This window comes from Bauldia litoralis (assembly GCF_900104485.1).
Lineage (GTDB): Bacteria > Pseudomonadota > Alphaproteobacteria > Rhizobiales > Kaistiaceae > Bauldia > Bauldia litoralis.
The window spans coordinates 1-53,644 of the sequence record NZ_FMXQ01000014.1 but is presented as its reverse complement, the minus strand read 5'-3'; the positions used below and the strand labels follow the sequence as shown (position 1 = coordinate 53,644).

The following is a 53,644-nucleotide window of genomic DNA, read 5'->3' as shown; positions in this document are numbered from 1 at the left end:
TTGATATCCCGCAGGTCGCGGCGATTGTCCGAAAGAAACGTTGCGCGCGCAAATTGCTTTGCGATCTCCGGATCGGTGCGGCAGAAGCTGTTGGTCAGTTCTTCGCTGAGGTCAGGTCGGTCCTGGTTGGCCATAATGACTGGCGCCATGGCCTGCGACCAACCCATGTGGTTGTTGTCCATAAAGTCCAGCAACTCGTGGATCTGCGCCTCGCTGAACCCGCCGGTGTAGCCGTCGTCGTCGATGTATCTCGGCGATGGCCCCACCATGATGAGTTCGTCGAAAAGGTCAGGTGCCGTGCGGCTGGCCAGTGCGCCGATCATGGCACTTACGGAATGACCGACGAAGACGCCTCCCTGAATCTCCAGTTCCCGGCACAATTCGACGACATCGTCCGCATAGCCATCAATGGAGGCATATCGATCAGGGTCGTAGGCTGACAAGTCTGACTTGCCGGCTCCTATATGATCGAACAGGATTGTCCGGTGACTCTCCTCAAATGCAGGGGCAACGAACCGCCACATGTTCTGATCACACCCAAAGCCGTGGGCAAACAACATTGAGTTCGGCCCTGCACCGCTGACGTTCACATTATGGAACTCTGATCTCATTCCCCCCCAACCCGTGTTTTGATACAAGGACACTAAATTTGGTAAAGAATTGCTCCTCAAAAGGTTTCATAGCAATTGGTTCGTCGGGCCGGTGGCGACGTAACCGCAACGTCGCTTGGCACCCCTTCGAGCGCTGTGCTGAGCGATCGGATTACCGAGTCCCATCGTTGGTGCTCTCCCATCCTTGGCGCCGGGAGGATTGAGCCCGATTGAGAAACGACCGGAGCCAAACCTTGCCAGAGTGGAAGCGGATACTTAATCCCCTGATCAACTCGGCAATCGAGCGATACAGGCTGGATACGGGTCGCGATCCTCGCGAAGATCAACCCGGTCTCGACGACGACGAGGACCTTCTGGCCATCTACCTGATCGTCTCCGGCTTCCCGCCCGATGGATACGAACGAACCAAAGCCTAGCGTCCGAAAGCGCGGCGAGAAAACGAGCCTCCCCCATGCCTGAAAGGCGAATCCCAACGTTGGCCACGGCGCTTGCGCTCCTATGCCTAGCTTGCTCTGGTGAAGCGGCTGCCGACGAAGACCATCCCACCGAACCGGCTTATCTCTATCGAGCGGAGGTGGTCCGCGTAGTCGACGGGGATACCATCGATGTCGATATCGACCTGGGCTTCTACATCTGGATCAGGAAGCAGCGCATCCGCATGCTCGACATCGATGCACCGGAAATGAGGGGAGAATCCAAAGTAGTTGGAGCGGCGGCGACCGAGTACCTCAAGACGCTGATCGACGGAAAGGAAGTCATTCTGCGCACGTCTAAGGGTAAGGATGGCGCGGATCGAGATGACTCTTTCGGCCGTTGGCTCGGTACGGTTTATCTCGATGGCCTGGACGTGAACCAGGAGATGATCCGGGCAGGTCAGGCAGTGCCGTATGAAGACCGGTAGCCGGTGCGGATAGCGACCTTCAACATCAACGGCGTCAACGGTCGCCTCGCCAACCTGCTTGAGTGGCTCGGGGTAACCACCCCAGACATTGTCTGCCTGCAGGAACTAAAGGCCACGCAGGAGGCCTTTCCGGAGGAAGCGATCCGTGATGCGGGCTATGGCGCGATCTGGCAGGGACAGAAGAGCTGGAACGGCGTCGCGATCCTTGCTCGGGGCGTCGAGCCGATTGAGACCCGGAGTGCCCTGCCGGGCGATCCGGAGGATCGACAAAGCAGGTACATTGAGGCTGCCGTCAACGGTGTCATTGTCGGATGCCTTTACCTGCCGAACGGCAACCCGGCGCCGGGTGCGAAGCTCGACTACAAGCTTCGCTGGATCGAGCGCTTGAGAGACCACGCCAAGGATCTTCTCGACGCAGGCGTGCCGGTCGTGCTGGCGGGGGACTTCAACGTCATGCCCACGGAACAGGACGTCTATGCGCCGGAACGCTGGGTCGACGACGCGCTGTTCCGGCCCGAAGTGCGCGAGGCGTTTCGAAAGCTCCTCGCCCAAGGCTGGACCGATGCGGTTAGAAAGCTGCATCCGGACGACCGGATCTACACCTTCTGGAAATACTATCGGAACGCCTTCGCTCGCGACGCTGGTCTTCGCATTGATCATCTTTTGTTGAGCCCCGAACTCGCCAATCGGGCCGTCGCTGCAGGCGTCGATCGGAGTGTCCGTGGTCGTGAGCATGCCAGCGATCACGCACCTGTCTGGATCGAGTTGTCGGGACCCCACCCGCAACGGCAGCGACGAACCGACTGAAGGGGCCTGTTTGTGTACCCAGGGGGCTGGAATCAATCGGTACTCGTTTGCATGCACTCAGCATTCGGTAGCAAGCGCGCCACGCCTAAATCCGGGTCGTGTTTCAGTTTGAAACTTCGCCCCTCAGACGGAATGACTCGACTCGCATGAGTGGACCTGCGCCTTTACTCAATGCCAAAAATCACAGCGAAGTGCCCGGTCACCGGGCGGGACATTTTCCCAGGCTCTCAGCTTGCGCTCGATTGTGATGGAAAAAGCTCCCTGACAATCAGTTGCTCGGCGTGCCGCAGGCTCCATGATTAGAACCCTCTTAGCGGCAAGCTTGTCGATATCGAGATGGAAGTGTGAAAAGCAGAAAGCCGCCTCCGGGTAGGGGAGACGGCTTTCCTGAACCCGATAGAACGGATAGCGGGGGGCGCTTCCCGCGCCTCGGTAGTTTGATAACGCCAGGAGTGAGGGATGGTTCCGGGTCGGCCGCGGGATTTTCCATACTGACTCGCCGTACGGTATTGCATGAGAATGACCTGCCGCGAGAGCTGCAGCGACGGCAGCAATCCAGACTGGAGCGGCGAAAGGATCAGCGATGGAAATCGAGGATTGGCCAAACCTTGTCGCCATGTTCCTGGCAAACGCCGAGGCGCGTCGCGAGCGGCCTTTCCTCTGGGAAAAGCGGAATGGTGTCTACCAGTCGACGAGCTGGGGCGAGGCAGCGCATCAGGTGTCGGCCCTTGCGTCCGCGCTGCAGGCCCGGGGTCTCGGTCCGGGCGACCGCGTCCTGCTCCTCGCCAACAATTCGCCGCGCTGGGTGATCGCCGACTTCGCAATCATGGCCGCCGGTTGCGTGACGGTACCGGTCTACACCACCAACACCATCAGCAACCACACCCACATTCTGGGCGACATCGATGCGAGCGCCGCGATCGTCTCGACCGCGACGCTGGCGCGACCCTTCCTGGAGGCTGCACGCCAATTCGAGACTCTCAGGCATGTGATCGCGATGGAGGACTGGGGCGATCTCGATCGTGGAAACGCCGTGGTCACCTCGTGGGACGACGCCGTGGCCGAGGGCAAGACTGGCGCGGGGGCGGTGGCTGCTGCGGCGCCTGCGATCGACCGCGACGCCACGGCGGCCGTGATCTACACCTCGGGCACCGGTGGCAACCCGAGGGGCGTCATGCTGAGCCACCGATCGATCATCGCCAACTGCGTCGGCGCGGCGGAGGTCCTTGAGGAGGTCGGCCTCGACGACGAGGTCTTCCTGTCGTTCCTGCCGCTCTCGCACGCCTACGAACATTCGGCCGGGTTGATGTTCCCGGTCTCGATTGGCGCGCAGATTTATTTCGCCGAGCGCGTCGATACGCTCACTTCAAATCTGCTGGAGGCGCGCCCGACGATCATGACGTCGGTTCCCCGACTATACGAGGTCATGCGGGAGAAGATCCTCAGGGATGTAAGTCGCCAGGGGGGGCTCCGGGAAAAGCTCTTCTCGGCAGCGGTCATGCTCGGCCGCAAGCGGTACGAGAGCCCTGAGGCAATGACCTGGACGGAGCGGATCGCCGACCGTGTCGTCGACCGCCTGGTTCGCGACACCTTCCGCTCGCGCTTCGGCGGGCGCCTTAAGGCGTTGGTTTCCGGCGGCGCGCCGCTGAACTATGGCGTGGGCCTCTTCCTGACCGCGCTCGGGTTGCGCCTCCTGCAGGGCTACGGTCAGACCGAGGCGGGGCCGGTCATCACCTGCAACCGGTGTGGCAGGATCAAGTTGCGAACCGTCGGTCCCCCGTTGAAACACGTCGAACTGCGGATCGCCGATGACGGCGAAGTGCTGGTTCGTGGGCCGTTGCTGATGGACGGCTACTGGCGGCAACCCGAAGCCAGCGCCGAGGCGTTGCGCGAGGGATGGCTCCATACTGGCGATATCGGCGTCGTTGACGACGACGGTTATCTCCGGATAACCGATCGCAAGAAGGACATAATCGTTAACTCCGCTGGCGAGACGATCTCGCCACAGAAGATAGAATTGGAACTGGCCCTCGAGCCAGAGATCGACGCCGCCATGGCGGTCGGCGACAACCGACCGCATATCGTTGCGATCATCGTTCCAGCATCCGACTTCGTCACCAGATGGACGGAGTCACGCGGCGTGTCTGCCAGTCTTGCCGAGCTAAGGGAGAATCGGGACTTCATCGGTGCGATAGGGCAGGCCGTCGATCGCGCAAACCGCAATCTTGCACCGGCCGAACGCGTCAAACGCTTCGTCGTTGTCGACCAGCCCTTCACGATTGAAAATGGAATGATGACGCCAACAATGAAACCTAGGCGGCACATGATTCTGAATCGATGGGGGCCGGCGATCGACGAGGCTGGACGCTAAGCGTGATCACTTGTCGGCGCGCGGGAAAGGTCGGCGGTATCGACTCTGATGGCTCAGCAGAACCGGCGGAATCGCTGGGGAAAACGGAGATGGTGCAATTGGGTTATTTGGCGCAACCGCGTCGCCAGTGAGTGGGCGTCCTTGAGGCCGGCGCCGTAGCGGATGAAGGGAGAGGATTGGTCAGAATTGAAGGGGATCAGCCATTTCGCTGGAGAACGTTGGAGCCGGGTTTCTCTCCCTCCATCCGATCTCTCCGCGCCGCTTTGCCAAGCCGAGAACGGCGCAGTTTCGCGCGCTTTCGACCAAATCTCTGGACCGGGCAACCTAGCTTGAAGCCTTGTCTGGTCTCTCTCCGAGCCATTCTCTCCATAGCTAAGGACTTCCGCCATTTAGTACGGAAGTCTAAACCTCTGAATTGAATCGGTTTTCTGGATCGAGAGCTCCGCACTTTTGGAAATTCTTCTCGGCACCGGGCGGTTTGGCGCTGCACTGTGCCCGGGGAACGGGCGGCGCGATTCCGCGACAGCGCCGGCTTCGATCTGCGGAGCAAGTTGGCGCAGCGTCCATAATGCCGGCCGCCTCGCTTTCACGGCAAAAAGAGCCGCGACGACCCAGACCGTCGGCACCACCAGAAAGCCGAACGCAACAAGGACGATGAAGGAGAGCCTGCCCATCGGCCGAACCTAAGCATTGCACCCAGGCGGTGGCAAATGTCGGCAAACAGCCGCAGAACGGACATCGCGAAATCGCCTGATGACCCGAAGCAGCCGCCTGCGGATAGACCGCAAAGGACCGAAGTGGGCGGAAAGTGTCCATTCGATGCAGTCCGAACGGCTGCAAGGCGCCAACTGCGGAACAAGCCGATAGTACCCAGCCAACCCGGGCGTAGCTCAGTCCGGTGATGAATGCGTTGCCGATGCGGGGTCAGCCGCGTAGCTGGTTTCATATGTGAACGTGTTGCGGCCGCAATGCGGGCTGATGTCTTGGCTCAAATGCGTTTAATACCTTGACTCCGGATGCGTACCCGAAAAGATGGATGTGTGACCTGTCGGGAGGGATTCATGGCGGATATCGAACTGGCGAATGTCTCGAAAAGCTTCGGCAGCGTGAAGGTCATCGAGGATCTTTCGCTGGTCGTTAACTCGGAGGAATTCGTTGTCTTCCTCGGTCCGTCAGGTTCGGGCAAGTCGACGCTGCTTCGAATGATTGCCGGCCTTGAGACGATCGACAGCGGCACCCTGACCATCGGCGGCAAAAGGTGCGAGCACCTCGCGCCCGGCCAACGCGGCGTCGCCATGGTGTTCCAGAATTACGCACTCTATCCGCACATGACGGTGCGCGGGAACATGGCGTTCGGGCTCCATAACGTCGGCATGGCGAGCAGCGAGATCGAGCGCCGGGTCAAGGACGCGGCCCGCATCCTCGAAATGGAGGAACTTCTCGATCGGCGCCCGGCGCAGCTCTCGGGCGGCCAGCGACAGCGCGTGGCGATCGGCCGTGCGATCGTGAAGGAGCCCAAGGCGTTCCTGTTCGACGAACCGTTGTCCAACCTCGATGCGGCCCTGCGCGTACGCACGCGCGTCGAACTCGCGGAACTGCATCAGCGCATGAAGGCGACGATGGTCTACGTTACCCATGACCAGACGGAAGCGATGACGCTCGCCGACCGGATCGTGGTTCTGAACGGCCGGCAGATCGAGCAGATCGGAACGCCGATGGAGGTCTATTTGCGGCCGTCATCGCGTTTCGTGGCGGGCTTCGTCGGCAGCCCGGGCATGAATTTCCTGCAGGTGGACGTGGCGGCGAGCAGCAATAAGATCGCGCGCCTTGCCGACGGCGCGGAAGTGCCTCTCCAGGTCGATCATCCCGGCGCTGGCTCATACGAACTCGGCATCCGTCCGGAAGGCATTCATGTGGTCGAAAAAGGGAGCGACGACCAGACGACAACCAGCGCCAGGGCCGGAGTCGTGGAAAGGCTCGGAGAGCGTACCCTGATCTATTGCACCTTGCGCGATGGCAGCGACGTTATCGTGCAGGACAGCGGCCGGTCCGAGGTCGCGCCGGGCGACGATATTGATCTGAATTTCGATCCGTCCGCGGTGCATCTCTTCGATCAGGCGGGCCAAGCCTATCATGCGCACTGACCGGCAATTGCCGGTCCATTATCGCGACGGTGTCACTAGCCCTTGATGCCGGCCGAAAGCGTGATCGCTTCGGTCACCCTGCGCTGGAAGAGAAGATAGGCCAAGGCGACCGGGAAGCCGGCCAGAACCGCGGCCCCAAGTTCGCTCGCATAGTAGACGCCGAAGCTGTCGTTCGTCTGCGTGATCCCCACCGTAATGGTCATCATGTCGGTCCTGGTGACCGCGAGGAAGGGCCAAAGAAACGCGTTCCACGCCCAGATGAACGTCACGATCGCCAGCGCCGTCGTCACCCCCCAGTTCATCGGAATGTAGACCTTGAAGAGGATCCGCCATTCGGACGCGTTATCCAGGATCGCCGCCTCGCGGAAATCATGCGGCACCTGGTCGAAGAACTGCTTGTAGACGATGATGACGACCGGATGGATCAACTGCGGCAGGATGATCCCCGCCCAGGTGTTCAACAAACCCATGTTGGCCATCAGGACGAAGTGATTGATGATCAGCACTTGGGTCGGCACCATGAAGCTGGCGAGGATCAGCCACCAGAGCGGGCGCCGTAGCGGAAACCGCAGTTGCGAGATCGCATAGCCCGCAAAGATCGAGGTGCCGACCGTCAGAACCGTGACGCCGATCGCCGTGGCGATCGAGTTGATGTACCAGATGCCGATCTGGGTCTGTGTCAGGGCAAAGATGTAGTGCTCGAACGTCAGCGTGTCCGGCCAGAGTTCGATATAGGCCCGCACGACCTCGTCGTCGGGCTTCAGAGAGCTCACGATGCCCCAATAGATCGGAAACGCCCAGAGTATGGCGCAGATCACGGTGACAAGCGTGATCGCAAGACCGATGGCACTGAAGCGGCGGGCGGAGGCCGGGGTCATCTGTTCCGGCTCCCCGAAAGACGCATGAGCTGGAAGTTCAGGACCGACACGACGATCACGATCAGGAACAGCACGACTGCCGCCGCGGCCGCGTGACCACCCTGATCGCGTTCGAAGGCGCGCTGGAAGATGTAGTAGACCATGACGAGATTGTCGTTCGGCCTGCCGCCGTCCGAGAACAGGTAGACCTGGTCGAAGATCTTCAGCTGCAGGATCAGCTGGATCGTCAGCACCAGCGAGGTGACCGGCCAGAGCAGTGGCCAGGTCACCTTGCGGAAGGTTCGCCAACGGCCGGCATTATCCAGCGAGGCCGCCTCGTAGATTTCCTTCGGAATGGCGCGTAGTCCGGCGAGGAACAGCAGGATCGAGAAGCCCGCCGTCCACCAGATGGTCACGAAGGCGACAGCGGGCATGAACCAGCCGGTCACCTTGAAGATCGGCACCCGGTCGATCCCGATCATGTCGAAGACGTGCATGGCGATGCCGAACTGGAAGTTCAGCGTCCAGTCCCAGAGCCGATAGACCACCGAGACCGGCAGGATGTAGGGCAGAAAGAACAGGGCCAGGACCAGCGACTGAAGACGGCCCGACAGGCGGCTGACGCCAAGCGAGATGACCAGCGCGACGATCGTGCCGGGGATCACCGTCAGCGCGACGAAATAGGCGGTGTTCCAGATCGCCGTATTGAAGCGGCGGTCGCTCGGCAGGCTCCCGTAGTGTTCCACGCCGACAAAGTCGCCGGAGCCGATGAGCGGTGCATCGGTAAACGATAGATAGAAGAGTTGCGCCATCGGATAGATGAAGATCAGCGCATAGACAGCGACGAACGGGGCGATCAGCACATAGGCGACCAGCGCTTCTCTTGTCGGATTGCGGATCAAATCACTTCTCCCTGCGCCGAGGAGTTCGGGGCGGCACGAATGCCGCCCCGGCGGGAGTGCGTCACTGCATGTCGTTCAGTTCATACTCGATTTCCTCGACGGCCTCGGCCGGCTCCATCTCGCCGTTGAGCGTCGGCACGAAATAGGTCGACATGACATCGAAGATCGGCCCGGCGACACCAGCAAGCGGCGACTTCGGATCGAAGATCATGTTCTCGGTCAGGCTCGAATAGGTCGCGTTCGGCTCCATCGCCTTGTACTCGTCGGATGCCGTGACCGGACCGTATGCAGGGATGTGGCCCGCCGTTGCCCAGAACAGCGAGTTCTGCGATATCCAGCTCATGACCTCGAGCACGGCATCGCGCTTCTCGGCGGTCATTTCCTTGCTCTTGTTTGCCGGAATGGCGAAGACGTGGCTGTCGGCATAAGTTGCCGGGTGATCGAAAATCACCGGCAATTCGACGGCACCCCATTCAAACAGCTTACCGTCCTTGTGCAGATCGACCATGGTCGGCACTTCCCAAACGCCGTTGACCATCATTGCGGCGTCGCCGGTCGTGAAGAGCGCTACGGTTGCCGGATAGTCGGTGTAGGTCGATTGCAAGCCATCGTTCGTCCATTCGGCAAGAACGGCGAGCGCGTTCTCCAGCTTCTTCTTGTTGTCGCCGGCCAGGAACTCGCCATCGGTCATCAGTTCGCCGTCCTGCTGGCCCATCAGCGAATAGATCGTGCGGAACATGAAATTGCCGTCCGCGGTCACGCTGCCGAGCGGGAATTTCACCGAACCCGCATCCTTCAGCGCTTGCAAGGTCGCGGTAAAGCCCTCGCGGCTGTCCATGCCCTTCGGCGTTCCATCCTCGGTCAGGAGTCCCGCTTCGCCCAACACGTCCTTGTTGTAATAGAGAACGATCGGGTGGGTATCGAGCGGCACCGCATATTGCTTGCCGTCGATGGTGACGGCATTCCAGGTGGCGTCCGCATAGTCGGCCTCGGACAGGCCCATTTTCTCCCAGTCACCTGCCGTGATCTCCTGCAGGATGCCCTGCTTGACGGCAAGAGGAATGCGGCTGGCGTGATACGTCATGACATCGGGCGCCTCGTCGACCGCGGCAGACGTCTGCACCTTGGAGTAGAAGGGAACGCCCCACTCAAGGGTCGTGGCGTCGATCGTGATCTTGCCCTCGTGCGCGGCGTTGAAATCGGAAATCATCTGCTTCATGCGCACGCCGTCGCCGCCGGCGAGGAAATCCCACCAGACGACGGTTTCCTCCGCCTGGGCCGACGTCGTCATCAACGCCGCGGCCAGCAGCATCTTTGCAAAGGTGCTCTGCTTCAACATCTTCTTCCTCCCTGCGTGTGCGGCCTCGTGGACCGCGGTGAAGTTCTCCCTAGAGCTGGGCCCTGATCATCGAGTAGGAATGCGCAGGCACGCTCACCGCGAGCTTGCCGCCGGACAACGTCGCCCCGGATACGAGCTCGGGCTTCACGTTGTCCGGGACGCTCTCGGTGTTCCTGGCCTCGAGATCGGCATGCTTTATCAGGGTATGCTCGACCGACTTCGCCTCCCCGAAGCCTTCGATGGAGACGTCGATGTCCATCGGCTCTGCGCCGTTGCGGTTCACGGCGAAGAAGGTCAGCGTTCCCTCATCACCGTCATGAACGCCGGCCATGTCGAGGTAGCTGACGCCGCGCGCTATGTCGGCATCGTAGGTCGGGCAGTCGACATCGAGCTGAAGCGCGGTGCCGCGGCCATAGCGCGAGGCGAACTGGAACGGATGGTAGATCGTCTGCTTCCACGCGCCGCCGCCCGGCGCTGTCATGATCGGCGCGATGACGTTCACGAGCTGGGCGATGCACGCGATGCGGACCAGATCCGACCGGCGGATGAAGGTGTTGAGGATGCAGCCCACCTGAAGCACATCCTCGAAATTGTAGATGTCCTCCAGAAGCGCCGGGGCATGGGGCCAGCCCCATTCCTTCATGCGTTTCGCGTCGTTCTTGCGCTCGTGATACCAGACGTTCCATTCGTCGAAGGAAATCTTGACGTCGTTCGTCGCGCGCCGCTTCGCTTTGACATAGTCGATGACGCCACCGACCGTACCGATATACCGGTCGAGCTTCTCCGGCAGCGCGAGATACTCGGCGGTATTTTTCTCGTAGTTCTCGAAATACATGTGCAGGGAGATGTAATCGACCTGGTCGTAGGTGCTTTCCAGCACGGTCGCTTCCCACTGCGGGTAGGTGGCCATGTCGGAATGCGAAGACCCGCACACGACGAGGTCGAGCTTGTCGTCGAAGGCGCGCAGCGCCTTGGCCGTCTCGTTGGCTAGGTGACCATACTCGGCGGCACTCTTGTGGCCGACCTGCCAGGGACCGTCCATCTCGTTGCCGAGGCACCAGAGCTTGACGTCCCACGGGTCCGCCCGGCCGTTCTTCTTTCGCAGGTCGGACCAGTAGCTGCCGCCGGGGTGATTGACGTATTCGACGAAGTTGCGAGCGGCATCCAGTCCACGCGAGCCGAGATTGACGGCCAGCATCATCTCGGTGTTGGCGGCTTTCGCCCACTCGGCGAACTCGTGGATGCCGACATGGTTGGATTCTGATGTGTGCCAGGCGAGGTCCAGCCGGGTTGGACGCATCTCCTTCGGGCCGATGCCATCTTCCCAATTGTAGGCGGAAACAAAATTGCCGCCCGGGTAGCGGCAGATGGGCGTGTCCAGCTCGCGAACCAGATCGATGACATCGCGGCGCATGCCGTTCTTGTCCGCGGTCGGGTGATCGGGCTCGTAGATGCCCGTATAGACGGCGCGGCCCAGATGTTCGAGAAACGATCCGTAGAGTCGGTTGTCGATATCGGCGATCACATAGCGCGCATGCGCTGTGACGGATGCCTCCACGTCGCCCCTCCCATGTTCAAAACATCTTTTCCGGTTTATACCGGACTTGACGTTATAATAAGGGTCAGGACGCGCGGTTCGTCAAGCGACTCTTGCTGGCTCAGGCTGATCAGGTTGCGATGCGCAGTACGATGTCCTGATCGTAATTGCCGAATCCCTTGCCGAAAATGTTCATTCCGCCAGGATGCTCGGCATCCTGTTTCACGCCGATGCGCATGCGAATGGAATGGTGCTGGTCGATCTTCAGGTCATCGAGGGTCACGTCGGAAATCCGCATGCCGTCGATGAAGCTGCCGCTGCCGTTGACCCGCCAGTTCTTCAGTTTGCCGTATTGCGACCCGGCAAGCTTCCACCAGTCAGGCGTAAAGACGCCTCGCTTGTCTCCGAAGTCGCCCGGCGAGGTCCATGTCCCGATATCGACACCGTTCACCTGAAGGAAAATATCCGACGGCCAGTCGGTCGCGGTGCCGGGCACCTCGGAACTCAGTTCCATGGAGAATTCCAGCGCTGTCGGTTTCGTTCGATTGAGCTTTGTATTGTTGGGAAACTGGTATTCGACATAGCCCCTGGTAAACCACAGCAGCCCGGCTTTCATGCGATCCGGTTCGAGGAATGTGTTGGGCACGTCGAGCAGGCCGATGACGCCGTCCGCCGAGCAAAGCCCGCAGGGTCCCGTGACCTCGCAAGTCGTATAGAGGCCGAGCGGCATCGAAACCTCGATCGTTCCGTCCCCGGCCTGCGGAAGATCGTCGCGAAATCCCACCAGGATTTCCGAAAAGGCCGTCCGACAGACCTTCTGGCTACCCTTGCGCGCCTTGCGGCTCTCGGTCGTGATGAGGCCGGTATCTTCCAGTACCTGCAGGTTGGAGGAGACGGTGGATTGGGGAAGTCCCAGTCGCTCGGCGATTTGATTGACGTTCTTTTCCTCGCCGTCCCGAAGGAGCTTGAGGATCGCGACACGCACCTCGCTCGCGAGCCCTCGCATAAGGTCCGGCCGCTTCGATGGATCGATTACAAGTACTTTTCCGCTCATGTTGCGTCCGTTTGAAAGATGACATAGTCGTATATCAGCATGTCTGATATGAATAAAGCTCCGGGAGTCCGCCTGACGTAAATCCTGTCCACAAGACGCGGGTTGAGAAGGCGAAGGTGTCTTCCCGGACGGGAATGCACCCTGATCGAAGTTCAGCGCCGCTTCCGACTCTTCAACAAAATCTGTCAAAAGCGGTCATTCCTAGCCCAGCGTTTCAACGGCGGCATAGGGCCGAGAGCGGACCTCGCGCCTGCGTCCGCAGTTGGCGAATAGCAAGAATGCCAACGCCAACAAAATATGGCTGCTTATCAGCACAATGCGGACTCCGACGGATCGGTGCGGAGCCGGCATCCTTCCCGAGAACCAGCCGTCTACACGAGAGATTTCACTGATCGCGATACTGCGATGGTCCAGAGCCCAAGCCGATCCGTGCGCCCGCTCAAATACCCCGTGTAGACTGACGGTTTCTAGCAAGGACGACCAATTCTTCGCTCGGCGACCCCCGGGCTGGAGAAGCCTCTCGGTCATCTCGCACCGCTAATGACGACTCGTGGGGGGCAATGGCACGTGTCGAACGTGAAGAACCTCGTCGACCGACTCGCCGCCTGCGGAGACGCGTCATTTTTATAGACGGGAAGTTTGGCCGGAGCGTTCGCCAGCTACGTCCAGGTCGTCCAGGCGACGCCACGCTTCACCTATACGTCGCTCTCGCTGCGAAGGGGTGGTGGGGACTCTCGGAGCGGACGAAAGCCGCCCTCGCACCCGGGACCCGCTCGGCTTTGCGGCGGCGTTTAACAACTGCGGAATTCAAGCTTCTCGCAGCGGCAAGTGGCGCGTATCGAACGATATGATCCTCGTCGATTGAGACCGACCTGCCCTCAGTGTGATTATCGACGACGGACCAGATCCACCAAGACGGCGATCAGCACCACCAAGCCGATGATGACGCGTTCCCAGTAGCCAGAGACGTTGAGCAAAACGATGCCGTTGGCGAGAACTGCCATCAGCAGGGCGCCGAGGATCGTACCGGGAATTGTTCCCTGTCCGCCGCGAAGGCTGGTGCCGCCGATGATCGCCGCGGTGATCGCGCCCATCAGCCATCCCTCGCCGACAGAAGGCTGTCCGGAATCCATCCGGCTCGCATAGAGGATGCCAGCAAGCGCCGCAAACATCCCGGCCAGACCGAACACGATCAACTCGACCCGCCAAACCCGGATGCCGACCAGCGCCGCTGCTTCCCGGTTGCCGCCAATTGCGTAGATGTTGCGGCCGAACCGGGTACGGTTGAGGACGTAAGTGAGGATCGCTCCGCAGGCGAGGAAGATGACCACGGGCACCGGAACGCCGAACATGCTGCCAGCCCCGAAGAACCGGAACGCTTCGCCGAGCGGGCGGATCGGATAGCCCTTGGTGATGACGAGGGTCAAGCCGGCGAAAATCTCCCAGGATGCCAGCGTGACAATGAAAGGGTTCAGCCCGAGGCGGGCGACGAAGAAGCCGTTGATGCAGCCGAGCAAGAGGCCGAACAGCATCGTGATCGGAACCACCATATAGGGATCGATGCCGGTCTGGGTGAGCAGCAGCGAACCGAAGATCGCCGAAAGCCCGGCGGCGGCGCCGACCGACAGGTCGATGCCGCCGATCAGCAGCACCAGTGTTTGGCCGAGCGCGATCAGCCCGACGAAGGACGCCTGACGGGCGACGACGCTGAGATTGTATTGGGAGAGGAAGGCCGGAGTCGCGACGGACAGCGCCGCCGTCAGGATCAACAGCGCGATCAGGATGCCGATCCCGTCCCATTTGCGGAGCCGTGCTATGCCCTGCGTCAGGCCGCTTTCGCGGCCTTGTTGCGCCCCTGCCTCAACCATTATTCCTACTCCATCCTCAGAGGTTTCAGCTCATCGCCGTTGCGAGGAGCGATTCCTGGGTTGCCGTGCCGGCCGGCGAGATGCCCTTGACGTGACCCTCGTGCATGACGAGGACGCGATCGGACACGTCGATCACCTCCTGCAGTTCCGACGAGATGTAGATGATCGACAATCCTGCGCCGGCCAGCGTTCGCAGCTGGGACTGAATGTCGACCTTGGCGTTGACGTCGATGCCGCGCGTCGGCTCGTCGAGGATTAGAATGCGGCTCTCTTTCATCAGCCAGCGGGCGAGGATCACCTTTTGCTGGTTGCCGCCGCTGAGGCTGGTGATCGGATCGCTCGGCGATCCGAGCTTGATCCGCACCCGGTCGATATAGGTGTCGACTTCCCGCACCATGTCGTTGAAGCGCAGGCCGAGAAGCGACTTAAAGCGGTCCATCGCCGAAATCGTCATATTCTCGGTGATGCTGAGCAGCGGGAAGATGCCTTCCTGCTTGCGCTCCTCCGGTAGGTAGACAAGGCTGCGGCCAATGGCGTCTGCCGGGTGGCTGATCCTAGCCCGCTCACCGAATATCTCGATCTCGCCGGCACGGGCGGCGGTGACGCCGAACAGGCATTTGCCGAGCTCGGTTCGACCGGCGCCGATCAGGCCGGCGACACCGAGAATTTCGCCCCGATGGAGGTCGAAGCTGACGTCCTCGAACTCGCCGGGTCGCGAGAGGTGGCGCACCGACAAGACGACCTCGGCATTCGTCGCGTTGGACGTCCGCGCCTGCGCCTGCACTGTGCGGCCTGCCATATGGCGGACCATCTCGTCCTTTGTGGTCGTCTTCGGATCGAGCTCCGCGACAAAGCAACCATCGCGCAGCACGGTGATGCGGTCGGCGAGTTCGAGGATCTCGTCGAGGCGGTGGGAGATGTAGAAGACCGAGCCGCCGCGTTCGCGAAAGCCCCGGACGTAATCGAAAAAGCGGCCGGTCTCGCGCGAGGTGAGCGCCGCCGTTGGTTCGTCGAAAATCATGATCTCGGCCGACGTCGCTGCCGCGCGCGCGATCTGCACGAGTTGCTGCTGCGCCTTGCTGAGTCGTCCGGCCTGTTCGTCGAGGTCGATCGTCTCGTCAATAAGGGCGAGGTGTCCGGCCGCTGTCTCGCGGGTCCGCCGCCAGTTGATCGCGGCGCCCGCGCCCTCCTGGGCACCGAGCAGGATATTCTCGGCGACGGACAGGCCAGGGACCAGGCTGACTTCTTGCGGCGCGATGGCGATGCCGTTCTTCTGGGCGTCGAGCGGCGTATGGAAAACGACGGGCTTACCCTGGCGATAGAGCGCACCGGAGGTCGGCAGCAGCTTACCGCAGACGACATTCATGAGCGTCGACTTTCCGGCGCCGTTCTCGCCAATGACGGCGTGGATCTCACCACGCCGCAAGTCGACGGATACGTCGGAGAGCGCCTGGACGACGCCGAAACTCTTCGACACTTTCTCGGCCGAGAAGATGGGATTGGTCATTGTAAACCCCAAAGGACGCGGCGCCCGGAGGCGCCGCGCTGTGGGTTCTGCCTCGGTCGGATCAATTGCCGATGAGATCCTTGGTCAGGATCGTCGAGCCAGTCGCATGGGAATGCGGAGTCGTGTGGTTCTGGTTCGCCGCGACCAGATACTTCACCACCCAGTAGCCGATCTCCCATTGCCGCTGCGCTTTCACCCCGGCGATGACGTCATCGCGGATGAACTGCAGGGTCTCGGGAAGGTCGTCCATGCCGACGATGACCACCTCGCCTGCCTTGCCCGCATTGACCACAGCCCGGGCGGCCCCAATTGGATTCGACGCGTTCGAGCCGAAAATGCCCTTCAGATCTGGGTTGGCTTGGAGCGCATTCTCGGTGAGGCTGACGGCCTTCTCCAGGCTGTCATCGTCGGGCTGCTCGAAAACAATCTCGATATCCGGATACTTGGCGATGGCTTCCTTAAAGCCGGCGACCCGCGCCACGTGATTGGCGGCGGTAAGGCTGCCAGAGAGGATACCAACTTTGCCGGATTCACCGATTTTCTCGGCAAGGAAGTCCGCCAGGTCGGCACCATCCTGGGCGTCGCCCTTATGACCAACGAAGTTGAAGTCGTCGGAGCAGAACGTGTCGAACGTAATCACGTTGATGCCGGCCGTAACCGCTTCACCCAGCAACTGGTTGTTGGTCGACGCATCAAGGCATGAGACTGCCAGACCATCGGGGTGACGGCCGATATTGGTTTCGATGCGGCGGTTGTGGTCGGCGACGTCGGCCTGCGGCGGCGAATCCCAGATGACCTCGACGTCGATGCCCTGGGTCTTGAGTTCCGCAACCGCGGCGTCGGCACCGGCGGCAACCACCTCATACCAAGGGTGGATGACCTTCGGAATGAAGACGATGGTCTGCTTGTCAACCGGTTTGATGAGATCGCCCTGGTCGAAAGCGAACGCGCCGCCTGCGAGAACGGATGATGCCGCGAAGGCGGCGACTGAACAACAAAGCCCCAGACGTGTCATGGGTATCTCCCTAGTTATTGTGAACCTTTGGAACGTTTTCTTGCTTGGTCTTTCCTCTGATCCTTCTTCGTCCTCCCTCTTGCGTGTGTCATGCCTGCTACGTCCTCGGGCGATACCGCGCCCGGGCGACCGCCGCACCCCAATGGGTTCGGGCGGTATGGCGTGCGTCGTCGCTTGCCTGGGGCGCGAAAGTCGTCCCGTCCCGGTTGAAACCGGCGAGTTGCTTCCACGACCACAGTCCGGCTCGCAGGCCGGCGAGATGGGCCACGCCGAGCGCCGACAGTTCGGCCGTCTCCGACCGAACCACCCGCCGCCCGGCCAGGTCCGCCTGGATCTGCATGAGCATGTCGTTGCGGGTCGGACCACCATCGACGAAGAGCTCCCGGACGCGGCCGACGCTCCTGTCGATGGCTTCGAGTACATCCGTGATCTGTTGCGGGATGGATTCCAGCGCCGCGCGCGCAATCGTCGGCTTCGATGTCGCCAGTGTCAGCCCGTCGAGAAGGCCGACGGCATCGGTGTCCCACCAGGGTGCGCCAAGGCCGTTAAAGGCCGGGACGAGGGAGACGCCATGGCTGTCGGCCGTGGCCGCGAGGTCGGCCAACTCGGCCGAGGAGATGCCGAAGACATCCGCCAGCCAGCGAAGCGTTGCCCCGGTCGCGCGGATATTGCCTTCGGCGGCAAAGGCCGGTTGGTCGATCGACCAGGCAATGGTGAGGCACAGGCCCGGATCGAGGCGACTGACGTCGTCGATCAGGCCCATGACCGAGGAGCCGGTGCCATAGGTCGCCTTGATGTCGCCCGGCTTGAACGCGCCGTGACCGAACAGGGCCGCGTGGGAATCGCCCATGACCGCAAGCACTGGAACGCCATCGGCAAGCGGCGCGAGGTCGCGGACTGTCGGGAAGGGGCCGATGGACGGGACGACGCGGGGCAGGGCGGCTTCGGGAATACCGAAGAGGTCGAGCAGGTCGCTGTCCCAGGCCGCTGCCCGGGTATTGAGGAGCTGGGTCCGCGAGGCATTGCCGGCCTCGATCACCGCTTCGCCGCCAAAGCGGCTGAGAAGCCATGCATCGACAGTACCGATGCAGATCTCGCCCCGGTCGGCGCGTTGCTGTCCGCCGGGCAATTCGTCGAGGAGCCAGCGCGCCTTGGCCGCCGAGAACATCGGATCGAGCGGCAGGCCGCTCCGGTCGCGGACAAGCGACGCGTCGCCGCCGTCCCGGATCCGGTCGCAGAGCGACGTGGTGCGCTGGTCCTGCCAGGACAGCATCGGCGTCAGCGCCGCGCCAGTCCCCCGATCCCAGATCACGCAGGATTCGCGCTGGCTGCTGATCGCGATGCCGACCACCGACTTCGCGTCCTGGCCATCCAGGCAGTCGGCGACGGCGCCACGGACACTCGCCCACAGCTCGTCGGGGTCCTGATCCACCCAGCCTGGCGCCGGATGGCTTTCGCCGAGCGACGCCGAGCCGTTTGCCACCACCTGACCCGCGCCATCGACGAGCAGGCACTTGGTTGAACTCGTCCCCTGGTCGATGGCAAGCAGGAGGTCGGGCATCGTCAGCTGCCCGCCGCGGTGACGTCGCGAACGGCCGCGGCGATGCCGTCGGCGGTAAGCCCGAAATGCTCGAACAGGAAGTCAACGGTGCCGGTCGGCACGAAACCGGGGAAGCCGAGGACCCGCAGATGCGCCGGTCGCGAGGTCGACATCACCTCGGCAACCGCGCCGCCGAGCCCGCCACGGACCGAGCCCTCCTCGACCGTCACCACCGCGCCTGTCTCGGCGGCCGAGCGGATCGCTTCCTCGTCGAGTGGTGCGATCGACGCCATGTTGACGACGCGGACGTTGATGCCGTCTTCGGCAAGCTGACTGGCCGCGTCCAGCGCGCGATGAAGCATGACGCCGTTGGCGATGATCGCCGCGTCGCTTCCCTCCCGCAAGGTTTCGGCCTTGCCGAGCTTGAAGCTGGCCCCGTCGGGGCGTGGGATCGCAGGCACCGGGAAGCGGCTGACCCGGACGAAGATCGGGCCGTCATGGGCGGCGGCCGCCTTGACCGCCTCGGCAGTTTCCCAGGGGTCGGACGGCACGACGATGGCGAGATTGGGCAGGAGCCGCAGCCAGGCGACGTCCTCGATCGAGTGATGCGTCGGGCCGAGTTCGCCGTATGCGATGCCGGCGGACTGGCCGATGAGCTTCACGTTGACGTTGGAATAGGAGACGTCGGCCTTGATCTGCTCCATCGCCCGCGCCGTCAGGAAGCATGAGGCTGCACTGACGAAGGGGATCTGGCCGCCATTGGCAAGCCCGGCCCCGACGCCGACCAAATTCTGTTCGGCGATGCCGACATTGATGGTCCGCTCGGGAAACTTCTTCTTGAAGCCGCCAAGCTTCGACGAGCCGACGCTGTCATTGACGACGGTGACGATCCGCGGGTCGTCGGCCGCGAGCGCCTCCAGCGTCTCGGCGAAGGCATTGCGGCAGTCGAAAGCGCCGGGTGGGGTCGAGGGCGCGCTCATGCGGCAAGCTCCGCCATTGCGGTGTCATAGTGCTGCTGGTTGAGGACGCCGTGGTGCCAGCTCACTTCCCCTTCCATGAAGGAGACGCCGCGACCCTTGATCGTGTTGGCGATGACGCAGAGCGGCTTGTCGCGGCCGGCAGTCGGTTCGCCGAGCACCTGGAGCAGCGTGGCATGGTCGTGGCCGTCGACTTCGGCGACGTCCCAGCCAAAGGCCCGCCACTTGTCGTCCAGCGGATCCAGCCGGTTGGTTTCCTCGGTGCCGGCGCCCTGCTGCAGACGGTTGCGGTCGACGATCACCGTCAGGTTGCGCGCCTGACGATGGCCGGCGAACATCGCCGCCTCCCAGTTGCTGCCTTCCTGCAATTCGCCGTCGCCGGTGACGACGAAGACGCGGTAGTCGGCGCCGCTAATCTGCCCGGCGACGGTAATGCCGACGGCGACCGGCAGGCCATGGCCGAGCGGTCCGGTATTGGTCTCGACCCCCGGCACATGGTTGCGGTTGGGGTGGCCGTTGAGCCGCGACAGCGGCCCCATATAGGTCTCGAGTTCACTCGAGGGGATGAAGCCGGCTTCCGCCAGAGCCGCGTAGAAGGCGCCGGTGCAATGCCCCTTGCTCATCACGAAGCGATCGCGGTCGGGCGCGGTCGGATTGGCCGGGTCGTAGCGCAACACGCCGAAATACAGCGCGGCGAGGATGTCGCTGACCGACATGTCGCCGCCGGGATGACCGAGTTGCGCATTGAAGTCCATCGTGAGCGCGGCGCGGCGGATCAGCCTGGCCTTCTCACGGATGAGGTCGATGGATGAGTCGGGTCGGCTCAACAACTGGCTATCCTCGCGATGACGGAGCATCTCTTGGTGTTCAAAGACGAAATCCCTGGGCAGGCACCCCGGTGTAGGCCGGGTTCGCCTCGTGGTGGTAGATCGGCAGGTCGAGGTAGCGGGTGACCGCCTCGTGGACGATGCCGGCGTGGTTGCCGCGCACCATCGCGACGTGATGCTCGAAGCCGTTGCGGACGATGAAGCCAAGCAGGTCGCGCAGCCTTCCGACCCGGGTGACGGCGATGCCGCCGTCCATCGCAAACGGGTCGTCGGTGAAATCGCCCTCGCCGACATAGGCCTTGAGCGTCCCGGCGCGATCGTCGGAGGAGAACCGGAAGAAGGTCATCGGTCCGGCCTTCACCTTGCCTTTGACCGCGCCGAAGCAGCGGTCCTGGCCGAGCACGGTTCCGAGAACATCGAGGTTCGAGATTTCCGGTTCCGCGCCGATGAAGCTCTTCGGGAAGTTGCCGCAATGGGTGCAGACGCAGAGATCGGCCGCGTCGCCGTAATTGTTGTTCCAGTCGAGGATGGCGGGTGGCGCGCCGGAGGCCAGCGCCAGCGCGTACATCGACACCGCGCCCATCACGTCGACCTCGCAGGCCGACGGCATCAGCTTCTCGCCCATCATCGACATGGTGAGGCAGGTGGCGCAGCCGAAATTTTCCTGCAGCGACGACCAGCACTGGATGGAGCTGGCATCGCAGCCATTGGCCTCGATCCATCCGTCGACCGCCAGCCCCCACTTCGCCTGCTTGGTGATGTTGCCGCGATCGATGTGGCTGGGGATCGTGCCGTAGGCCATCACCTCTTCGAGCTTGCGCTTGAGCGCCGGATCGTCGTCGGAAATCCCCTTGGCCGTGCCGATGATCTCGGAGAGATCGACCGTCACCACGGTCAGGCCGGTGGCCTGCAGCAGTTTCTCCGAGTAGCGCATGGTCTGGAACGCGCCGGTGCGGGCGCCGATGGCGCCGATCCGGCCGTTGCGCAATCCGCGCACCGTGCGGCAGACGCGGGCGAAGCGGTCGAGGTCGCCGCGGAAGAGGTCGCTCCCCACGTCGCAGGTGTGGAGGCTCGTGTCGGTGAAGGGGACACCATACTGATAGAAGTTGTTGGAGACCGAGATTTTCCCGCAGAAGGCGTCGCGCCGGGAACGGACGTCGACCTTGTCGATCTCGTCATTCGACGCCTGAAGCAGGATCGGCACGTCGAGCCTGGCCATGTTGACCAATTCTGCTATGGCGATCTCGTCACCGAAATTCGGCAGGAGGACGACCAGGCCGTCGATCTCGTCGCGGTGGGCGCGAAAGAAATTGGCATAAAGTTGCGCGTCTTCGCGCGATTGCACCGCGCCGTCCTTGGTCGCCTCGGCGGGCAGGATCAGCAGCTTGAGACCGAGGGCGGTAAACTGGGCGACGATTTCCTCGCGACTGGTCAGCGCCGGTGCACCGTTGAAAAAGGCGCGCCCGCCGATAGCCACGCCGAGCGTCATGGTTTTGTCGATAATGCGCGGCAACGGTTCCTCCCGAACGCAATTTCTTTCGATTTTTTTCGAATAAGCACGTTTGCATTCGAATAGTCAATTCTCTACGCTCGCGTCGGTCGGGTTGTCCGCGGCAAACTTGGGCGACGAACCTCCGATCAGTGAGGCATTCGCTATGTTCCGCGGCCGCGAATGGTGTTACGGCCAAGGTTTTCCATCACACGCGAAGATTCGGCAGACGGAGCTGCAATGACCCAGTCGACTCGAGGTGAGGTGCAAGAAGACGCAACTGCTGCGCCGCGCGCGGGCGGGCGCCGCCCGGGATCGCGCGGTCGCGACGAAAAGCGATCGCTGCTCGCCGAGCCGCGTCGCATGCGTATTCTCGACTGGCTGCGCGAGGAAGGAAGTGCCCGGGTCCGCGACCTCAGCGAGGCTTTCGACGTCTCGGAAGCAACCATTCGCCAGGATCTCGAGCGGCTCGATGCCGAGGGGCACATCACCCGGGAGCACGGCGGTGCTTATCTGAAGACCGTGCCCCATCAGGTTGAGACGCTCTCCTTACAACACTCTGAAAACATGGAACAAAAGATCGCGATCGCGCAATTGGCAGCGACTCTCGTCTCCGACTCGGAGACGATCATTCTCGATGCTGGCTCGACCACCACGGAAGTGGCGCGGCGCCTTGCCGGCCGGCGCGAACTGACGGTCATCACCAATGCGCTCAACATTGCCCTGATGCTCGGCGGCGTGCCGTCGGTCGCGGTTCACATGCCGGGCGGCCAGTTCAAGGCGCCGACGCTGTCGCTCAGCGGCGATCGATCAGTTGAGTATTTTCGCGATATTTTTGCCGGCAAGCTTTTTCTGGCAACCGCCGGTGTTGCCCTTGACACCGGACTGACCTATCCGAGTTTCGCCGACCTGCAGCTCAAAATGGCGATGATCAAGGCGGCTTCGCACGTTTATCTCGTTGCCGACTCGTCGAAAATCAATCGCCCGTCCTTCACGCGGCTCGGCAATCTTGACGTGGTGCACTCGTTCATTACCGACGATGGCATCAGCGATTCCGATGCCCAGGCCTTCGAACGACTCGGGATCAAAGTCCTTATCGCCAAAGTGCTCACCGCGCGCGCAGCCGCGGAGGACCGCAGGGCCGGCCGCCCAAAGCCCTAGCCTTCCTTCGATTGTTCAGCCTCCTCCGTCAGCCACGGCGGAAGTCGTTCCCGAGGAATCCGGCCGCGTCTGACGCGCGGACGCGATCCGTAGGCCGGCGTCGTGCGTGATTGTCTCCAGATTGACAACGCAAACGGTTGACCCTAAGAAAAGGAAAAAAATCAAAAGAAATCGGAAGACAAATGCTTTCGATCGTTTGCGGCGGGGAAGAAACGCAAGTCGCGCCTGAGCACCGCTCCCGCGCACACCATGGAGGAAGAACCAAAATGACACTGAAACGCACAATTCTGTCCGCCGGTCTGGCCGGCGTCATGGCCCTCGGCATGGGATCGATCGCCCAGGCGGCCGACCTGATCGCGATCATCACGCCGTCGCACGATAACCCCTTCTTTAAGGCGGAAGCTGATGGCGCCGAGGCAAAGGCCAAGGAACTCGGTTACGAGGCCCTCGTCCTCGTCCATGACGACGACGCCAACAAGCAGTCCGAGCTCATCGACAGCGTCATCGCGCGCGGCGCCAAGGCGATCATCCTCGACAACGCCGGCGCAGATGCCACCGTTGCCGCCGTCCAGAAGGCGAAGGACGCCGGAATCCCGTCTTTCCTGATCGATCGCGAAATCAACGCCACCGGCGTCGCTGTCGCCCAGATCGTGTCGAACAACTACCAGGGTGCCCAGCTCGGCGCCGAGGAGTTCGTCAAGCTGATGGGTGAGGAAGGCAACTATGTCGAGCTGGTCGGCAAGGAATCCGACACCAATGCCGGCATCCGCTCCAAGGGCTATCACGACGTGATCGACGAGTATCCGGACCTGAACATGGTCGCCCGTCAGTCCGCCAACTGGAGCCAGACCGAAGCCTTCGAGAAGATGGAGTCGATCCTCCAGGCCAACCCGGACATCAAGGGTGTGATCTCGGGCAACGACACCATGGCCATGGGTGCCTGGGCGGCGCTTGAGGCGGCCGGCCGCGACGATGTCATCGTCGTCGGTTTCGACGGTTCGAACGACGTGCGCGACTCGATCATCGCGGGCGGCGTCAAGGCGACGGTCCTCCAGCCGGCTTACGGGATCGCGCAGATCGCAGTCGAGCAGGCCGACGCCTACATCAAGAACGGTTCGGCCAGCGAGCCGGAGAAGCAGCTGATGGACTGCGTTCTGATCAACGCAGACAACGCCAGCAAGCTGGAAACGTTCGCCCTGACGAACTGATCCGGCCCGCGGTTGAGGGTCGGGCAGGCGATACTCCCACGCCTTCCCGGCCCGGCCGCATCCTCATGGTTTCGTCTGCAATCTCGCTTGATCGGGAGGCCTCCTTGGCCCGTCGTGGTTTCGTAACAGTCGCGGTCCTGACCGTTGGCATGGTAGCCTTGGCATCCCTGTCCGGGTGCAAGCTCATCGCCAACGAGGAGGGGGCGACGACGTCGGATGGCGTCGACATCTTCTTTGACGACGAGTCCTTCGATTCCGACAAGATGGCGGCCGATCTCTGGGACGAGCAGGTCATCCCCTATCTCAACGGCAAGGCCGGCGATTTCGGCGAGGTGATCGCGCTCGTCGCCGAGGATCCCGACGCCGCCGGTGAGCGCTTCGGCTACCGGGCGAATCCGGATGGCAAGCCCTGGACCATCGTCGCAAGGCTCGACGGGACCATCGTCGCGACCAAGCTCGACACGCGGGCCGCCACGGTGGATATCGACGAAGACGGCGACGGGACGGCCGATGCGACGGTGCAGATCGGGCCGGTAATCCGTGGCACGGTCCTGCGCGACAGCCTCGATTTCGTTTCCTTCGGCGACTTCACCAACCAGATCGACTACGCCAAGTTCGGCAAGTCGCTGAACACGCTGGTCAACGACACCGTCCTCAACACCTTCCCGCGCGAGGGCCTGATCGGCCGCAAGGTCTCGGTTCTCGGCGTCTTCGAGATCGACCCGTCCGACGATCGGCCGATCTTTACGGCGGCTGAAATCACGGTCGTGGAACCGTCGTCGTGACGACCGGGACCGTCAAATCCGGCGCCGACAGCGGCGAGTCCGCTGCCGATCGGGATATCGTCCTTACCGTCGAGAAGGTGACCAAGGTCTATCCGGGCACGATGGCGTTGCGCGGGGTCGATTTTGAAGTCCGGCGCGGCGCGGTCAACGTGCTGGTCGGCGAGAACGGCGCCGGCAAGTCGACCCTGATGAAGATCATCGCCGGCGTCGAGAGACCGACCGAGGGCCGCATCATCGTCGATGGCAAGCCCGTGTCCCTGACGAGCACGGCCGATGCGGTCCGCCACGGCATCGGCATCGTCTTCCAGGAGATGAATCTCTTTCCCAACTTGTCGGTGGCCGAGAACATCTTCGTGTCGCGCGAGATCACGCGCCCGATCCTTGGCGTCCGCCATCAGGAGCAGGAACGTCTCGCTGCCGAACTGATGAAGCAGCTCGAGCACGACATCGATCCGAAGGCGCTTGTTGCCGATCTGCCGATCGGCCAGCAGCAGATCGTCGAGATCGCCAAGGCGCTGGCCCAGGATGCGCGCATCCTGATCATGGATGAGCCGACCTCGGCGCTCAGCGCGGCCGAGGTCGATATCCTCTTCCGCGTCATCGCCGACCTCAAGTCGCGCGGCGTGGCGATCATCTACATCTCCCACCGGCTCGAAGAACTGATCCGCATCGGCGACTACATCACGGTCCTGCGCGACGGGCGGATCACCGGCAACGAGCGCATGGACAAGATCGACATCTCCTGGATCGTTCGCCAGATGATCGGCTCGGACGCCAAGGACTTCGCCGACGGAAAGCATGCCGGCGGCGGCGCCGAGCGGCTTCGTGTCGAGAACCTGTCGCTGCCCCGTCCCGGCGGCGGCTACCTGGTCGACCATGTCTCGCTTTCCGTCCATGCCGGGGAGATCCTCGGCATCTACGGACTGATGGGCGCTGGCCGGTCGGAGCTTCTCGAATGCGTGATGGGCCGCCACCCGCACGCTTCGGGCAGCGTCTATATCGACGGCAAGAAGTCGACGGCGCGCGATGTCGCCGGGCGTATTCACCAGGGGCTGGCGATCATACCGGAGGATCGCCAGCGCGACGGCCTAGTGCCGATCCTGCCGATCGGCACCAACATGACCCTGGCCAGCCTCCGTCAGTTTTGCCTTGGCCCCCATATCCGCATCGCAAAGGAACTGGCGGCCGTTCGCGACTTCATTACCAGGCTGTCGATCAAGGCGCCCGATCCGGCGCGCCAGGCAAGTTCGCTGTCGGGTGGCAATCAGCAGAAGGTCGTCATCGCCAAGGCGCTGATGACCGAGCCCAAGGTGCTCTTGATGGACGAGCCGAGCCGCGGCATCGACATCGGCGCCAAATCAGACGTCTTTCGCACCATGCGCCGGCTCGCCGCCGAGGGCATCGGCATCGTCTTCGTCACCTCCGATCTCGAGGAGGTCATGGCCCTGTCCGATCGCATCGCGGTGATGAGCAAGGGCAAGTTGATCACCGTCATCGACAAGGCCGAGGCGACCGAGGAGGCCGTGGTTGCCGCGGCGGCCGTCGGGCATCGCAAGGCGCGCAGTGAACCGAACGCAGAGTTGGAGACCACGGCATGACGACGGCCGTAAAAGACATGACGCATGGCGGTGGAGGGGGCGGCGCAGCACTCGCTCTCAACGTGATGCGGCTGCGAACATTCATCGCCCTGTTCGCCGTGCTGATCTTCTTCTCGCTGGCCGCGCCGAATTTCCTGTCGACCGCGAACCTGATCCTGATGTCGAAGCACGTCGCGCTGAACGCCTTCCTGGCGATCGGCATGACCTTCGTCATCATTACTGGCGGCATCGACCTTTCGGTCGGCTCGATCGTCGGGTTGTGCGGCATGGTGGCCGGCGGGTTGATCCTCAACGGTGTCAACCTCGATTTCCTCGGCTTCGCCTACACGCTCTATTTCAACGTCCCGGAAATCATCCTCATCACGCTGGCCCTCGGCATCTTTATCGGCGCGATAAACGGGGTGCTGATAACCAGGCTGGGGGTCGCCCCCTTCATCGCAACGCTCGGCACACTCTATGTCATGCGCGGGCTGGCGCTTCTCCTGTCGCAGGGCCGGACCTTCCCCAACCTTGTCGGCAATCCCGAGCACGGAACGGAGGGCTTCGCTATCATAGGCTCCGGCAGTTTCCTCGGGCTGCCGCTGACCATCTGGATCCTGATCGCCGTGGCGCTCGCCGCCGCCTATATCGCCAAGCGCACGCCGGTCGGGCGGCACATCTTCGCCGTCGGCGGCAACGAGTCGGCGGCCGCCCTGTCCGGCATCCGCGTCGATCGCGTGAAGATGTTCGTCTACATGTTCTCCGGCTTCTGCGCGGCGATCGTCGGGCTGATCATCGCCTCGCAACTGATGGCAGCCCATCCGGCGACCGGCGAGACCTTCGAGCTCAACGCCATCGCCGCGGCGGTGCTCGGTGGCACCTCGATGTCGGGCGGGCACGGCACGATCGGCGGCACCATCGTCGGCGCCTTCGTCATCGGCATCCTGTCAGACGGCCTTGTGATGATGGGGGTGAGCTCCTTCTGGCAGATCGTCATCAAGGGCCTGGTGATCATCGCCGCGGTCGTTGTCGACCAGGCACAACGCCGACTGCAGCATCGGGTGGTCCTACGCCAGATGGCATCGGAAACCTAACCAAGCGCGGATGCCTGGCCGTGTGGTCGGAGCGGGCGCAGTTCAGTACTTCGCCCGGCGAGACCGTGAGTGCCGGAGTGGGCAGCCGCAGAAGTAGCCATTTCGCCAGAGACGGACCGGCGACCACAGCTGGCAGCCGCCCTCGTAGCTGGCAAAGCTGCCAAGTGCCCGGTCATCGTCGCGAAGCTCGATCGTCTCTCCCGTGACGTGGCCTTCATTGCCGGACTTGGCGCGACTCGGTTGCATCCAGCGTGCGCACGCCGCAACGGACCTCCACCCGGTGCGGGCGCTTTCGGTCGCTCCATGGCGGCAAGACCACTCCCCGTCGCCAGTTCGATCGGCTCATCGCGAGGAGAAGATTGCGAGAGGCGATCGGGAAGCGATTCTGCGCTTACGGGGTCGATGAGCCGATCCCGCCGCTCGGATAGGCCAAGGGTGGGGCTGCGGGGAAGCGAGGCGATAGGGTCGAGACGCGGCGGCGTCTCCCCTGCCGATGGCTCCTAGTTGTCTTCGTCCTCGGATACGAAGTCCCAGGCCGCGTCGAATTCCGCGACCAATGCATCTGCGATTTCCTGAGTCGCGCCATTTCGACGGAAGTAGGCGCCCGCGTCGCGCGTCAATTGCGCATGCTTGCCCATGGTCTCCAGAGCCGTCCTGGCCGTCTCGCGATCTCCGAGCCGGGCGCTGGCGATCGCGACCAGGGCCTGGCTGACCCCCGAACCGTCGACCGCCGATCGCTTGGCGATATCCAGCATCGCAGGATAGTCGCCCCTGAGACAGAGGTCGATCGCGACGAGATGGAAGTACCAGCCTGGCGGATTCACCGTCCGGTCGATAGCGCGCCTGAGGATCGGGATTCCCTCTTCGAACTTGCCGCGCACCGCCAGCCGCCAGCCGAGTTGGGCGAGTGCGTCGGGGTCGAAGGGATTGAGCTCGACCGCCCGGCGCGCCAGGTCCTCGCTTTCGTCATAGCGGCCCATGTAGTGATAGATGGATGACGCAGCCTTGAGCGCGAGGGTATTGTCCGGCTCAAGGCTGATCGCTCGCGTCCCGACCTCAAGTGCCTTCTCGTACTCTTCCGTCGGGTCGGGGTTTCCGGAGAACTCGAACCGACCCGTATCCAGGTGCAGCCAGGCCAGCATCGCCCATGCGTCGCCGTAGGCGGGGTCTCGCCGCACCGCTTCCTCGAGGCACGACCGGACGGGGGCAACTTCGTCGCGCGAGAACGACCGTCGGTAATGGTAGGCGCGTAGCACGCAGGCGTAGCTCTGCATGTGCGCCACGTTGGACGAGTTGTGGCGGGCGCCGACATCCGTGTTGACGATTCCGTAAGGCTGTCCGAGTTCGACCGCTATCTTCTCCGAAAGCTCGCGCCACGCCTGGATGAGCATTTCGGGTTCGAGCGGCTGGTCATAGGTTCCGCTCCACACGACAGCGCCGGTTCCTGCCTCGACCAGTTGCAGGGCAACATAGGCCGTCGTCGCTTCGGCTGCGACTTTGCCGGTCACGACGTAGGCAATACCGCGCTCCCGGGCCAGACCAAGCGGCTCCTGCGCCCAACCATCGTCACTTGCCGACCGCAAGGCATAGAGTCGGAAACCGGGAAATCGCATCAAGCCATTGGTAAGTTCCGTCGCCATGCCATTGGCAAGGAATCGGCTTTCGTCGTTTGCACTGAGCGCCTCGAACGGGGCGACGACAATACTGGGCCCTCCCGATTCCGCGGCTTCGAGTGATGGTCCTCTTTCCCCTGCGATGATCCATGCGGCGATTGCCGCGAAAACGGCCACGGCAACGCCGCCGAGAACCAGGCCCCAGCGGCGCCCGCCGCCCGCGCCGGCAGGTTCGGGAATTTCCGGCTGGTCGTCTTTGGCTTCGACCTGGGGTGGGTGCTCTTCACCCGGCCTGGAGCTGTTGGGCCAAGCCTCGTTCCACTCGAAATGGGGAACGTAAGATCCCTTTGGGATGGTAATGCGCACCGGATCGTGCCGGCCGGAATCGACATAGTAGCAATCAAGGTCGCGTCGCAGGCGGCGGGCCTCGAGGCGGACGACGGGATCCGACTGCGGATCGAAGGATTCGGCGCGGCCGAAGACATTCGTCGCGACCGTGTATCCTTTCAATTGGTCGGAGCGACCGGCGAGCGTCTCCTCAACGACATACCGGAGGAAGGACCGCCGTCTCTCGGTCGCCTCAAGATCCTGCGACGACAGAACCCGCTCCAGTTCCGCGCGCACGTCGTCGTCGTCGGGAGGGTCCGCCTGGAGATCTATGGATGCTGCTGTCGCATGCCGCTGCATGATTCGTCCCGAGCTGGAGGGACGCCTTTATCGCGTTTCGTTCTCCATCGGCCTCCGACCTCGAAACTCACATAACAAATGTTAAAGCGCGATGACAACTCGGGTGTCGGCCAGCGCGCCTGTCCACCCATGGCTGTGCCGCCGCGCGGGCGATCTCCCGGGCTGCAAGAGGCCAGCCAAGCAAGCGATACCGGGGCTCGGCACCCTGCCCGAGACCGGCTCGCGGCCGTGGTTCGCACCCCAAGGAACATGTTCGTACCTCCCCCGGCGGGTCGCCGCGGGTCTAAAGGTCGCGCACAAGGACAGCGACCTAAGCGGCAACGAGGAAGGTGAGCATACAAAACAGGCAGAAAGAAAGCTGCCTAAGAAAAAGGCTCATCTCTCGGGGCCGAGGATCCATCACCGGAACCGAGTGGACGCCAGCATTGGAGGATATTCGTTCGATCCTGGATCGGTACCCGCAACGCGAGTTGGACATTCGCCGGCTCGCAACGCGGAGCCCCGTCTTCCGATCCGTGTGCGGTGACTACCAGCAGACGGTCAGGGCGCTTCGCTACTGGGAGAAGATGGCGGCGGAGTCGGCGTCAAGGGTCGAGGATTACACGAGCTTCCTGAAAGAGCTGGAAACCGAAATCCTGACCACACTCAACCGATCGATCGCAAACGTTGTCCAGACCAAACCCGACGAAGAGTAGCTCAGACGCCGGGCACCAAGGCAGGAGACTGCATCATGCCGAAGGAGGTTGAGAATGCTTAGACGATCCACAACAGACGCCCCGTGCGCGGAGATGACGATGAGACGAAGTGCGCTTTCACTATTGCCAGCGATCGCCCTGGGCCTGGGCGCCCTGGGATCAGCGCCGGCGCTGGCCCAGTCCGACGACGGCAAACCGAACATCCTGCTGATCGTCTCGGACGACACCGGCTATGGCGACACCGGGCCGTATCTCGGTGGTGAAACGCGAGGAATGCCAACACCGAACCTCGATCAGCTCGCCAACGATGGAATGATGTTTACGTCGTTCTACGCTCAGCCGAGTTGCACCCCTGGTCGAGCGGCCATGCAGACCGGTCGTATCCCCAACCGTTCGGGTATGACCACGGTCGCATTCCAGGGACAGGGCGGCGGCCTGCCGGCGGCGGAATGGACTCTCGCCTCCGTCCTCAAGACAGCGGGCTACAACACGTACTTCACCGGCAAATGGCATCTCGGCGAGGCTGACTACGCGCTGCCGAACGCGCAGGGCTATGACGATATGAAATACGTCGGGCTCTATCACCTCAATGCCTACACATATGCGGATCCGACCTGGTTCCCCGACATGCCGGCCGACCTGCGCGCGATGTTCGAGAAGGTCACCAAGGGGGCGCTCTCCGGCAAGGCCGGCGAAAAGCCCAAGGAAGACTTCAAGATCAACGGTCAGTACGTCGATACACCGGACAAGGGCGTGGTCGGCATTCCATACTTCGACGGCTATGTCGAAAAGGCGGCGCTCGAGTTTCTCGATGAAGCGGCAAAGACCCCCGACACGCCCTTCTTCATCAACGTCAACTTCATGAAGGTCCATCAGCCGAACATGCCGGCGCCGGAATTCGAGGGTAAGTCGATCTCGAAGACCAAGTATGCGGATTCGGTCGTCGAGCTCGACTCGCGGATCGGCGATATCCTCAAGAAGGTCGACGACCTTGGCTTCACCGACAACACGATCGTCTTCTGGACGACGGATAATGGTGCGTGGCAGGACGTCTATCCCGACGCTGGCTATACGCCTTTCCGCGGCACGAAGGGCACGGTCCGCGAGGGCGGCAATCGGGTTCCTGCTATCGTCCGCTGGCCTGGCAAGATCAAGCCGGACTCAAGAAGCGCGGCCGTTCTTGGTGGTCTCGATCTGATGGCGACCTTTGCCAAGGTGGCCGGCATCGATCTGCCGACAGAGGATCGCGACGGTAAGCCGATTGTCTTCGACAGCTACGACATGACGCCGGTGTGGCTTGGCACCGGTGAGTCGGATCGCAAGGCGTGGTTCTATTTCACCGAAAATGAACTGAGCCCCGGCGCCGCACGGGTCGGCAACTACAAGGCCGTCTTCAATCTGCGCGGTGACGACGGCGCCTCGACCGGCGGTCTCGCGGTCGACACCAATCTCGGCTGGAAAGGTCCCGACAGCTACGTCGCGACCGTGCCTCAGGTCTTCAACCTGCTGGCCGATCCGCAGGAACGGTACGACATGTTCATGAACAACTTCACCGAGCGCACCTGGTATCTGCCGGTCATCAACGAGCAGATCACCGACCTCATGAAGTCGTACATCAAGTATCCGCCGCGGAAACTGCAGAGCGAGACCTACACCGGACCGCTGACCATCAGTCAGTATCAGCGCTTTCAGTACGTCCGCGACGAACTTGAGAAGAACGGCTTCACCATCGGTCTGCCGACCGGCAACTGACGCCAACGACAGCCCGGTTCGCCTCGCCACTCGGCGGGGCGAACCTTCTGCGTCCAATCGCCAGTCAGGGAGACAGAGAAATGCGAAGAACAGCCATTGCATCAGCCGTCGCGACATGCCTGATCGGCGCGGTCGCATTTGCCTCCGCCGCCCTTGCCCAGGACGACGCCCTGTCGTCGTGGAACGACGGCGCAGCCAAGCAGGCGATCGTCGACTTTGTTTCGGCGGTCACCGAGGAAGGCGGGGCCGACTACGTCGCGCCCGCGGACCGGATCGCGACCTTCGACAATGACGGGACGCTGTGGGTCGAGCAGCCGATGTATGTGCAGCTCGCCTTCGCCTTCGACGAAGTCAAGCGGATGGCGCCCGACCATCCCGAATGGAAGGATACGGAGCCTTTCAAGTCGCTGCTTGCCGGCGACATGAAGGCGGTGGCCGCTTCCGGCAAGAAGGGACTGGCGCAGATCATCGGCGTGTCTCACGCCGGGATGTCGAATGCCGAGTTCACCGAGACGGCGACCAACTGGATCAAGACCGCGAAGAACCCGAAGACCGGCAGGCTCAATACCGACGATATCTATGAGCCGATGCTTGAGCTCATCGACTACCTCAAGGCGAATGAATTCGACGTCTTCATCGTTTCCGGCGGCGGGATCGAGTTCATGCGGCCGTGGACGGAAGCGACCTACGGGATTCCGCCGCAGAATGTCGTCGGCTCGTCGGTCAAGATGACCTACAAGGTCACCGATGACGGACCCGTGCTGATGCGGGATGCAGAGATCGCCTTCGTCGACGATGGCCCCGGCAAGCCGGTCGGTATCCAGTCGCATATCGGCAAGCGGCCGATCGCTTCCTTCGGCAACTCCGATGGCGACTACCAGATGCTCGAATGGGCGACGACCGGACCCGGCCGGACGCTCGGCATGATCGTCCACCACGACGACGCGATCCGCGAATTCGCCTACGACCGCGACTCCCAGTTCGGCCATCTCGACAAGGCGATGGACGATGCGGCGAAGCAGGGATGGGTCCTTATCAGCATGAAGGACGACTGGGCCAAGATCTTCCCGGACGAGTAGCGAACTGGCCCGTCGGCCGGTTCGACACCGGCGGGCCGATACGCAAGAGACAAGGGGAAACGACCATGATGAAGCCAACCGTATGGGGCCTCGCACTTGCGGCGACATGCGGCGTCTCGACCGCGTTCGCCGATATCATCGAGGGATACCCCGACACCCTCGTCTGCCGGATCGGGGCGGAGCGGATCGTTGGCTATCTGCACAAGGTCAACGACGATGGCTCGGCGATCTATCTGACACTGGCCCAGGCATTCGCCACCGTCACGCCGGACGGCGTCGTCCATCGCGATGGCGCCGATGACTGCGACGGCAAGACGCTGGAGGAGCTGCGCGGGAAGTTCTGACGTCTTGAAACACCGGCCGTCTGCGTCATGGCCGGCAGCGACAACACGAGGTCACCGTCGATGGCCCGAACGGCCTCATCACCAGCTTGAATCGCGGCGAGACCATCGTTGTCCGGGTCAACCAGGGGCAATACCGTCACCAGCGACAAACCGGTCCAGGCGCAGCTCATCACCGGCGACATCAACGAACAATACAAGATGCGCTGGTACTCGCTGACGCCAACGGAAAAATGGTCGGACGTGTACTACGCGCCGGTGGCCGAGGAGGTCGGATCGACCGGGTTCTGGTTCTACGATCCCGGTGCAACGACCATCACCACGGTAAGTTTCCAGTCGATGTCATGCGCTTCACAGATTCGCTGACGGCCCTACCGGCGTTACCGGCGGGCGGATAAGATCGAAGCTATCGGTGGACCGCGGCGCGGTAGCCGATTGGCCGATTGTGGTCCATCCACGGATGAGGCAGTTGCTTTGGGCGAGAGGGAGCGATCCGCCGAACTCTATGGCGACGCGGGCGGCTACGAGTCCTACATGGGCCCTTGGAGCACGGCCCTGGCGCCGCTGTTCTTGCGATACGCGGCTGTCGGACAGCCGACCTCCCTGCTTGATGTGGGCTCGGGCACTGGCAATCTTCTCGCGGCGGCGACGGAGATCGTCCCCGACGCCCGCCTTGTCGGCGTCGATCCCTCAACGGCGCTGCTCCACCGGGCGCGGCATCGGTCCGACCTTCGTGGGGCGACATTCGTCAAGGCCAGAGCCGACGCCCTGCCGTTCGCCGACGGCGCCTTCGCCTGTTGCCTTTCGCTGCTGGTCCTTCAGGAGTTCGCCGGCCGGCCCGAACCGATCAGCGAAATGCGACGCGTGACCCACGCCTCCGGGGTCGTTGCCGCTTGTTTGTGGGATTTCGCGCGCATGCCGGTCATCGCTGCGCTGGTCGGCGTCCTTGCCGAGATAGACCCCGTCGCGGGCGTACGCTTGGCGATCTCGTCGCCGTCCGGAGAGGCGGCGCTGGCGCGAGCCTGGGCAGGGGCCGGTTTCACTGAGGTGTCGACGAGCCGCATCACGGTCATGCGGACCTATGAGGACTTCGATGCGCTGTGGCGATCTTTGCTCTGCGGCTCGACGCCGAGCACCATGACGCTGGCAGCGCTTCCCGCCGGACAACGCGACCGGGCCTACGTGGCGATGCGTCATCGCTTCGCCAATCCGCGCGGCAGTTTCCCGATCGCCGCAGAGGCCCTGGTCGTCAGGGGCAAGGCGTGATCGACATCTATTGCGCGGTCGCTTCCTCGGACTTTCTATCCGTCACACCGCGTAACACGTCATAGAATCCGCCTATTTCGGACGGGTTCGAATCCGTAAAAAGCGCGGCGAGTATTGCAGATCGAATCGCAGCCAAACCCGCAGAAACGCTTTGTTTGTTACGGTGTGATCGGGGAGTTTACGGCGGCGAGGCGTGGACAGTGACGGCACGTCGGCGTGCGCTTAAGCGTCGTTGTCTGATGTAGCGATGGCACATCGCGGCGCGCCTTGCCGATCGCGGGCTTCACTCGCGTCGTAGCCGCGCGCATTGACGTACGAGACGCCCCGCGACAGTGCCCGACTGTCGCGGGTCATTTAGCACATATCAAGCAGCTGGCACGTATCAAGCAGCGCTGAGCTTTTGGAGTATTACAAGCATCGCAGGAGAGAGGTCAGCATGATGGTGCTGGAGCCGCCAACCATCCGCTCCCTTCCGATACACGTTTGTAACACGATGATGGATCGAGGCTGCATGCCCCGCGATGACAAGTTCGCCGGTCTCCACTCCGGTCTCAACTGCCATATCGCCGCCAACATCGATTGTCTGGTCTGTGATCCGGATTTCACCACCGCCTGCAATCTCGGCAACCTTCGCGAATGAGGCGATCACGGTTTCATATGTCCGATCCCGGCCACCTATGGGGTGATGGGCCGTGGCCTCTGCGTTCATCACCCAGACGTTCGCCATCGGTCCAGCGTCACCGTTGGCCATTCTGTTCAGCGCTGCGTAGAACTTGCCGGAAGCGTCACGGACTTCATTTTCTGCAGACATGATGGACTCTCTTTATTGTCAGGTAAGCGAGGCCGGTCCGGGCCCGTCCCGGACGCGGGCTTATCTCCTTCGGTGGAAGAAGTTGGGCTAGGCGGCGGACTCTTCAGTCCCCGCCTTTACCGCGGCGAAGAATTCGGCCCGCGGATTGGTATGCGGATAGGGTTCTTCCGGAATGGCGACGCCGAGGAAACGGCACAAGGGCTCCCAGCCGTCCTTCGTATGGAAGACCAGTGCCCTACCTTTTGGCTCCAGCGCGCGCGCGGCGGCTTCATTGGCCCGGTAGGCGGCAAGAATGCCCTCCCGGTCGGTCCGGCCGCGAAGGGCTCTTTCGACGATGACCCTTTCGATCATCCGAAACCAGGGCCGCGCATTCTCGGGCCAGGCGGCTTTGTCGAGGATCAGGGGCAGTATGGTTTGAGAAAAACTCGCGTACCAATCGTCGGGATCACGGTATGAAAGGATGACTCTTGCTTCAGGATTTGTCGCGAGAACATCCCGCCAGAAGGCGCAAACGGGAAAGTCGACAGCGGATAGGAAGCCGGCGAATATCGCGTCAAAATTTGCGTGCCCGTCTGCGGCCTCCGCCCAAAGCCGGATCTGATCCGGATCACCGATAACCTCCGACATGTGGTGGCAGCGACCAAATCCGAGCCGCTCCAACGCCGCCTTGAGTGAATATGTGCCGGTTCTGCCAAATCCAGCGCCGATGATTTCAAGTGCCACAGCGCCTGATCTCCTCTATGAACAAAATCGATGAAGACCGTAATTTTCCTCTGTTCATGAGAGAGCGTCGCCCAAAAATGGTAGAACGTCTAACGAAATTACTTCATACGCCATGAATGAAATCGATTTAGGTCGCGTGGATCTCAACCTCCTGGTCATTTTCGAGACGCTCATGGATACCCGTAGCGTTACCGTGACCGCCGAGAAAATGGGCCGCACCCAATCGGCGATAAGTCACTCGCTCGCTCGTCTGCGGGATCAACTCGATGACCCGTTATTGGTCAGAGTCGGTGGCAATATGCGGCCGAGTCCATTCGCCGAGACGATCATCGAGGATGTTCGGCCGATCCTGCGGAGCATTCGACGCGTCATCTCTCCAAAAAGTATGTTCGATCCGGCGACGAGCGACCGTGTTTTCCGGATCGCTATCCCGACACTCACCAAGGTGATCGCCGAAGTTTCGACCAGGGTCGAAGCGGCAGCTCCGAATGTGCAAATCGAGTGGCTACCGGCACACCATGATGTTTACGCAGCACTAAGCGAGGGATTGATCGACCTGGCTCATCTCGGTGGGGAGCTGAGGCTCCCCGACGGGCTTGCGGCCGAAGTAATAGAGCCGTTCACCTGGGTGACCTTCGCCCGCAAGGGTCACCCTGCCTGCGAGAATTGGGGGTTGGAGGCTTGGGGTCGCTATCCGCACCTGATGGTCAACGTGACGCGATCCATGCGGAACCCCTTTCCGCAGACGAGCGAGAGTGACGTCGGTTCCAGACGCGTGACGTCGATGATTGGCGATTCCGCTGGTGTGGCATCAATATTGGCGAACTCGGATTTCCTGGCAACGTTTCCCGCGATTCTCCTCGCCTGGGACATGGAGGCGCACGGGCTTCAGGCCCTCAAGCCCCCGGTGAAGCTCGACCCTGCCTTGGTACGATTTTTCTGGAGCTTGCGTCTGGCGAACGATGCCGGTGGCATCTGGATCAGATCGATCGTCATCGAGACCTATCGTCGATTGCAGGCAGAGGCCGAAGCCAAGCTTTCATTCGCAGCCGCATAGGCGTTCGTTCACTGCACGGACCAAGCCATGTTGACCGATAGCCACCACATGCATTGGCCAGGTCGAGATCGGAGTGCGGTATCCAGCAAACTCCAGACCTCGTTGGAGTTGCGACCGACGGCGGTTGAGCGCAGCAATCAGATTTTCGCTGCGATCTCGGCAATGGGCCGGTAAGAAAAGCGGATGGGCAGGGAGAACGATGCTGACGTCCGCATTTCGGGTATCGGGACAGTCATGAACCTCGCGATGGCGGGCGATTACTGCGCCGGAGCCTGTCGCGTTGCTCACTCCGAATGAGTATTGAGCGGCGGTCTTTCGGTCGGTTTTGCACAAATGAGATTTGACAGACGCGATCATTGGCGATTGGATCGTCATCCTGACGAACTAATTGGACCGATGAAATGCGATCGTCCAAAACCGAGCCGGTCCTAAGGCAGCTCTCACTGGGCTCGGTTATGGACGCCATCATCAATCACGGGCCCATTTCCCGGGCCCAGATCGCCAAAATCACAAGCATCAGCAAGCAAACTGCCTCCGAAGTCGTCCGTGCGCTGGAGGCGGGCGGCTGGGTTCAGGTCCACGGACAGACCAGTGGCTCCGTCGGGCGCACCGCGGTCACCTATGAGATCCGCCCGGACGCCGCCTATGTCACGGGCGTCGATCTCGGCGGCACGCAACTGCGGATGGCGATCGCGAATCTTGCCTGCCGCATCGTCGCGGAAACATCGGTGGCAACCGACGTGCGCGGCGGCATGGCGGTGGTCCGGCAGATCGCGACGCTCTCGGAAAAACTGGGCAATGAGGCCGGGATCGCGCGCGATCGCGTTCGTCTCCTGGTCGTAGGCACGCCGGGTGTCCTCAATGCGGCGACCGGATCGATCCCCTTGGCCCCCAATATCCCGGACTTCGACCGGATCGACGTCGTCAGTGCGCTGCGCGATGCCTTTGGCGTCGATGTGATTATCGAGAATGACGTCAATGTCGGGGCTCTCGGCGAGCGCTGGCTCGGCCGGGCCAAGGGCATCGAGACCTTTGCCTATATCGCTCTCGGCACCGGCCTGGGCATGGGCATCGTCTCGGACGGCAAAATCATCCGTGGCGCGCACGGGGCAGCCGGCGAAATCGCCAACCTGCCGATTGGCGGCGATCCTTTCGATCCGACCAACCGCCTGCATGGCACCCTCGAGGCTGCCGTCGGGTCGGCGGGCATCCTGCGGCGCTATGCCGAAGCCGGCGGCGACTCCGCCATCACGGTCCGCGAATTGTTCGACCGCATCGACACCGACGCAACCGCCCGCCGGGTCGTCGACGAGTCGGCCCGTCTGCTGGCGCTGGCGGTGGTCGCGGTGGTCGCCACCATCGATCCCGAGGTGATTGTACTCGGCGGCAGCATCGGCGCTCGGGATGAAATGGTCCGTGCGGTTCAGGACGTTGTCCGGACGCTCGGCACCACCTCCGTCCCGGTGGTCGCCAGCGCTCTTGGCAATCGTGCCGGTCTGAGCGGCGCCATCGCGATCGGCATCAACAATATCCAGAACGCGCTGTTCGCACCGTCATTTCCGCCGCCGATACTTTCCCTCCCCGCCATTGAGCAGCTCAGCCGGCTGGAGCCGACGTCATGACCGCGACCCCGACCTTCCCTGTCGATCGCGACCGCGCTGTCGCCCTGCTCCGCCGCGCCATCGGATGCGCCAGCGTTACCGGCGCCGAGGCCGGCTTCGCCGCCATGCTGGCCGACGCGCTGCGGGAGAGCGGCGTCGGCGCGGTGACCACCAGCGACTTTCTGCCCGGTCGCCCGAATGTGCGCGGCATAAGAAAGGGAACCGGCGGCGGCCGACGGCTCCTCCTCGTCGGCCATACCGATGTCGTCCATGTGCGCGGCTGGCGGGAGCGCTGGTCGGGGACCGAGCGCGAGGACCCGTTCGGCGCGGCGATCGTCGATGGGGAAATCTGGGGACGCGGCGCCGCCGATCTCAAGGCCGGCATCTGCACGGCGATCGAGGCGCTGCGGGTGCTCGACGATGCCGGAATCGTGCTTGCGGGCGATGTCGAATTTGCCTTCATCGGCGACGAGGAGAGCGGCGAGCCGGGAACCGGGGTGAGCGCCGGAATGAAGGCACTGGCGCCGCTGATTGAGGCGGGCGACTTTCCCCGGCCGGACTTCGCCGTCTATGTCGAGCCGACCACCCTCGACGTCTATGCGGCGCAGATCGGCTTCTTCATCGCCGAGATCGCGGTGACCGGGCGCACCTCCTATTTCGGCGTGCCTGAACTCGGCGCTGATGCCCTCAAGGCAAGCCACGCGATCCTTTCGGCGCTCTGGGACCATTCGGCCGATCTCGAATCGCGCGGCGACCATCCGCTCGTTGGCAAGTCCTTCCTGCTGGTGACGGCGATCGAGGGTGGCGGTCTGGTCGCCGTGCCGGAGCGGTGCCGTCTCAGCCTCATCCGCAAGCTGCGGCCGGGAGAAGACCTCACGACCGCTCGCGACGAGATCGAGGCGGTGGTCCGCGGCGCGATCGAAGATCCCGATATCCACGTCGCCTTCGCCTATCCTGCCGGGCGCGACCACGCGATCGGCGGCACCGCCATGGAGACCGATCCGGCCTCGGAAGGCGTCACGATGCTTGCCGACGCGATCCGCGCGGTTCGGCCCGACCGGGGCAGGATCGCCGGGGCGCCCTACTGGTCCGAGGCGCCCTTTCTTGATGCCCTCGGCATCCCGGCGGTCTACTTCGCGCCGGGGGATATTCGCATCTGCCACAGTCTCGAGGAGCGTGTGTCGATCGAGGAATATCTCGATGGCATCGCTGCCCTTGCCGCCTTTGCCGCCCGCTACTGCGGGGTGGCGAACCAGGGGGAAGTCCCCAACGAAGAGAGGGAAGAATCGCAATGAAACCGCGGGTTCAACTGAAACTCACAGCGATCGCCGCCGCGATCGCCGCTCTGTCGACAGGCGCGATCGCCCAGACCATGGGCCCGGGCGGCGAAAGCCCGACGCTGGCCAGCGAAGTGACGCTGACCGACGCTGAAGTCCAGCAGATCAAGGGCATGGACGCCACCGCCGCGCTGCTCTGGCACACCTCCTCGGACTTCGTGAACGCCGTGACGGCCGGCGCAGAGGACGAGTTCAAGCGGCTCGGCATCGAGGTCGTCGCGACAACGGACGCCGGCTTCGACTCGGCCAAGCAGATGAGCGACATCGAAACGGTGATGGCCAAGAGCCCGAGCATCATCCTCGCCCTGCCGCTCGATCCGACCACGTCCGCGCAGGCCTTCAAGTCGGCGGTCGATGCCGGGGTGAAGATCGTCCTGCTGTCGAACGTCCCGTCCGGCTACGTCCAGGGCAAGGACTATGTTGGCATCGTCACCGACGACCTCTTCCAGATGGGCAAGCAGGCCGCCGACGCGCTGGCCGAGTCGATCGGCGGAAAGGGCAAGGTCGCCTGGATCTTCCATGACGCGCAATACTACGTCACCAACCAGCGCGACAACGCCTTCAAGCAGACCATCGAGAGCGACTATCCCGACATCGAGATCGTTGCCGAGGCGGGCATTGCCGATCCGGCCCGGGCGGAAGAAATCGCCAACGCCCTGATCACCAAGAACCCCGATCTCGACGGCATCTACGTCACCTGGGCGGAGCCCGCCGAGGGCGTGCTGGCGGCGCTTCGGGCGGCCGGCAACACCACGACCAAGATCGTCGCGCTCGACCTGTCCGAGCCGCTGGCCCTCGACATGGTCAACGACGGCAACGTCGTCGCGCTGACCGCCGACAAGGCCTACGAACTCGGCCGCACCATGGCGACGGTCGGTGCCTATGGCTTGATCGACAAGCCGGCCCCGGCCTTCTCGGTCGCTCCGGCGATCACGGTCACCAAGGAGAATGTCGCTGACGGCTGGAAGCAGTCTCTCAACCGCGAGCCGCCGCAGAGCGTCATCGACGCGATGAAGTAGTCGCGACCGGATGCGGGCGCGCCGCCCGCATCCGGATCGTCCTGTCCTGATACGAGTGAAAAGGATCATCATATGCGGCACGATCACGGGCCCGACATCGTCGTCGTCCATCCCGCTCAGCATCGCGACCGGCAAAGCCGGCCGCTGGCAATCCCAACCGGAGGCTGACGATGGCGGCGAAGCTGGCAGCCTTCAAAGCGGTCGATCCGAGCCGGTACATTGTCTATGTCGGGTTCATCCTGATCCTGATCGGGTTCTCGATCGTGCTGAGAGATGACGGCTTCCTCACCACGCGCAACCTTCTCAACATCGTTCAGCAGACGGCGCCAATCACCGTGATGGCGGTTGGCATGGTCTTCGTGCTGACTGCTGGCGAGATCGACCTGTCGATCGGCCCGATCGTCGCTGTATCGGCGCTGATCTCGGCGATCGTGCTGCGCGAAAATTTCTGGTTTCTCGGCGCGTTCGCCGGTCTTCTCGCCGGCGCCGCCATCGGGGCGATGAACGGGCTCCTCGTCGCGTATATGCGATTGCCCTCCTTCCTGGTCACTCTTGCGACGATGGGCTTTCTTGCGGGCGTTGCGCGATGGCTGACCGATCTCAAGTCGGTGCCGATCACCAACGACACCTTCAATGGCATCTTCGGCGCCGGCACTCTGTTCGGCGTTCCCTCGCTGGTGATGTGGACAATCGGGATCGTTTTTCTCGGCCATTTCTTCTACCGCGACTCGCGCTACGGCGCGCACGTCCACGCCATCGGCGACAGTCCGCTGAGCGCCCGCGCCGTCGGCATCAAGGTCGACCGAGTGCGGTTCTCGGTGATGGTGCTTTCCGGCGCCTGCGCCGGCCTCGCCGGCCTCCTCTATTCCGGGCGTCTGCATGGCGCGCGCTACACGCTGGGCGAGACCGACCTCCTGACCGTCATCGCCGCGGTGATCGTCGGCGGCACCCGGCTGAATGGCGGGGTGGGCACCGTCGTCGGCGCCCTGATCGGATCGCTTCTCATGGGGCTTCTCAACAATGGCCTGATCCTGATGGGGCTGAGCGTGTCCGAACAACTCATGGTGCGCGGCGTCATCCTGCTCGCCGCCATCGCGCTCACCCTTCGCGAAACGCGCACCTGATCCCAAGGAGACCCGAAGATGTTTCTGGATGTCCTCCGCCGCCGCAATCCCCGCCTGATCGAAGCGACCATCGCCCTCCATCAGGCGGGAAAGATCCCGGCCAACACCTATGTCATCGACCTCGACTCGGTAGAAGCCAACGCTCGTACCGTCGCGACCGAGGCCAATCGTCTCGGCCTCAAGGCTTTTGCGATGACCAAGCAGATGGGACGCAACGCCGATTTCTGTGGCGCAATCATACGCGGCGGCATCGGCGCCTCGGTCAATGTCGACATGGAATGCGCGCGGGCGACGCGGCGCGCCGGCATGGCGATCGGCCATCTCGGTCATCTGGTCCAGATTCCGCGAGCGGAGGCCGACGCAGCCGCCTCATTCGCACCGGCTTACTGGACCGTCTTCAACGATGAGAAGGCGAGTGAGGCCGCGCGGGCGACCGCGCCGCTCGGACGGGTCCAGTCGATGCTTGCCCGGATCCAGACGCCGGGCGACACATTCTATCGCGGCCACGAGGGCGGCTTTGACGCGGCCGAGGTAACCGCCGTCGCCGACCGCATCGATGCGATGGAGGGCGGCCGTTTCGCCGGGATCACGACCTTTCCGGCGCTGCTCTTCGAACAGGCGTCGCGAAAGGTCGTACCGACCGGGAATCTCGCCACCCTGCATGCCGCGGCAGAGGCGCTGGCCAGGGCCGGCCGGTCGGATATCGAGATTAACGCGCCGGGGACCAATTCGTCGACGGTGCTGAAGGCCGTGGCCGATGCCGGCGCCACGCAGATCGAGCCCGGACACGGCTTGACCGGCACAACGCCGCTGCATGCCGTCGAAGATCTGCCCGAGTTGCCGGCAGTGGTCTATGTCAGTGAGATCTCCCACTACCACGGGAGCGACGCCTTCTGCTTTGGCGGCGGGCTCTATATCGACCCGGTGTTTCCCGACTACGAGGTCAAGGCGATCGTGTCGCGCGAACCGACGGCCGCCGAGTCGGCGCTACGCACAGTGGAAATCCCGCCGCCCGCGGCAATCGACTATTACGGGATGATCGACGCCTCGTCGGGAAGACGCCCGGCGGTTGGCGACAGCGTCGTCTTTGGATTCCGGCCGCAGGCCTTCGTCACCCGCGCCTATACCTGCGGCGTGTCGGATGTGGCGAGCGGATCGCCGAAGGCCGGTACGATCCACGACGCCTTCGGCCGCCCGGCCGACTGGCCGCTTTGAGGGACAGTGCCATGCAAGCCGCCCCCGTTCCCCAGGCGACCACCGGAGCACCGGTTCTCGGGCTCCAGAACATCCGCAAGGAGTTCGGCGGCGTGGTTGCGATCGAGGATTTCTCGCTCGACGTTCATGCCGGTGAAGTCGTGGCGCTGGTCGGCGACAACGGCGCCGGGAAATCGACGCTGATCAAGATCATCTGCGGCGTCTACCCGCCGACTGCCGGGCGCATCCTGATCGATGGCTCGGAGACGCGATTTTCCGATCCGGCCGATTCGCAGGCGCGCGGCATCCAGGTGGTGTTCCAGGACCTCGCGCTTGCCGAGCGGCAGCCGGTCTATATGAACCTGTTCCTTGGCCGGGAGGCGGTGACCGGGCCATTCCGGCGGCTCGACCGGCGGCGGATGATCCGCGAGAGCGAAGAGTTGGTCCGCGGCATGGACGTACGGATTCCCTCGGCCAAGTCGACGATCCGCGACCTTTCCGGCGGCCAGCGTCAGGGCGTCGCTATCGCCCGCGCCACCCATTGGGCCTCCAAGCTGGTGCTGATGGACGAGCCGACCGCGGCGCTTGGCGTCGCCGAGACCCAGAAGGTCGAGAAGATCATCGGCGGTCTGCGCGAGCGCAATCTCGCGGTCCTGATCATCAGCCACAGCCTCGATCAGGTGTTTCGCCTCTCGGATCGAATCTGCGTCCTGCGCCGGGGCGTTCAGATCGGCATCCGGCGCACCCACGAGACGACCAATAACGAGATTGTCTCGATGATCACCGGTCTCACCTGAATTTCATTCCTGCCTGATGCGCCGAATGAATGCCGGCAACCACGCGATGCAGCAAGAAGGATGACGATGGGGGCCTCGCCTTGCGCGGCCCCCATCGTCCTGTCGCTTATTGCTTGGTGGTCGTTTCCAGCATGAAACGGCCCATCGGGTTCTGGAAGAAGTCGCCGACGTTGCTGCGGGAGGCGTTGCGGAACGGGCTGTAGTAAAGTCCCAGCCAGTTGACGTCTTCCTGGGCGATGCGCTGCAGGTCGTAATACATCGCCTTGCGCTTCTCTTCGTCCGTCTCGACCCGGGCCGCCGCGATCAGCGCGTTGACCTCGGGATTGTTGTAGCGGGTGTAATAGGACAGGACGTCCTCGTCCGACCCGTCGAGAACGAAGCCGGTCTTCTGGTCCGGATCGATGACGTCATTGGTCCAGTAATTGGGGCTCAGGTCGTAATCGCCCTCGACGATCGTGTCCCAGACCTGCCCGGTTTCCTGCTTGGTGATGTTGACCGTGATGCCGGCCTCGGCGAGCTGGCTCTGGAGAAGAACGGCGACCTGCTCGTAGTTGGCGTCGCCGGCCTGAACGACGAACTCGATCGTCAGGTCCTCGACACCGGCTTCCGCGAGCAAGGCCTTGGCTTCCTCGAGGTTGTGCTCGTAGCTCGGATTGTCGGCGTTGTAGAACATGCCGCCGGCCGGGATGTACGAGTTTGCGGGCGTGCCATAACCGAAGGTGACCGCCTCGATGATCGAATCGAGGTCGATTGCCTTGGCAAGCGCCTTGCGCACGCGCACGTCATCGAAGGGCTCGTGGCTGTGGTTGATCAGGACATGGTCCATCCGGCTCGACGGGTCGAGATGGACGTTGATGTCCGGATCAGAATCCAGCTCGGCGATCCGGTTGAAGGGAACGAAGATCATGGCGTCGACTTCGCCGGCCTGGAGCTGCAGGACACGCGTATTGTCGTTCGGTACGTAGATCCATTCGACACCCGCGAGCTTGGGCAGGTCGGCTTCCCAGTAGTGCTCGTTTTCCTCAAGGATGATGCGATCGCCGCGGCGCCAGTCGACGAGGCGGAACGCGCCGGCGCCGATCGGCTTCTGCGAGAAGGCATCATAGTCGCCGGTCACCGCCGCCTCGGGCAGGATCGCGGCCGCGAACAGCGCGAGGAATGACAGGAAGGGGGTGGTGGCTTCCGACAACTCGATCACCACCGTGCGGTCGTCAGGCACCTGAATGTCGGTGATGACGCCGAACATGGAGCCGAAGACGGACTCCTCGCCGTCGCGCAGCCTCTCGAGGCTGAACTTGACATCGCTGGCTTTCAGCGGGCTGCCGTCGCTGAAGGTCAGGCCCTCGCGCAGCGAAAAGGTATAGGTCTTTCCATCGTCGGAAATCCGCCAGCTCTCCGCCAGGTCGGGCTCGATGCCCGTCGCTTCCCGGGTGTTGCGCACCAGCTGGGCATTGATGTTGTTCATGACCCAGACATCGGCGTTCTGGCTGACCAGGATCGGGTCCATGAAGACACTGTCCTGATCGCGGCCGATCTTGAGGACCCCCTCGCCGGCCATCGCCGGTCCGAGCGCGAGGAAGCCTGCCAGGGCGAGGCCTCCGATAACTGATTTCATTTTCATAGCGCTGAGTGCTCCATTCAAATTGGTGAAACGCGCGCTCAATCCGACCAAGTCCTCCCCAGTCCCCGACAGGATGAACCGAAAAAGAGTAGCTCAGGGGGAGGTGAATGCAACCGACTCAACGGGCCCTCGCGACGCGCGGAATGGCGGCCAGCAGCTTGCGCGTGTAGTCTTGGCGCGGGTTATCAAATATCTCCTCGGCGGACCCGGTTTCAACCAGACGTCCATGCTGCATCACGGCGATCCGCTGGCAGAGATGGCGCACGACAGTGAGATCGTGCGAGATGAAGAGCATCGTCAGTCCGCGCGACTCGCGCAAGCGCATGAGAAGATTGATGATCTGGGCCTGAATCGTCACATCCAGGGCAGAGGTCGGTTCATCGGCAATGAGGAATTCGGGCTCGACCGAGAGTGCGCGGGCGATGCCGACGCGCTGGCACTGGCCGCCGGAGAGCTGGTGCGGCTTGCGGTTGAGCAGGTCGTGTTCGAGGCCGACTTCGGTCATCAGGCCGAGGACCCGGTCCTTGACGTCCGCCGGCGGACAGAGGCGATGGACGGAGAGCGGTTCGGCCAGAGTCTCGCCGACGGTCATCTTCGGATTGAGCGAGGAAACGGGATCCTGGAAGATCATCTGGATCTGCCGGTGCCACGGACCCCGTTGACGCTCCCCCGGCTTGCCGAGCGACTTCCCGTCGAGTTGGATCTCCCCTGACTTCGGCGTGACCAATCCGACGACCGAACGCGCCAGCGTACTCTTGCCCGATCCGCTTTCGCCGACGAGGCCGAGGGCTTCGCCGCGGGTCAGGTTGAGGCTGACGCCGTCGACGGCGGCCAGATCGCGCACCGGCTTCCGCGTCAGGATTTCGCCAAGGCTGCGCTTTCGGGAGAAGGCGACCGCGAGCCGATCGATCGCGAGATATGTCGCATCTCCCTGTGGCGCGGGCCGCGTTTCATTCCGCGATTTTGTCTCGCCATCAAGATCGAAATAACTGCCAGGCGCCGTCAAGCCGGGCTGCGAGTGCAGGAGCCTGATCGTGTAAGGATGCTGTGGCCGTGCAATGACGTCATCGACCGCACCGGCCTCGACGATCCGGCCCCGCTCCATCACCACCATGCGCTGGCAGAAGTCAGCCACCAGTCCCAGGTCATGGCTGATGAAGATGATCGACAGGCCCCGCTGCCGCCCGAGGGTGCGCAAGAGTTCGATGATCTGCGCCTGGACGGTGACGTCAAGGGCCGTGGTCGGCTCGTCGGCAATGAGAATTGACGGATTGCAGGAAAGGGCGCCGGCGATCATGGCCCGCTGCCGCATCCCACCCGACAATTCGTGCGGAAAGGCGTCGACCTGACGCTCCGGATCGCGGAACCCGACTTCGTCGAGCAACTCGATGGTCCGCGCGCGCGCCGCGCGCGACCGAAGTCCGAGGTGCAACATGAGCCCCGCGGCGATCTGCTGCCCGATCCGCATGACCGGATCAAGATGGGTCGTGGGGTTCTGGAAGATCATGCCGATCTTGCCACCACGGATGTCCTCGAGCGCGCTCTCCGACATGGCAATCACGTCACGACCCTCGAAGTCCACGCATCCGCCGGCGATGCGGCTGACGCGATCCGGCAGGAGGCGGATCAGCGCGCGGCTGGTCACCGTCTTGCCCGAACCGCTCTCGCCAACGATTCCGAGAACCTCGCCCTTGTTAAGCGTGAACGAGACATCCTCGACCACGCTTCGCCAGCCATCGCCGCTGTCGAACTGGACCGTCAGGTCCCGAACCGAAAGGATGGGTTCGCCGGTCACTCCTTTGTCCCCAGGACATGGGCGAGGCCGTCTGCCGCCATCGAAAGGCCCAGCGCCAGGAGGACGATCGCCAGACCCGGGAAGAGGCAGACCCACCACGCGGTCGAGAGGAACTGCTGGCCTTCGGCGATCATCACGCCCCACTCGGCGGCCGGCGGCTGCGCGCCGAGCCCGAGGTAGCTGAGCGATGCGCCAAGCAGGATGACCAGCACCATGTCTGTCATGGCGAAGACGACAGAGGTCGAGATGACATTGGGCAACAGGTGGCGCAGCATGATTCGGCCGTTGCCGTAGCCGAGGACGCGGGCGGCGCCAACGAAGTCGCTGTTCTTGAGGATCAGCACCTGGGACCGGGTGAGGCGGGCGTAGGACACCCAGCCAACCAGCGCCAGTGCGATGTAGAGGCTGATCAGGCCGGGTCCGAGGATCGAGATGATCGCAATCACCAGGACGAAGAAGGGAAAGGCGATCGTCACCTCGAGGATTCGCATCAGCACGGTGTCGATCAGGCCGCCAAAGTAGCCCGCCACCAACCCGATGATGTTGCCGATGAGGAAGGGGAAGAGCACGCCGAACAAGCCGATCTGCAGGTCTATTCGCGCGCCAAAGATGATCCGGGAAAGTATGTCGCGGCCGTAGTTGTCGGTACCGAGCAGGTGATCGAGGCTGGGTGGCTGAAGCGCGGAGGGGACGTCCTGGGCAATCGGCGAATAGGGCGCGACAAGATCGGCGAAGAGCGCCAGGAGCACCCACATCGCGATGATGGCGCCGCCGACCAGCAGCGAGGCCGGCAATCCGATAACACCGCTTCGACCGCTGTCTCCGGGGGCGGTGGCGCTCATGGATCGATCCGCGGATCGAGCGCGACGTTGACGACGTCGACGATGAAATTCGTCAGGATGATGCCGAGCGCGAAGACCAGGGTGACGCCTTGCACCAGCAGGTAGTCGCGCGAGAAGATCGAACTCACCATCAACTGGCCCATGCCGGGAATCGAGAACACCGTTTCGACCACGACGGTGCCGCCGATCAGCCACGAGAAGGCGACGCCAAGCAGATTGACGGTCGGGACCAGGGAGTTTGGCAGGACGTGGCGATAGAAGAGCGCCCGCTCGCTCATGCCTCGGGCGCGCGCCGTTTGCACATAGCCCGCCTCCATCTGGTCTATGAGCGTCGCACGGAGGTTGCGTGTCAGCACCGGCGCAAGGGCCACGGCAATTGTCAGCGCGGGCAGGAAGAGGTGGTGGAGGTGGCCCCAGAAACCGTCGCCATAGCCCGAAACCGGGAACCAGCCGAGGCCGACCGAGAACACCATGATCAGGACGATGCCGAGCCAGAAGGCCGGCAGCCCGAGCCCGGCGGTGCAGAACATGCGCACGAGATGATCCGGCAGGCGGCGCTGGTTGCGCGCCGCCACGATCGCCAGCGCCAGTGCCAGCGCGACGGTCAGCAGCAGGGCATAGCTGAGCAGGAACAGGGTCGGCACGAGACGTTCGGCGATCACGTCCAACACCGGGACACGGTAGATGATCGACCGACCCATCTCGCCGTGCAGCAGGTTATAGATAAAGTAGAAATACTGGACGACCAGCGGCTCATCGAGGCCATACTGCTCCCGTACAGCGGCGATGATGCTGGGCTTGGCGCGGGGCCCCAGCAACACCCGGACCGGATCGCCCGGGATCGACCGGACGAGCACGAAAGTGATGATGCTGACGCCGATCAGCACCGGGATGGTCTGCAATGGTCGGTAGAGTACGAACTTGAACCGTCCCATGCCGGAGCCTCGCCTAGCCGCGGTGCGCGTCGAGAAAGCCCAGGAGCGTCTCGAAGTAGGCGTCCGGTTCTTCGTAGAACGGCATGTGCGAGCTGTTCTTGAACACCTTGATTGTCGAATTTGGCAGGGCGTGGTGCATGCGCATCGAACATGCTGGCGTCAGTTCGTCGTGCATGCCGCAGATGATCAGCGTCGGTTCGTCGATCCGGTGCATCTCGGCGAGCCGCGACCAGTCCTTGTAGTTGCCTGTGAAGGTGAATTCGTTCGGCCCCTGCATCGTGCCGTAAACATCCATGTTCCAATCGTCGAGCGAACGCCTCAGCGGGGCGGGCCAGTTGTCCAGCCGGCAGACGTGTCGATAGTTGAGGATCTCCACCGCCGCCTTGTAGGCGGGATGGTCGAGCGTGCCTTCTGCCTCGTGCCTCTGCATCATCTCGACGGTCTCGGGACCGAGGGCGGCGCGCAACCGATCGAGTTCGCTGACGAGATGCGGAATGTCTCCGGCGCCGTCAGCCAGCACCAGTGACCGGATCCGGCCCGGAAAGGTCAGCGCAAAATCAGCGGCGAGGAAGGTGCCCCATGAATGGCCAAGCATGTGAACCTTGGGGAGGTCCAGGGCGCGCATCACCTGATTCAGTTCCTGCACGTAACGCGGAACATTCCATAAGGAGAGATCAGCAGGTTTGTCCGACTGGCCGCAACCCAGCTGATCGCATGCCACGACCCGATAGCCGCGGTCGGCGAGCCAGGCATGCGGCTCGCGCAAGTAGTCGCATGGCAGGCCCGGGCCGCCGTTCAGGCAGAGCAGCACCTCGTCGCCGCGGCCGAACTGATAAACCTTTACCTTGAAGCCGTTGTCGATCTCGACGGTGATCGTTTCATCCGGCGCACGCTCGTCCCACATCGTCGCTATTCGTCGCTCCCTCTTGGATTGGTGTAACCGCTGGTGCGGCTCAGGCGTTGGCCGACAGGAAGCGCCGCAACTCCGGAAAATACGCTTCAGGCTCTTCGTAGAACGGCATGTGCGAGCTGTTCTTGAACACCTTGATCGTCGAGTTTGGCAGAGCGTGGCGCATGCGCATGGCGCAGGCCGGTCCCAGCTCATCATGCATGCCGACAGTGATGAATGTCGGACAGGTGATGCGATGCATCTGGTCGATGCGCTGCCAGTCCTTGAGATTCCCGACGTAGAGGAACTCGTTCGGTCCCTGCATGGCGCCATAGACGTCCATGTTCCAGTCATCGAGGGACCGGTTCAGAGACGCCGGCCAATGGTCCAGCCGACAGACATGTCGGTAATTCAGCAAGGTGACGGCAGCCTGGTATTCGGGGTGATCGAGCGTGCCCTCGGCCTCGTGCCGCTGCATCATCGCTACGGTTTCCGGTCCGAGGGCGGCCCGCAACCGATCGAGTTCTGAGATCAGGTGAGGCATGTCCCCGCAGGTATCCTCGAGGATCAGGGACTGAAGGCTGTCCGGGTAAGTCAGTGCGTACTCGATTCCCAGCCAGCCACCCCAGGAATGCCCGAGTAGGGTCACCTTGCCGAGGTTCAGCGACCGGCGAACGGTCTCGACCTCCTCGACGTAACGGCCGATCTTCCAGAGGCTTCCGTCTTTGGGCTTGTCGGAGCGGCCACAGCCAAGTTGGTCGAAGGCAATGACTCGATAGCCCTCATCAGCGAGCGGCGCATGCGGCTCCCGCAGGTAGTCGCACGGCAGGCCGGGGCCACCATTGAGGCAGAGCAGGACCTTGTCGCCGGTTCCAAACTCGTCGACGAAGACCTTGTATCCGCCGTCGATCTCGACCTCATGGGTCTTGTCCGGAACGCGTCGTCCATCCTGCATTCGATACCTCCGCCAACACCGGCAATCCCGCCGACTAGAATTCGAAACAATGACGTTGTCCAGTGATGCGCGGCATTTATTGGGAGCAGGTTTTGTCCCCGCGCAGGTCGCCTGACGTTGGCCCAACAAGCTCTCCTTTCGGATCGACTGTCAACGGCGCGGAGAACTGGGCCAGGCAGCAGAGCGGCAGCAGGCCATTTGACCGGGCAATGCCGCATGACGCTCGCAAAAGATGCACGCGCTCAGAGCGTGAAAATCAACCGCTATCGAGAACAGCCCGGATTTTTGACGATAGTTGCTCGAAGGTCGCGGGCTTGGGCAGAAGATGCACGCGCGGGTCGAGCATTCCGTTGTGAACAATTGCGTTGCGGGTGTAACCGGTCGTGAACAGCACCTTAAGCTCGGGATGCGCTTGCTTCGCCCGGTCTGCCAACTGGCGACCGTCCATGTCCGGCATGACCACATCGGTGAAAAGCAACCTGATTTCCGGATGGTCGTCGAGCACGTGCAAGGCCTCTGCCCCGTTTCTCGCTTCAAGCACGCCATAGTTGAGCTCACGCAACATCTGAACGACCAGCCTCAGGACCTGCTCATCATCCTCAACAACCAGAATGACTTCGCTGCTGCTCCCTGAAGCAGCCATGTCATCGACGGCAATTCGCGCAGGCTTGGAGGCTCCATACAGTCTTGGAAGGTAGATCTTGACGGTCGTACCGTGATTCAGCTCGGAGTAGATTTTCAGGTGCCCTCCGGATTGCTTGACGAACCCGAAAACCTGGCTCAGGCCCAACCCGGTGCCCTTTCCCACGCCTTTCGTGGTGAAGAACGGCTCAAACGCTTTGGCCATAACATCGGGCGTCATGCCGCTGCCGCTATCCGTGACAGCGACCATGACGTATTGCCCGGCCCTGATTTCATGCTCGACGGCGTACACGTCGTCGAGGTGGCAATTCGCGGTCTCAATGGTGAGGCTTCCGCCCCCGGGCATCGCGTCACGGGCGTTGACCGCCAGATTGATCACCGCATTCTCGAGCTGGTTGGCATCCACATGGGCCTTCCACAGGCCGCCGGCGAGAACCGTTTCCAGATGGATCGTCTCGCCCAGCGTCCGGCGAAGAATCTCGGACATTTCCGAGACCATCTGGTTGGCATCCAGTGCCTGCGGAGAAAGCGGCTGGCGTCGTGAGAATGCCAGAAGACGCTGGGTTAGCTTAACGGCCCGATTGGCGCCGTCCCTTGCCGCGGCAACATATTTGCCCACGTCGGAATCGCCTTTCGCCAGACGCCTCTCAAGCAGGCTCAGCCCGGAAAGGACAACAGACATCAGATTGTTGAAGTCGTGCGCTATGCCTCCGGTCAGTTGACCGACCGCTTCCATCTTCTGCGCCTGACGAAGCGCCTCTTCCGCCCGGAGCCGTTCGTCGACGGCCTGCGCGACCCGCGCTTCCAGACTCAGGTTCAAATCGCGCAATTCCGCCGTCGCCTGTTCGGCGGCGCGGCGTGCGTTCAGAAGCTCTCGCTCGTATCGTCTACGATCGGAAGCGTCGAAGATGGTGATGCGGATAAACTGTAGCCCGCCCGTATTGTCACGGCGCTCAATCGCGTTCACGAGCGAGGGCATCACGGAGCAATCCTTACGGACGATGTCGAGCGCCACCTCGTTGAAAAAGCCCTGCATCCTCAAGAGCGGTGCAAAGTGGGTTTCGTAGTAGATCTTGCCGCCGATATTCAGAAGGTCCTGAAATTTAAGACCTATCAGGTGCTCTCGATCATGCCCCACCCATCCGGCGAAGGTCAGGTTCGCCTTGATAATGCGACCGTCGGGCTGGGCCGAGAGATAACCACACGGCGCGTTCTCGAACAGATCTTCAAGATCCTCCAGTTGCGTTTCGCCCTGGTTGGGCTTGGTCATTGTTGATCCGCTACCTTCAGGAAGGCCT

46 protein-coding genes and 1 pseudogene are annotated in these 53,644 nt (G+C 62.7%); 24 read left to right on the top strand and 23 right to left on the bottom strand.

What is annotated here, in order from left to right; genetic code table 11:
* On the bottom strand, nucleotides 1-611 hold a 611-nt coding region (locus BLT60_RS23180; RefSeq protein WP_244521413.1), incomplete at its 3' end, for an alpha/beta fold hydrolase.
* A gap of 233 nt (nucleotides 612-844) precedes the next feature.
* On the opposite strand from BLT60_RS23180, the gene BLT60_RS23175 reads away from it, so the two are divergent.
* The 5 genes from BLT60_RS23175 to BLT60_RS23150 all read left to right on the top strand — a co-directional run bounded on the left by BLT60_RS23175 (nucleotide 845) and on the right by BLT60_RS23150 (nucleotide 6,834).
* Nucleotides 845-1,027: a hypothetical protein gene (locus BLT60_RS23175; RefSeq protein WP_090881064.1), complete on the top strand. Its 183-nt coding sequence runs from the start codon at nucleotides 845-847 to the stop codon at nucleotides 1,025-1,027.
* Between the two features lie 59 nt (nucleotides 1,028-1,086).
* Nucleotides 1,087-1,512 carry a thermonuclease family protein gene (locus tag BLT60_RS23170; protein ID WP_210185673.1) on the top strand — a complete coding sequence of 142 codons (426 nt, stop codon included), beginning with the start codon at nucleotides 1,087-1,089 and terminating at the stop codon, nucleotides 1,510-1,512.
* 3 nt (nucleotides 1,513-1,515) lie between these two features.
* Complete coding sequence (xth, locus tag BLT60_RS23165; protein WP_090881057.1) at nucleotides 1,516-2,319, top strand: exodeoxyribonuclease III; 804 nt, start codon at nucleotides 1,516-1,518, stop codon at nucleotides 2,317-2,319.
* A gap of 583 nt (nucleotides 2,320-2,902) precedes the next feature.
* On the top strand, nucleotides 2,903-4,690 hold the full coding sequence (locus tag BLT60_RS23160; protein WP_090881054.1) for an AMP-dependent synthetase/ligase: 1,788 nt from the start codon (nucleotides 2,903-2,905) through the stop codon (nucleotides 4,688-4,690).
* Nucleotides 4,691-5,751: 1,061 nt separating this feature from the next.
* Nucleotides 5,752-6,834 carry an ABC transporter ATP-binding protein gene (locus tag BLT60_RS23150; RefSeq protein WP_090881048.1) on the top strand — a complete coding sequence of 361 codons (1,083 nt, stop codon included), beginning with the start codon at nucleotides 5,752-5,754 and terminating at the stop codon, nucleotides 6,832-6,834.
* A gap of 35 nt (nucleotides 6,835-6,869) precedes the next feature.
* Here the strand turns inward: BLT60_RS23150 and BLT60_RS23145 are convergent, their stop codons facing one another.
* From BLT60_RS23145 to BLT60_RS23090, 12 genes are all read right to left on the bottom strand, one after another.
* Nucleotides 6,870-7,712: a carbohydrate ABC transporter permease gene (locus tag BLT60_RS23145; RefSeq protein ID WP_090881045.1), complete on the bottom strand. Its 843-nt coding sequence runs from the start codon at nucleotides 7,710-7,712 to the stop codon at nucleotides 6,870-6,872.
* Nucleotides 7,709-8,593 carry a carbohydrate ABC transporter permease gene (locus BLT60_RS23140; protein ID WP_211200086.1) on the bottom strand — a complete coding sequence of 295 codons (885 nt, stop codon included), beginning with the start codon at nucleotides 8,591-8,593 and terminating at the stop codon, nucleotides 7,709-7,711. Before BLT60_RS23140 ends, BLT60_RS23145 begins: the two co-directional genes overlap by 4 nt.
* A 61-nt stretch (nucleotides 8,594-8,654) precedes the next feature.
* Nucleotides 8,655-9,932, bottom strand: coding sequence for an extracellular solute-binding protein (locus tag BLT60_RS23135; protein ID WP_090881042.1), 1,278 nt, complete (start codon nucleotides 9,930-9,932; stop codon nucleotides 8,655-8,657).
* A gap of 49 nt (nucleotides 9,933-9,981) precedes the next feature.
* Nucleotides 9,982-11,490 carry an arabinosylfuranosidase ArfA gene (gene arfA / locus BLT60_RS23130; RefSeq protein WP_090881039.1) on the bottom strand — a complete coding sequence of 503 codons (1,509 nt, stop codon included), beginning with the start codon at nucleotides 11,488-11,490 and terminating at the stop codon, nucleotides 9,982-9,984.
* 109 nt (nucleotides 11,491-11,599) lie between these two features.
* Nucleotides 11,600-12,523, bottom strand: coding sequence for an ArsR/SmtB family transcription factor (locus tag BLT60_RS23125; RefSeq protein WP_090881037.1), 924 nt, complete (start codon nucleotides 12,521-12,523; stop codon nucleotides 11,600-11,602).
* Between the two features lie 887 nt (nucleotides 12,524-13,410).
* Nucleotides 13,411-14,391 (bottom strand): ABC transporter permease, encoded by a 981-nt coding sequence (locus BLT60_RS23120; RefSeq protein ID WP_090881034.1) that lies wholly within the window; start codon nucleotides 14,389-14,391, stop codon nucleotides 13,411-13,413.
* Between the two features lie 25 nt (nucleotides 14,392-14,416).
* On the bottom strand, nucleotides 14,417-15,898 hold the full coding sequence (locus tag BLT60_RS23115) for a sugar ABC transporter ATP-binding protein (protein WP_090881031.1): 1,482 nt from the start codon (nucleotides 15,896-15,898) through the stop codon (nucleotides 14,417-14,419).
* 61 nt (nucleotides 15,899-15,959) lie between these two features.
* Complete coding sequence (locus BLT60_RS23110) at nucleotides 15,960-16,913, bottom strand: substrate-binding domain-containing protein (RefSeq protein WP_090881028.1); 954 nt, start codon at nucleotides 16,911-16,913, stop codon at nucleotides 15,960-15,962.
* A gap of 97 nt (nucleotides 16,914-17,010) precedes the next feature.
* Nucleotides 17,011-18,474 (bottom strand): FGGY-family carbohydrate kinase, encoded by a 1,464-nt coding sequence (locus BLT60_RS23105; RefSeq protein ID WP_090881026.1) that lies wholly within the window; start codon nucleotides 18,472-18,474, stop codon nucleotides 17,011-17,013.
* A gap of 2 nt (nucleotides 18,475-18,476) precedes the next feature.
* Nucleotides 18,477-19,433: a transketolase family protein gene (locus tag BLT60_RS23100; RefSeq protein WP_090881023.1), complete on the bottom strand. Its 957-nt coding sequence runs from the start codon at nucleotides 19,431-19,433 to the stop codon at nucleotides 18,477-18,479.
* On the bottom strand, nucleotides 19,430-20,185 hold the full coding sequence (locus BLT60_RS23095; protein WP_090881083.1) for a transketolase: 756 nt from the start codon (nucleotides 20,183-20,185) through the stop codon (nucleotides 19,430-19,432). The genes BLT60_RS23100 and BLT60_RS23095 overlap by 4 nt, the downstream gene beginning before the upstream one ends.
* 112 nt (nucleotides 20,186-20,297) lie before the next feature.
* Complete coding sequence (locus BLT60_RS23090) at nucleotides 20,298-21,770, bottom strand: L-fucose/L-arabinose isomerase family protein (RefSeq protein ID WP_210185671.1); 1,473 nt, start codon at nucleotides 21,768-21,770, stop codon at nucleotides 20,298-20,300.
* Between the two features lie 216 nt (nucleotides 21,771-21,986).
* Here BLT60_RS23090 and BLT60_RS23085 point away from each other — a divergent pair, with 216 nt between their 5' ends.
* The 6 genes and pseudogenes from BLT60_RS23085 to BLT60_RS24870 form a co-directional block, all read left to right on the top strand.
* Nucleotides 21,987-22,907 carry a DeoR/GlpR family DNA-binding transcription regulator gene (locus tag BLT60_RS23085; RefSeq protein WP_175478605.1) on the top strand — a complete coding sequence of 307 codons (921 nt, stop codon included), beginning with the start codon at nucleotides 21,987-21,989 and terminating at the stop codon, nucleotides 22,905-22,907.
* Nucleotides 22,908-23,173: 266 nt separating this feature from the next.
* A complete protein-coding gene (locus BLT60_RS23080; RefSeq protein ID WP_090881020.1) occupies nucleotides 23,174-24,115 on the top strand; it encodes a D-ribose ABC transporter substrate-binding protein in 942 nt (313 codons plus the stop codon).
* Between the two features lie 104 nt (nucleotides 24,116-24,219).
* The gene (locus tag BLT60_RS23075; RefSeq protein ID WP_244521411.1) at nucleotides 24,220-24,900 is read left to right on the top strand and encodes a DUF2291 family protein; all 681 of its coding nucleotides are present in this window, start codon (nucleotides 24,220-24,222) and stop codon (nucleotides 24,898-24,900) included.
* Nucleotides 24,897-26,498 carry a sugar ABC transporter ATP-binding protein gene (locus tag BLT60_RS23070; protein WP_244521410.1) on the top strand — a complete coding sequence of 534 codons (1,602 nt, stop codon included), beginning with the start codon at nucleotides 24,897-24,899 and terminating at the stop codon, nucleotides 26,496-26,498. The genes BLT60_RS23075 and BLT60_RS23070 overlap by 4 nt, the downstream gene beginning before the upstream one ends.
* Complete coding sequence (locus tag BLT60_RS23065; RefSeq protein WP_175478604.1) at nucleotides 26,495-27,571, top strand: ABC transporter permease; 1,077 nt, start codon at nucleotides 26,495-26,497, stop codon at nucleotides 27,569-27,571. Before BLT60_RS23070 ends, BLT60_RS23065 begins: the two co-directional genes overlap by 4 nt.
* Before the next feature lie 114 nt (nucleotides 27,572-27,685).
* Nucleotides 27,686-27,814, top strand: a pseudogene (locus BLT60_RS24870) (recombinase family protein); the annotation flags it as partial.
* Between the two features lie 257 nt (nucleotides 27,815-28,071).
* On the opposite strand, the gene BLT60_RS23055 reads toward BLT60_RS24870, so the two are convergent.
* Complete coding sequence (locus BLT60_RS23055; RefSeq protein WP_175478603.1) at nucleotides 28,072-29,550, bottom strand: tetratricopeptide repeat protein; 1,479 nt, start codon at nucleotides 29,548-29,550, stop codon at nucleotides 28,072-28,074.
* Nucleotides 29,551-30,296: 746 nt separating this feature from the next.
* On the opposite strand from BLT60_RS23055, the gene BLT60_RS23050 reads away from it, so the two are divergent.
* The 6 genes from BLT60_RS23050 to BLT60_RS23025 all read left to right on the top strand — a co-directional run bounded on the left by BLT60_RS23050 (nucleotide 30,297) and on the right by BLT60_RS23025 (nucleotide 35,004).
* Nucleotides 30,297-30,566, top strand: coding sequence for a hypothetical protein (locus BLT60_RS23050; RefSeq protein ID WP_090881010.1), 270 nt, complete (start codon nucleotides 30,297-30,299; stop codon nucleotides 30,564-30,566).
* A gap of 99 nt (nucleotides 30,567-30,665) precedes the next feature.
* On the top strand, nucleotides 30,666-32,318 hold the full coding sequence (locus tag BLT60_RS23045) for an arylsulfatase (RefSeq protein WP_090881070.1): 1,653 nt from the start codon (nucleotides 30,666-30,668) through the stop codon (nucleotides 32,316-32,318).
* An 80-nt stretch (nucleotides 32,319-32,398) separates the two neighbouring features.
* Nucleotides 32,399-33,397 (top strand): HAD family hydrolase, encoded by a 999-nt coding sequence (locus BLT60_RS23040; protein WP_090881007.1) that lies wholly within the window; start codon nucleotides 32,399-32,401, stop codon nucleotides 33,395-33,397.
* A gap of 65 nt (nucleotides 33,398-33,462) precedes the next feature.
* On the top strand, nucleotides 33,463-33,741 hold the full coding sequence (locus BLT60_RS23035) for a hypothetical protein (RefSeq protein WP_090881004.1): 279 nt from the start codon (nucleotides 33,463-33,465) through the stop codon (nucleotides 33,739-33,741).
* A gap of 108 nt (nucleotides 33,742-33,849) precedes the next feature.
* The gene (locus BLT60_RS23030) at nucleotides 33,850-34,104 is read left to right on the top strand and encodes a hypothetical protein (protein WP_090881001.1); all 255 of its coding nucleotides are present in this window, start codon (nucleotides 33,850-33,852) and stop codon (nucleotides 34,102-34,104) included.
* Between the two features lie 108 nt (nucleotides 34,105-34,212).
* The gene (locus tag BLT60_RS23025; protein ID WP_090880997.1) at nucleotides 34,213-35,004 is read left to right on the top strand and encodes a methyltransferase domain-containing protein; all 792 of its coding nucleotides are present in this window, start codon (nucleotides 34,213-34,215) and stop codon (nucleotides 35,002-35,004) included.
* 382 nt (nucleotides 35,005-35,386) lie between these two features.
* On the opposite strand, the gene BLT60_RS23020 is transcribed toward BLT60_RS23025, so the two are convergent.
* Together BLT60_RS23020 and BLT60_RS23015 are read right to left on the bottom strand one after the other, a co-directional pair.
* Complete coding sequence (locus tag BLT60_RS23020) at nucleotides 35,387-35,815, bottom strand: YybH family protein (RefSeq protein ID WP_090880994.1); 429 nt, start codon at nucleotides 35,813-35,815, stop codon at nucleotides 35,387-35,389.
* An 87-nt stretch (nucleotides 35,816-35,902) separates the two neighbouring features.
* A complete protein-coding gene (locus tag BLT60_RS23015) occupies nucleotides 35,903-36,538 on the bottom strand; it encodes a sulfotransferase family protein (RefSeq protein ID WP_139167935.1) in 636 nt (211 codons plus the stop codon).
* A gap of 112 nt (nucleotides 36,539-36,650) precedes the next feature.
* Between BLT60_RS23015 and BLT60_RS23010 the strand changes: the two genes are divergently transcribed.
* The 7 genes from BLT60_RS23010 (at nucleotide 36,651) to BLT60_RS22980 (ending at nucleotide 44,667) form a co-directional block, all read left to right on the top strand.
* Nucleotides 36,651-37,595, top strand: a complete 945-nt coding sequence (locus tag BLT60_RS23010) for a LysR family transcriptional regulator (protein ID WP_090880989.1) — start codon at nucleotides 36,651-36,653, stop codon at nucleotides 37,593-37,595.
* A 401-nt stretch (nucleotides 37,596-37,996) separates the two neighbouring features.
* The gene (locus BLT60_RS23005) at nucleotides 37,997-39,217 is read left to right on the top strand and encodes an ROK family transcriptional regulator (protein WP_090880987.1); all 1,221 of its coding nucleotides are present in this window, start codon (nucleotides 37,997-37,999) and stop codon (nucleotides 39,215-39,217) included.
* Nucleotides 39,214-40,491 carry a M20 family metallopeptidase gene (locus BLT60_RS23000; protein ID WP_090880984.1) on the top strand — a complete coding sequence of 426 codons (1,278 nt, stop codon included), beginning with the start codon at nucleotides 39,214-39,216 and terminating at the stop codon, nucleotides 40,489-40,491. The genes BLT60_RS23005 and BLT60_RS23000 overlap by 4 nt, the downstream gene beginning before the upstream one ends.
* Nucleotides 40,488-41,552 carry a substrate-binding domain-containing protein gene (locus BLT60_RS22995; protein ID WP_090880981.1) on the top strand — a complete coding sequence of 355 codons (1,065 nt, stop codon included), beginning with the start codon at nucleotides 40,488-40,490 and terminating at the stop codon, nucleotides 41,550-41,552. The genes BLT60_RS23000 and BLT60_RS22995 overlap by 4 nt, the downstream gene beginning before the upstream one ends.
* Nucleotides 41,553-41,722: 170 nt before the next feature.
* Nucleotides 41,723-42,676, top strand: a complete 954-nt coding sequence (locus BLT60_RS22990) for an ABC transporter permease (protein ID WP_090880978.1) — start codon at nucleotides 41,723-41,725, stop codon at nucleotides 42,674-42,676.
* Nucleotides 42,677-42,694: 18 nt separating this feature from the next.
* On the top strand, nucleotides 42,695-43,891 hold the full coding sequence (locus BLT60_RS22985) for an alanine racemase (protein WP_090880975.1): 1,197 nt from the start codon (nucleotides 42,695-42,697) through the stop codon (nucleotides 43,889-43,891).
* An 11-nt stretch (nucleotides 43,892-43,902) separates the two neighbouring features.
* Nucleotides 43,903-44,667, top strand: a complete 765-nt coding sequence (locus tag BLT60_RS22980; RefSeq protein WP_090880972.1) for an ATP-binding cassette domain-containing protein — start codon at nucleotides 43,903-43,905, stop codon at nucleotides 44,665-44,667.
* Between the two features lie 106 nt (nucleotides 44,668-44,773).
* Here the strand turns inward: BLT60_RS22980 and BLT60_RS22975 are convergent, their stop codons facing one another.
* From BLT60_RS22975 to BLT60_RS22945, 7 genes are all read right to left on the bottom strand, one after another.
* Entirely contained in the window at nucleotides 44,774-46,282 is a 1,509-nt protein-coding gene (locus BLT60_RS22975; protein ID WP_244521409.1) for an ABC transporter substrate-binding protein, read from the bottom strand.
* Between the two features lie 124 nt (nucleotides 46,283-46,406).
* Nucleotides 46,407-48,083, bottom strand: coding sequence for an ABC transporter ATP-binding protein (locus BLT60_RS22970; protein ID WP_244521408.1), 1,677 nt, complete (start codon nucleotides 48,081-48,083; stop codon nucleotides 46,407-46,409).
* Nucleotides 48,080-48,925: an ABC transporter permease gene (locus tag BLT60_RS22965; protein ID WP_090880966.1), complete on the bottom strand. Its 846-nt coding sequence runs from the start codon at nucleotides 48,923-48,925 to the stop codon at nucleotides 48,080-48,082. Before BLT60_RS22965 ends, BLT60_RS22970 begins: the two co-directional genes overlap by 4 nt.
* Nucleotides 48,922-49,860, bottom strand: coding sequence for an ABC transporter permease (locus tag BLT60_RS22960; RefSeq protein ID WP_090880963.1), 939 nt, complete (start codon nucleotides 49,858-49,860; stop codon nucleotides 48,922-48,924). The genes BLT60_RS22965 and BLT60_RS22960 overlap by 4 nt, the downstream gene beginning before the upstream one ends.
* A gap of 13 nt (nucleotides 49,861-49,873) precedes the next feature.
* Nucleotides 49,874-50,764, bottom strand: a complete 891-nt coding sequence (locus BLT60_RS22955) for a proline iminopeptidase-family hydrolase (protein ID WP_090880960.1) — start codon at nucleotides 50,762-50,764, stop codon at nucleotides 49,874-49,876.
* A 49-nt stretch (nucleotides 50,765-50,813) separates the two neighbouring features.
* The gene (locus BLT60_RS22950) at nucleotides 50,814-51,704 is read right to left on the bottom strand and encodes a proline iminopeptidase-family hydrolase (RefSeq protein WP_090880958.1); all 891 of its coding nucleotides are present in this window, start codon (nucleotides 51,702-51,704) and stop codon (nucleotides 50,814-50,816) included.
* A 256-nt stretch (nucleotides 51,705-51,960) separates the two neighbouring features.
* On the bottom strand, nucleotides 51,961-53,644 hold a 1,684-nt coding region (locus BLT60_RS22945), incomplete at its 5' end, for an ATP-binding protein (RefSeq protein ID WP_342028636.1).

Excerpts from the sequence above, each read along its gene's own strand:
- BLT60_RS22960 (WP_090880963.1), bottom strand. The coding sequence starts at position 49,860 with ATGGGACGGTTCAAGTTCGTACTCTACCGACCATTGCAGACCATCCCG.
- BLT60_RS23105 (WP_090881026.1), bottom strand. The coding sequence starts at position 18,474 with ATGCCCGACCTCCTGCTTGCCATCGACCAGGGGACGAGTTCAACCAAG.
- BLT60_RS22955 (WP_090880960.1), bottom strand. The coding sequence starts at position 50,764 with ATGTGGGACGAGCGTGCGCCGGATGAAACGATCACCGTCGAGATCGAC.
- BLT60_RS23085 (WP_175478605.1), top strand. The coding sequence starts at position 21,987 with ATGACCCAGTCGACTCGAGGTGAGGTGCAAGAAGACGCAACTGCTGCG.
- BLT60_RS23080 (WP_090881020.1), top strand. The coding sequence starts at position 23,174 with ATGACACTGAAACGCACAATTCTGTCCGCCGGTCTGGCCGGCGTCATG.
- BLT60_RS23000 (WP_090880984.1), top strand. The coding sequence starts at position 39,214 with ATGACCGCGACCCCGACCTTCCCTGTCGATCGCGACCGCGCTGTCGCC.
- BLT60_RS23095 (WP_090881083.1), bottom strand. The coding sequence starts at position 20,185 with ATGGACTTCAATGCGCAACTCGGTCATCCCGGCGGCGACATGTCGGTC.
- BLT60_RS23145 (WP_090881045.1), bottom strand. The coding sequence starts at position 7,712 with ATGACCCCGGCCTCCGCCCGCCGCTTCAGTGCCATCGGTCTTGCGATC.
- BLT60_RS22975 (WP_244521409.1), bottom strand. The coding sequence starts at position 46,282 with ATGAAATCAGTTATCGGAGGCCTCGCCCTGGCAGGCTTCCTCGCGCTC.
- BLT60_RS23100 (WP_090881023.1), bottom strand. The coding sequence starts at position 19,433 with ATGAGCGCGCCCTCGACCCCACCCGGCGCTTTCGACTGCCGCAATGCC.
- BLT60_RS23065 (WP_175478604.1), top strand. The coding sequence starts at position 26,495 with ATGACGACGGCCGTAAAAGACATGACGCATGGCGGTGGAGGGGGCGGC.
- BLT60_RS23020 (WP_090880994.1), bottom strand. The coding sequence starts at position 35,815 with ATGTCTGCAGAAAATGAAGTCCGTGACGCTTCCGGCAAGTTCTACGCA.
- BLT60_RS23045 (WP_090881070.1), top strand. The coding sequence starts at position 30,666 with ATGAGACGAAGTGCGCTTTCACTATTGCCAGCGATCGCCCTGGGCCTG.
- BLT60_RS23110 (WP_090881028.1), bottom strand. The coding sequence starts at position 16,913 with ATGACACGTCTGGGGCTTTGTTGTTCAGTCGCCGCCTTCGCGGCATCA.
- BLT60_RS23160 (WP_090881054.1), top strand. The coding sequence starts at position 2,903 with ATGGAAATCGAGGATTGGCCAAACCTTGTCGCCATGTTCCTGGCAAAC.
- BLT60_RS23010 (WP_090880989.1), top strand. The coding sequence starts at position 36,651 with ATGAATGAAATCGATTTAGGTCGCGTGGATCTCAACCTCCTGGTCATT.
- BLT60_RS22950 (WP_090880958.1), bottom strand. The coding sequence starts at position 51,704 with ATGCAGGATGGACGACGCGTTCCGGACAAGACCCATGAGGTCGAGATC.
- BLT60_RS22990 (WP_090880978.1), top strand. The coding sequence starts at position 41,723 with ATGGCGGCGAAGCTGGCAGCCTTCAAAGCGGTCGATCCGAGCCGGTAC.
- BLT60_RS23115 (WP_090881031.1), bottom strand. The coding sequence starts at position 15,898 with ATGACCAATCCCATCTTCTCGGCCGAGAAAGTGTCGAAGAGTTTCGGC.
- BLT60_RS23120 (WP_090881034.1), bottom strand. The coding sequence starts at position 14,391 with ATGGTTGAGGCAGGGGCGCAACAAGGCCGCGAAAGCGGCCTGACGCAG.
- BLT60_RS23035 (WP_090881004.1), top strand. The coding sequence starts at position 33,463 with ATGATGAAGCCAACCGTATGGGGCCTCGCACTTGCGGCGACATGCGGC.
- BLT60_RS23135 (WP_090881042.1), bottom strand. The coding sequence starts at position 9,932 with ATGTTGAAGCAGAGCACCTTTGCAAAGATGCTGCTGGCCGCGGCGTTG.
- BLT60_RS23125 (WP_090881037.1), bottom strand. The coding sequence starts at position 12,523 with ATGAGCGGAAAAGTACTTGTAATCGATCCATCGAAGCGGCCGGACCTT.
- BLT60_RS22965 (WP_090880966.1), bottom strand. The coding sequence starts at position 48,925 with ATGAGCGCCACCGCCCCCGGAGACAGCGGTCGAAGCGGTGTTATCGGA.
- BLT60_RS22980 (WP_090880972.1), top strand. The coding sequence starts at position 43,903 with ATGCAAGCCGCCCCCGTTCCCCAGGCGACCACCGGAGCACCGGTTCTC.
- BLT60_RS23150 (WP_090881048.1), top strand. The coding sequence starts at position 5,752 with ATGGCGGATATCGAACTGGCGAATGTCTCGAAAAGCTTCGGCAGCGTG.
- BLT60_RS22995 (WP_090880981.1), top strand. The coding sequence starts at position 40,488 with ATGAAACCGCGGGTTCAACTGAAACTCACAGCGATCGCCGCCGCGATC.
- BLT60_RS22985 (WP_090880975.1), top strand. The coding sequence starts at position 42,695 with ATGTTTCTGGATGTCCTCCGCCGCCGCAATCCCCGCCTGATCGAAGCG.
- BLT60_RS23040 (WP_090881007.1), top strand. The coding sequence starts at position 32,399 with ATGCGAAGAACAGCCATTGCATCAGCCGTCGCGACATGCCTGATCGGC.
- BLT60_RS23005 (WP_090880987.1), top strand. The coding sequence starts at position 37,997 with ATGCGATCGTCCAAAACCGAGCCGGTCCTAAGGCAGCTCTCACTGGGC.